Annotated in this window: 44 protein-coding genes and 7 pseudogenes (1 of these 51 only partly in view); 32 read left to right on the forward strand and 19 right to left on the reverse strand. The window is 50.6% G+C overall.

The genetic code is table 11. The features are described 5' to 3' along the window. The 5 genes and pseudogenes from KP22_RS13470 to trpS all read left to right on the forward strand — a co-directional run. A pseudogene (locus KP22_RS13470) lies at positions 1-532 on the forward strand (SPOR domain-containing protein); it begins 469 nt to the left of the window's first position. Positions 533-611: 79 nt separating this feature from the next. Then, positions 612-1424, forward strand: coding sequence for an adenine-specific DNA-methyltransferase (gene dam, locus KP22_RS13475; protein ID WP_039304809.1), 813 nt, complete (start codon positions 612-614; stop codon positions 1422-1424). Between the two features lie 121 nt (positions 1425-1545). Then, entirely contained in the window at positions 1546-2223 is a 678-nt protein-coding gene (gene rpe, locus KP22_RS13480; RefSeq protein ID WP_039304806.1) for a ribulose-phosphate 3-epimerase, read from the forward strand. Next, entirely contained in the window at positions 2216-2920 is a 705-nt protein-coding gene (locus KP22_RS13485; RefSeq protein ID WP_039324727.1) for a phosphoglycolate phosphatase, read from the forward strand. Before rpe ends, KP22_RS13485 begins: the two co-directional genes overlap by 8 nt. Further along, a complete protein-coding gene (gene trpS / locus KP22_RS13490; RefSeq protein WP_039304799.1) occupies positions 2917-3921 on the forward strand; it encodes a tryptophan--tRNA ligase in 1005 nt (334 codons plus the stop codon). Before KP22_RS13485 ends, trpS begins: the two co-directional genes overlap by 4 nt. Positions 3922-3972: 51 nt before the next feature. Here the strand turns inward: trpS and cysG are convergent, their stop codons facing one another. Genes cysG through nirB form a run of 3 tightly spaced genes read right to left on the reverse strand, consistent with a single transcriptional unit; the run spans position 3973 to position 8296 of the window. Further along, positions 3973-5352 (reverse strand): siroheme synthase CysG, encoded by a 1380-nt coding sequence (gene cysG / locus KP22_RS13495; protein WP_039324728.1) that lies wholly within the window; start codon positions 5350-5352, stop codon positions 3973-3975. Between the two features lie 26 nt (positions 5353-5378). Beyond that, positions 5379-5747, reverse strand: a complete 369-nt coding sequence (nirD, locus tag KP22_RS13500; RefSeq protein ID WP_039304793.1) for a nitrite reductase small subunit NirD — start codon at positions 5745-5747, stop codon at positions 5379-5381. Then, positions 5744-8296, reverse strand: a complete 2553-nt coding sequence (gene nirB / locus KP22_RS13505; RefSeq protein ID WP_039304790.1) for a nitrite reductase large subunit NirB — start codon at positions 8294-8296, stop codon at positions 5744-5746. The genes nirD and nirB overlap by 4 nt, the downstream gene beginning before the upstream one ends. A gap of 635 nt (positions 8297-8931) precedes the next feature. Here nirB and KP22_RS13510 point away from each other — a divergent pair. From KP22_RS13510 to ppiA, 7 genes are all read left to right on the forward strand, one after another. Continuing rightward, on the forward strand, positions 8932-10086 hold the full coding sequence (locus tag KP22_RS13510) for a mandelate racemase family protein (RefSeq protein ID WP_039305331.1): 1155 nt from the start codon (positions 8932-8934) through the stop codon (positions 10084-10086). A gap of 97 nt (positions 10087-10183) precedes the next feature. After that, complete coding sequence (locus KP22_RS13515) at positions 10184-11794, forward strand: ABC transporter substrate-binding protein (RefSeq protein WP_039304786.1); 1611 nt, start codon at positions 10184-10186, stop codon at positions 11792-11794. Between the two features lie 133 nt (positions 11795-11927). Then, positions 11928-12968: an ABC transporter permease gene (locus KP22_RS13520; RefSeq protein ID WP_039324730.1), complete on the forward strand. Its 1041-nt coding sequence runs from the start codon at positions 11928-11930 to the stop codon at positions 12966-12968. A gap of 38 nt (positions 12969-13006) precedes the next feature. After that, on the forward strand, positions 13007-13888 hold the full coding sequence (locus KP22_RS13525) for an ABC transporter permease (protein ID WP_156103744.1): 882 nt from the start codon (positions 13007-13009) through the stop codon (positions 13886-13888). Continuing rightward, on the forward strand, positions 13860-14747 hold the full coding sequence (locus KP22_RS13530) for an ABC transporter ATP-binding protein (protein ID WP_081926249.1): 888 nt from the start codon (positions 13860-13862) through the stop codon (positions 14745-14747). Before KP22_RS13525 ends, KP22_RS13530 begins: the two co-directional genes overlap by 29 nt. A gap of 44 nt (positions 14748-14791) precedes the next feature. Next, a complete protein-coding gene (locus KP22_RS13535) occupies positions 14792-15568 on the forward strand; it encodes an ABC transporter ATP-binding protein (protein ID WP_197061571.1) in 777 nt (258 codons plus the stop codon). Positions 15569-15859: 291 nt separating this feature from the next. After that, entirely contained in the window at positions 15860-16429 is a 570-nt protein-coding gene (gene ppiA, locus KP22_RS13540; protein ID WP_039304773.1) for a peptidylprolyl isomerase A, read from the forward strand. A 65-nt stretch (positions 16430-16494) separates the two neighbouring features. Here the strand turns inward: ppiA and KP22_RS13545 are convergent, their stop codons facing one another. The 6 genes and pseudogenes from KP22_RS13545 to KP22_RS13570 all read right to left on the reverse strand — a co-directional run. After that, positions 16495-18165: a methyl-accepting chemotaxis protein gene (locus KP22_RS13545; RefSeq protein WP_039324734.1), complete on the reverse strand. Its 1671-nt coding sequence runs from the start codon at positions 18163-18165 to the stop codon at positions 16495-16497. Between the two features lie 237 nt (positions 18166-18402). Continuing rightward, positions 18403-19680, reverse strand: a complete 1278-nt coding sequence (pelZ, locus tag KP22_RS13550; RefSeq protein ID WP_039324736.1) for a pectate lyase PelZ — start codon at positions 19678-19680, stop codon at positions 18403-18405. 168 nt (positions 19681-19848) lie between these two features. After that, positions 19849-20973, reverse strand: a complete 1125-nt coding sequence (gene pelC, locus KP22_RS13555) for a pectate lyase PelC (RefSeq protein ID WP_039324738.1) — start codon at positions 20971-20973, stop codon at positions 19849-19851. A 615-nt stretch (positions 20974-21588) separates the two neighbouring features. Then, entirely contained in the window at positions 21589-22713 is a 1125-nt protein-coding gene (pelB, locus tag KP22_RS13560; RefSeq protein WP_039304759.1) for a pectate lyase PelB, read from the reverse strand. Between the two features lie 776 nt (positions 22714-23489). Then, on the reverse strand, positions 23490-24614 hold the full coding sequence (pelA, locus tag KP22_RS13565) for a pectate lyase PelA (protein WP_039304756.1): 1125 nt from the start codon (positions 24612-24614) through the stop codon (positions 23490-23492). A gap of 596 nt (positions 24615-25210) precedes the next feature. After that, positions 25211-25726 (reverse strand): annotated as a pseudogene (locus KP22_RS13570) (IS630 family transposase); the annotation flags it as partial. 222 nt (positions 25727-25948) lie between these two features. Here KP22_RS13570 and KP22_RS13575 point away from each other — a divergent pair. Next, positions 25949-26842 (forward strand): annotated as a pseudogene (locus tag KP22_RS13575) (IS110 family RNA-guided transposase); the annotation flags it as partial. 285 nt (positions 26843-27127) lie between these two features. Here the strand turns inward: KP22_RS13575 and KP22_RS13580 are convergent. Both KP22_RS13580 and KP22_RS13585 read right to left on the reverse strand, forming a co-directional pair. After that, entirely contained in the window at positions 27128-27451 is a 324-nt protein-coding gene (locus KP22_RS13580) for a helix-turn-helix domain-containing protein (RefSeq protein ID WP_039304754.1), read from the reverse strand. Beyond that, entirely contained in the window at positions 27435-27794 is a 360-nt protein-coding gene (locus tag KP22_RS13585) for a type II toxin-antitoxin system RelE/ParE family toxin (protein ID WP_039304750.1), read from the reverse strand. The genes KP22_RS13580 and KP22_RS13585 overlap by 17 nt, the downstream gene beginning before the upstream one ends. A gap of 1020 nt (positions 27795-28814) precedes the next feature. On the opposite strand from KP22_RS13585, the pseudogene KP22_RS21785 reads away from it, so the two are divergent. From KP22_RS21785 to argD, 3 genes and pseudogenes are all read left to right on the forward strand, one after another. Then, a pseudogene (locus KP22_RS21785) lies at positions 28815-28928 on the forward strand (phage integrase N-terminal domain-containing protein); the annotation flags it as partial. Between the two features lie 212 nt (positions 28929-29140). Then, positions 29141-29716 carry an aminodeoxychorismate synthase component II gene (locus tag KP22_RS13590; RefSeq protein ID WP_039324740.1) on the forward strand — a complete coding sequence of 192 codons (576 nt, stop codon included), beginning with the start codon at positions 29141-29143 and terminating at the stop codon, positions 29714-29716. Positions 29717-29835: 119 nt separating this feature from the next. Beyond that, positions 29836-31062, forward strand: coding sequence for a bifunctional acetylornithine/succinyldiaminopimelate transaminase (gene argD, locus KP22_RS13595; RefSeq protein WP_039324742.1), 1227 nt, complete (start codon positions 29836-29838; stop codon positions 31060-31062). 127 nt (positions 31063-31189) lie between these two features. On the opposite strand, the gene crp is transcribed toward argD, so the two are convergent. Then, positions 31190-31822 (reverse strand): cAMP-activated global transcriptional regulator CRP, encoded by a 633-nt coding sequence (gene crp, locus KP22_RS13600; RefSeq protein ID WP_005969523.1) that lies wholly within the window; start codon positions 31820-31822, stop codon positions 31190-31192. Between the two features lie 373 nt (positions 31823-32195). On the opposite strand from crp, the gene KP22_RS13605 reads away from it, so the two are divergent. Beyond that, a complete protein-coding gene (locus KP22_RS13605; protein ID WP_039324744.1) occupies positions 32196-32603 on the forward strand; it encodes an OsmC family protein in 408 nt (135 codons plus the stop codon). 113 nt (positions 32604-32716) lie between these two features. Here the strand turns inward: KP22_RS13605 and KP22_RS13610 are convergent, their stop codons facing one another. The 3 genes from KP22_RS13610 to KP22_RS13620 all read right to left on the reverse strand — a co-directional run bounded on the left by KP22_RS13610 (position 32717) and on the right by KP22_RS13620 (position 34978). Further along, positions 32717-33586 (reverse strand): phosphoribulokinase, encoded by an 870-nt coding sequence (locus tag KP22_RS13610; protein ID WP_039324746.1) that lies wholly within the window; start codon positions 33584-33586, stop codon positions 32717-32719. 124 nt (positions 33587-33710) lie between these two features. Then, positions 33711-33947, reverse strand: coding sequence for a YheU family protein (locus tag KP22_RS13615; RefSeq protein WP_039304727.1), 237 nt, complete (start codon positions 33945-33947; stop codon positions 33711-33713). Beyond that, positions 33944-34978, reverse strand: a complete 1035-nt coding sequence (locus KP22_RS13620; protein WP_039324748.1) for a hydrolase — start codon at positions 34976-34978, stop codon at positions 33944-33946. The genes KP22_RS13615 and KP22_RS13620 overlap by 4 nt, the downstream gene beginning before the upstream one ends. 106 nt (positions 34979-35084) lie before the next feature. On the opposite strand from KP22_RS13620, the gene KP22_RS13625 reads away from it, so the two are divergent. Beyond that, positions 35085-35687 carry a LysE family translocator gene (locus KP22_RS13625; protein ID WP_039304724.1) on the forward strand — a complete coding sequence of 201 codons (603 nt, stop codon included), beginning with the start codon at positions 35085-35087 and terminating at the stop codon, positions 35685-35687. A gap of 78 nt (positions 35688-35765) precedes the next feature. On the opposite strand, the gene KP22_RS13630 is transcribed toward KP22_RS13625, so the two are convergent. Next, on the reverse strand, positions 35766-37673 hold the full coding sequence (locus KP22_RS13630) for an ABC transporter ATP-binding protein (RefSeq protein WP_039324750.1): 1908 nt from the start codon (positions 37671-37673) through the stop codon (positions 35766-35768). A gap of 125 nt (positions 37674-37798) precedes the next feature. Between KP22_RS13630 and kefG the strand changes: the two genes are divergently transcribed. The 4 genes from kefG to slyD all read left to right on the forward strand — a co-directional run bounded on the left by kefG (position 37799) and on the right by slyD (position 41300). Continuing rightward, positions 37799-38350 carry a glutathione-regulated potassium-efflux system ancillary protein KefG gene (gene kefG, locus KP22_RS13635; RefSeq protein WP_011095532.1) on the forward strand — a complete coding sequence of 184 codons (552 nt, stop codon included), beginning with the start codon at positions 37799-37801 and terminating at the stop codon, positions 38348-38350. A 1-nt stretch (position 38351) separates the two neighbouring features. Beyond that, positions 38352-40163: a glutathione-regulated potassium-efflux system protein KefB gene (gene kefB, locus KP22_RS13640; RefSeq protein ID WP_039304716.1), complete on the forward strand. Its 1812-nt coding sequence runs from the start codon at positions 38352-38354 to the stop codon at positions 40161-40163. 250 nt (positions 40164-40413) lie between these two features. After that, complete coding sequence (locus tag KP22_RS13645; protein WP_167333801.1) at positions 40414-40608, forward strand: YheV family putative zinc ribbon protein; 195 nt, start codon at positions 40414-40416, stop codon at positions 40606-40608. 119 nt (positions 40609-40727) lie between these two features. Continuing rightward, positions 40728-41300: a peptidylprolyl isomerase gene (gene slyD / locus KP22_RS13650; RefSeq protein ID WP_039324752.1), complete on the forward strand. Its 573-nt coding sequence runs from the start codon at positions 40728-40730 to the stop codon at positions 41298-41300. A 106-nt stretch (positions 41301-41406) separates the two neighbouring features. On the opposite strand, the gene KP22_RS13655 is transcribed toward slyD, so the two are convergent. After that, the gene (locus KP22_RS13655; RefSeq protein WP_039304711.1) at positions 41407-41625 is read right to left on the reverse strand and encodes a protein SlyX; all 219 of its coding nucleotides are present in this window, start codon (positions 41623-41625) and stop codon (positions 41407-41409) included. A gap of 282 nt (positions 41626-41907) precedes the next feature. On the opposite strand from KP22_RS13655, the gene fkpA reads away from it, so the two are divergent. After that, complete coding sequence (gene fkpA, locus KP22_RS13660) at positions 41908-42726, forward strand: FKBP-type peptidyl-prolyl cis-trans isomerase (RefSeq protein WP_039324754.1); 819 nt, start codon at positions 41908-41910, stop codon at positions 42724-42726. Positions 42727-42920: 194 nt separating this feature from the next. Here fkpA and KP22_RS13665 read toward each other — a convergent pair. Further along, positions 42921-43932 (reverse strand): annotated as a pseudogene (locus tag KP22_RS13665) (aminotransferase-like domain-containing protein); the annotation flags it as partial. Between the two features lie 103 nt (positions 43933-44035). On the opposite strand from KP22_RS13665, the pseudogene KP22_RS13670 reads away from it, so the two are divergent. Next, positions 44036-44403 (forward strand): annotated as a pseudogene (locus KP22_RS13670) (type III PLP-dependent enzyme domain-containing protein); the annotation flags it as partial. Here the strand turns inward: KP22_RS13670 and KP22_RS13675 are convergent. After that, positions 44404-44826 (reverse strand): annotated as a pseudogene (locus KP22_RS13675) (sensor histidine kinase family protein); the annotation flags it as partial. Positions 44827-44993: 167 nt separating this feature from the next. On the opposite strand from KP22_RS13675, the gene KP22_RS13680 reads away from it, so the two are divergent. The 8 genes from KP22_RS13680 to KP22_RS21795 form a co-directional block, all read left to right on the forward strand. Beyond that, complete coding sequence (locus KP22_RS13680; RefSeq protein WP_039304702.1) at positions 44994-45716, forward strand: helix-turn-helix transcriptional regulator; 723 nt, start codon at positions 44994-44996, stop codon at positions 45714-45716. Further along, positions 45716-46105 (forward strand): sulfurtransferase complex subunit TusD, encoded by a 390-nt coding sequence (gene tusD / locus KP22_RS13685; protein ID WP_039304700.1) that lies wholly within the window; start codon positions 45716-45718, stop codon positions 46103-46105. Before KP22_RS13680 ends, tusD begins: the two co-directional genes overlap by 1 nt. Positions 46106-46114: 9 nt before the next feature. Continuing rightward, positions 46115-46474 (forward strand): sulfurtransferase complex subunit TusC, encoded by a 360-nt coding sequence (tusC, locus tag KP22_RS13690; RefSeq protein WP_039304698.1) that lies wholly within the window; start codon positions 46115-46117, stop codon positions 46472-46474. Positions 46475-46491: 17 nt separating this feature from the next. Beyond that, entirely contained in the window at positions 46492-46779 is a 288-nt protein-coding gene (gene tusB, locus KP22_RS13695) for a sulfurtransferase complex subunit TusB (RefSeq protein WP_039324756.1), read from the forward strand. Between the two features lie 131 nt (positions 46780-46910). Continuing rightward, positions 46911-47285: a 30S ribosomal protein S12 gene (rpsL, locus tag KP22_RS13700; protein WP_005969567.1), complete on the forward strand. Its 375-nt coding sequence runs from the start codon at positions 46911-46913 to the stop codon at positions 47283-47285. A gap of 96 nt (positions 47286-47381) precedes the next feature. Further along, positions 47382-47852, forward strand: a complete 471-nt coding sequence (rpsG, locus tag KP22_RS13705) for a 30S ribosomal protein S7 (protein ID WP_009111198.1) — start codon at positions 47382-47384, stop codon at positions 47850-47852. Positions 47853-47948: 96 nt separating this feature from the next. Further along, positions 47949-50063 (forward strand): elongation factor G, encoded by a 2115-nt coding sequence (gene fusA, locus KP22_RS13710; protein WP_039304694.1) that lies wholly within the window; start codon positions 47949-47951, stop codon positions 50061-50063. 69 nt (positions 50064-50132) lie between these two features. After that, on the forward strand, positions 50133-50260 hold a 128-nt coding region (locus KP22_RS21795; protein ID WP_000031650.1), incomplete at its 3' end, for a GTP-binding protein.

Raw genomic sequence — 50260 nt, forward strand, 5'->3', positions numbered from 1 at the left:
ATGCGTTGTCGCAACAGCAGGGGCGTGTTAGCGAATTTTCTCAGGGTACGGCAGGAAATTCGACGCTGCCGACGGCACCTGCAACGGTTGCTCCAGCGGGGAAAACGCCAGCAACATCGGCTAAAAATACGCACAATACGACGTCTGCACACGCTAGCAACGCCAAGCCTGCCGCGACTAGCGCGTCAAAAACGCCAGCGGCAAGTAAACCTGCTACTCACGCAAAAGCGGCTCCAACGGCTGCCGGACAGAACGCTTCCGTACAGAATGCGCCTGCCAGCCACTTTACTTTGCAACTGAGCAGCGCTTCACGCTCAGACACGCTGAAAGCCTACGCGAAACAGCATAACCTCGCCCATTCATGGGTGTATGAAACCAAACGAGACGGAAAATCCTGGTATGTGTTAGTGACCGGAGTCTATGCTTCTTCTGCGGAAGCGAAACAGGCGATTGCCGCGTTGCCGCAGAGGTACAAGCGAAAAAACCATGGGTTAAGCCGATCCGCCAGGTGAAGCAGGACTTGAATAAGTAATACCAATTTTAGCCCTGATGTGCTGTCTGACACAGAGTACAATCCGCGGCTCTGAAACGTATGAGTAACTAACGACGGCATGAAGAAGAACCGCGCTTTTTTAAAATGGGCTGGTGGTAAATATCCGCTGGTAGAAGAAATTCGTCGCTATTTACCCGCAGGAGACTGTCTTATTGAGCCCTTTGTTGGCGCGGGTTCCGTATTTTTGAATACGGAATACGATCGCTACATACTGGCTGATATTAATAGCGACCTGATTAATCTCTACAATATTGTTAAATCGAATGCAGATGAGTTTGTTACCGACGCTCGTAAGCTGTTCACGGATGAGGTAAACACGTCAGAGACGTTTTATCTGCTGCGTGAAGAATTTAACCTTTGCAGCGATGCCTATCGTCGTGCGCTGCTGTTTCTCTATTTGAATCGCCACTGTTATAACGGTCTGTGCCGTTACAACATGCGCGGTGAATTCAATGTTCCTTTCGGGCGCTATAAAAAACCCTATTTTCCTGAAGAAGAAATTCGCTGGTTCGCCTTGAAAGCGCAAAATGCCACTTTTGTCTGTGAGCATTATCAGGACACGCTGGAAAAAGCTGAGAAGGGATCGGTTATTTATTGCGATCCGCCTTATGCGCCGCTGTCTGCGACCGCGAACTTTACGGCCTATCACACCAATAACTTCAGCCGTGCCGACCAGCAGAGTTTGGCGCAATTGGCGCGCCGTTTATCAGCAGAAAGCCAGATTCCGGTACTGATTTCCAATCATGACACGTTACTGACTCGTGAGTGGTATCAGGAAGCGGTGCTTTATGTTGTTAAAGCGCGCAGAACGATTAGCCGTAATATTTTAGGGCGTAGTAAAGTAAACGAGTTATTAGCCCTATATCGGTAATACCATTTTGTGTACAGGTGGGGTAAACAGAGCGCAGTGAATCGGTTAATGTCGTCCAAGTGACCTCATTAGCCGGATAGGTTACCCGCAGGCATTCAGACTTTACCGTTTGGAGAAATGAATGAAACCGTTTTTAATCGCGCCGTCCATTTTGTCGGCTGATTTTGCCCGTCTTGGTGAAGATACCGCTAAGGTATTGGCTGCTGGGGCTGATGTGGTCCATTTTGATGTCATGGATAACCACTATGTGCCAAATTTGACGATTGGCCCGCTGGTTCTGAAATCCCTGCGCGATTACGGCATTACCGCGCCGATTGACGTCCACCTGATGGTGAAACCCGTCGATCGTATCATCCCCGATTTCGCCAACGCGGGAGCCAGTTTCATTACCTTTCACCCCGAAGCCACGGATCACCTCGATCGTTCACTGCAACTGATCAAGGATCACGGCTGCAAGGCAGGGCTAGTATTTAACCCTGCGACCCCGCTAAGTTATCTTGATTACGTCATGGATAAGCTGGATATCATTTTGTTGATGTCGGTTAACCCTGGATTTGGCGGTCAGTCCTTTATTCCCAGTACGCTGGATAAACTGCGTCAGGTTCGTCGCTTGATCGATGACAGCGGTTACGACATTCGACTGGAAGTCGATGGCGGCGTTAAAGTGGAGAATATCGGCGCGATTGCTGAAGCGGGCGCGGACATGTTTGTGGCGGGGTCGGCTATTTTCGGTCATCCAGATTACCGAGCTGTCATTGATCAAATGCGTAATGAAATCTCAGGGACGAAACATGGCTGAATTAACCGCGATTCGCGGGTTGGCTTTTGATTTGGACGGTACGTTGATTCACAGTGCGCCGGGTCTGGCGGCGGCTATCGATCAGGCATTAGTCGCACAGTCGTTGCCTGCGGCGGGCGAAGCCCGTGTCTCAACCTGGATTGGTAACGGTGCGGACGTGATGGTTGAACGAGCGCTACGTTGGGCTGGCGTTGAGCCGACTGCTGCACGCGTGCAGGAAACCCGTGAGCGGTTCGACAGCTATTATGCGCAGACGGTAGATAGCGGCAGCACGCTGTTCCCGCAGGTTAAAGAGACGCTGGCGCAGTTGGCACAGCAAGGCGTTCCGATGGCGGTGGTGACCAATAAACCCACGCCGTTTGTTGCGCCGCTGTTGTCAGGATTAGGAATCGGCGACTATTTTTCGCTGATTATCGGTGGCGATGATGTCATTGTGAAAAAGCCTCACCCCGCGCCACTCTATCTGGTACTCGGTAAACTCGGGCTGCGCGCTAGCGAACTGTTGTTCGTCGGCGATTCCCGCAATGATATTCAGGCGGCACAGGCCGCGGGCTGCCGCAGTGTTGGTATGACGTATGGTTATAACTATGGTGAAGCGATCGAGCGGAGTCAGCCCGATGTCGTTCTGGATCGTTTTGCCGATATTTTGCCCCTGATCGGGCATTCTTCTTCACACAATCAGGAACCCTTAGTATGAGCAAGCCCATTGTATTTAGCGGTGCGCAGCCGTCTGGTGAATTGACCATTGGTAACTACATGGGGGCGTTACGTCAGTGGGTCAACATGCAGGACGATTACGACTGCATCTATTGCATTGTGGATTTGCATGCCATCACGGTACGTCAGGATCCGCAGGCGCTGAGAAAAGCGACGCTGGATACGTTGGCACTGTATTTGGCCTGTGGCATCGATCCGAAAAAGAGCACCATTTTTGTTCAGTCTCACGTGCCTGAGCACAGCCAATTGAGCTGGATATTGAATTGCTACGCGTATTTCGGCGAGTTGAGCCGCATGACGCAGTTCAAAGATAAATCCGCGCGTTATGAAGAGAATATCAACGCCGGTTTGTTTGACTATCCGGTGCTGATGGCGGCGGATATCCTGCTGTATCAAACGAATCAGGTGCCAGTGGGCGAAGATCAGAAGCAGCATCTGGAATTGAGCCGTGACGTTGGTCAGCGCTTCAACAGCCTGTATGGCGATATTTTCAAAGTGCCTGAACCGTTCATTCCGAAGTCGGGCGCGCGCGTGATGTCGCTGCTGGAACCGACCAAGAAGATGTCCAAGTCCGACGATAACCGCAACAATGTTATTGGGCTGCTGGAAGATCCGAAAGCGGTGGTGAAGAAGATCAAACGCGCAATGACCGATTCTGATGAGCCGCCAGTCATTCGCTATGATGTGAAGAATAAAGCCGGGGTATCGAACCTGCTAGATATTCTGTCTGGTGTGACGGGAAAAAGCATCCCTGAGCTGGAGCAGGCGTTTACTGGCCAGATGTATGGTCACCTGAAAGGCGCGGTAGCGGATGCCGTATCCGGTATGCTGTCTGAGCTGCAAGAGCGTTATCATCGCTACCGTAACGATGAGGCTTTCCTGCAACAGATCATGCGTGAAGGGGCTGACAAAGCGAGTGCTCGCGCGCAGGAAACGCTGAAGAAAGTCTACGACGCCGTCGGTTTTGTTTCCCGCCCGTAAATCTTAATCACCGTCAGGAGGTTTTCTCCTGACGGGTTCTTTTACGTCTTGTTATATTCTCTGGTCAGAGAACCAGCTCAATTTTTCCCGCAGCCCGACAACATTGCCGATGATGATCAAACTCGGGCTGCTGGCCTGCTGTGCTAATTCGCGCAGTTGGGAGAGCTGTCCAGTCAGAACGCGCTGTTTAGTTGAGGTACCGTTTTCGATAATGGCGACAGGCACGGTTTCTGGTAACCGCTGTTCGATGAGCTTACTTTGAATGTGCTCAGCCTGCTGAAGCCCCATGTAAAACACCAGCGTCTGTTTTTCTGTCGCGAGGCTCGACCAGTCCAGATCGGTGTCGTGCTTGACGTGTCCGGTGATCAGCCTGACGCCCTGTGAGCGATCGCGATGGGTAAGCGGAATACCGCTGTAGGCTGAACAGCCCGACGCGGCAGTAATACCAGGAACGACAGAGAACGGTACGCCCGCCTGTTGCAGGTGCTCTAGCTCTTCGGCACCACGACCGAAGATAAAGGGATCGCCGCCTTTCAGCCTGACGACCCGATGCCCCGCTCGTGCCTTTTCTTCCAGCAACTGATTGATTTGATCTTGAGGAACGCTGTGATAGCCAGACGCTTTGCCGACAAAGATTCGTTCTGCGTCGCGGCGCGACAGGTTGAGAATCTCTTTCGATACCAGTCGGTCGTAAACCACGATGTCGGCCTGTTGTAGATGCTGTAGGCCTTTCAACGTCAGTAATCCCGCATCGCCCGGCCCTGCACCGACCAGCGTCACCTCACCCCGGTCATCGAGCGGCGCGGAGAAAAGCAGTTCCGTCAGTTGTTGAACGCTCTGGCTATTGTCATTGGCCAGCGCCTGAGCCAGCCGATCGTGTACGAAGAGTTTTTCCCAGAAGCGACGGCGTGCGCTCATATTGCGGAACCGACTTTTGACCCGACTGCGCAATTCACCTGCGTATGTCGCCAGCTTACCGAGATTTTGCGGCAGAATACTTTCCAGCTTTTCCCGCAGTAGCCGAGCCAATACAGGTGCAGCGCCGCCAGAAGACACCGCGACCATCAGCGGTGAACGATCGATGATCGACGGCATAATGAAGCTGGCGCGTTCTGGTGAATCCACCACGTTACAGAAAATTCGGCGCTTGCTGGCGCTGGCATAGACATGGTTATTGACGTCCTGATCGTCGGTAGCGGCAATGACCAACCACACCTCGTCCAATAGCGTAGGATCGAAAGTGCCGCGTACCAGCGTTAATTGCGCATCCTGCTCCCACATCCGAAACTGATCGTTAAAATCGAGCGCATTGACAGTAATCACTGCGCCAGCATCGAGCAATAGCCGGGCTTTGCGCTCGGCTATTTCACCGCCTCCTACCAACAGACAAGGTTTATCGTGCAACTGACAGAATATTGGCAGGTAATCCATGTAACGCCTCTTGAAAACTTAGGTTATTAGGGTAATGGTTGGCTATTATCAACCGCGATGTCACGGTCTGCGATGGATATTTGCACATCACCGTTTATTACCTGAGTATCATATGCTGCAACAGAATAGGCACCGTCCTCCAGACAAAAGCCATCATGAAGGCGGAAATGCTGTTTTTTCAATGGGCTTGCGACCCACAGTTCTTCATGATGTTCCGCCACTATCCCACGACTTAATACGCTAGCCTGTGCAAAGGGGTCGATATTGCTGATGGCGTAAACCTGCTCATCGTTACGTGGTCGGAACACGGCAATCTGTTGCTGCTCGATCAGTGCGCAGACGCCAGTACCGGGTAGGATGTCGTCTAACTTACATACGGTCGTCCACTGGCTCATGCGTTTTCACCCTCTATTTCAATCTGTTTCACTCCAATGCGCTCAGCAGGGCGCGCCGGACGGTGTTGCTGACGCTCACTCACCATTTGCACGTTCGGGTCACGTTCCGGGCTGTTAATGAAATGAGTAAAGCGTTTCTGTGCTTCCGCGTCTTCCAGCGTGGCCTGCCATTCACAGACGTAGCCTTCTCGCAGCCGCGCTATATCGGCTTCAAGCTGATCGTTAATGCCCAGCTTGTCTTTCACAATCACATTGCGTAGGTAGTCGATGCCGCCTTCGAGATTATCCAGCCAGACGGACGTACGCTGGAGCTTATCGGCTGTACGGATATAAAACATCATGAAGCGATCCAGATAGCGGATTACGGTTTCGCGATCTAAGTCGGCTGCCAGCAGGTCGGCATGGCGCGGCTTCATTCCGCCATTGCCGCATACATAGAGGTTCCAGCCTTTTTCGGTGGCGATAATCCCCACATCTTTACCCTGTGCTTCTGCACATTCCCGCGTACAGCCGGAGACGCCAAATTTCATTTTGTGCGGGGTGCGGATGCCTTTGTAGCGGTTTTCCAGTTCGACGCCAAAGCCCACGCTATCGCCAACGCCAAAACGGCACCAGGTGCTGCCGACGCAGGTTTTTGCCATACGTAGCGCCTTGGCGTAAGCGTGACCCGTTTCAAATCCGGCTTCGATGAGCTGGGCCCACACGTCAGGCAGGTCGTCTTTCTGTACGCCAAACAGCGCCATGCGCTGAGAACCGGTCATTTTGGTGTACAGATTATATTGTTTCGCAATGCGGCCAATGGCGATCAGGCCATCCGGTGTGATCTCTCCACCTGCGGAGCGTGGAATGACGGAATAAGTGCCGTCTTTCTGGATATTGCCGAGGAAGTTATCGTTGGAATCCTGCAACGGTGTGTGCTGCGGCTTGAGCACGTATTCGTTCCAGCAGGAAGCCAGTAGGGATGCGACGGTCGGTTTGCAGACCTCACAGCCGTAGCCTGAACCGTGTTTTTCCAGCAGTTGATCGAACGTTTTGATTTTTTCTATTTGGATCAGGTGGTACAGCTCCTGACGCGAATAGGCAAAGTGTTCGCACAGATGATTATTGACTTCAATCCCTTGCTTGCTGAGTTCCGAGTTCAATACCTGTGTCAGCAATGGAATACAGCCGCCGCAGCCAGTACCGGCTTTGGTGGTTTCCTTAAGGGCAGCGACGGTATGACAGCCGCCGTTAATCGCTTTGATGATATCGCCTTTGGACACATCAAAGCAGGAGCAGATTTGCGCACTTTCCGGCAGTGCATCAACGCCCAGTGTCGGTTTCGCACTGCCAGCCGTAGCCGGAAGAATCAGCGCTTCCGGGGAATCCGGCAGCGGGATCTTGTTCAGCATGAATTGCAGCAGGTTGCCGTAATCCCGCGTATCGCCGACCAGTACGGCACCGAGTAACGTTTTGTTGTCAGCGCTGACGATCAGACGTTTGTAGGTTTCTTTGTTTTCATCCAGCCACATGTAGCTGCGTGCGCCCGGCGTATGGCCGTGCGCGTCGCCAATCCCGCCGACATCCACACCCATCAGTTTGAGCTTGGCGCTCATATCGGCACCCTGGAATCGGTTTTCGTGTCCTAACAGGTGGTCGACGGTGACCTGTGCCATTTTGTAGCCGGGCGCAACCAGACCGAACGGTCTTCCCTGCCAGGCGGCACATTCGCCGATGGCGTAGACGTCAGGGTCGGAAGTTTGGCACCAGTCATTAATGGCGATACCGCCGCGTGGGCCGATTTCCAGCGCACACTGGCGTGCCAGTTTGTCCTGCGCACGGATACCGGTAGAGAACACGATAAAGTCGACTTCCAGCGTGCTGCCATCGGCAAACACCATCGTCTTACGGTTTTCCAAACCAGAATGCTGAATAGCTTGCGTATTCTTGCCGGTATGTACGCGCACACCCATGTTTTCAATCTTGCGTTGCAGCAGGGCACCACCCTGTGCATCCAACTGTTCGGCCATGAGCACAGGGGCGAACTCAATGACGTGAGTTTCCACGCCAAGGTGTTTCAGTGCGCCAGCCGCTTCCAGACCTAATAGACCCCCACCGATCACCGCCCCGCGTTTGCTGCGGCGGGCGCAGTTTTCGATGGCATTCAGGTCTTCAATGGTGCGGTAAACGAAACAGTCTTGCCCGTTTGATCCTTTAATTGCCGGGATCCAGGGATAGGAGCCGGTTGCCATGATGAGCTTGTCGTAATACACGGTACGACCGGAATTGGAGTGAATCGCTTTTTCACTACGGTTGATGGTGATGGCGCGTTCACCTAGGAGAACCTTAACGCCATTCTTTTCGTAATAGCCTTCGCGTACTAAAGAAAGCTCTTCTACCGTGTGGTGGGCGAAGTAAGAAGAGAGGTGGACACGATCGTAGGCGACGCGGGGTTCTTCACAAAAAACGGTAATATCGTAGGTGGACGTTGGGGCCTTATCCAGCAACTCTTCGATAAAACGGTGGCCAACCATCCCGTTACCGATAACAGCGAGTCTGATTTTGTTCATTTCTGCCTCAAAATTGTTTCTTCTGAGGCTACCTTATCGCGCTGAAAAGGCCGCTTATTGATGTATATCAAGTTGTCTTTTATATACTACTTTGTGGGTATGTTTATGATTTTGCTTATTTTTTATTAAGCCTTGGTTTTTGTTGAGGTTTTAGTGACTGGCAAAAATGAGATCTATAGCACGCTTTTGGTCAGAAGCGGACTGATTAGCGGCCAATCCACTAACAGAGTAATCATCCCTCTCATGAATCATGCACGATCGTGATAGCTCAAAAATAAAACTAAAGGATTATCCACTTATTTAATAAGGATATGAAATTTTCTGGTGATAATGCTCACAACTTTATGTGCAATTGCACAGTTATCCGCGACATAATTTCTTCATATGAAAGAAATTGCCTAATGACTAACGGCGTAACAACCTTAATAATTAAAAATAAAACGCTATTTTTTTTTAATTAGCACGTTATTTCTTTTTTGTGATGCCGATCGAATTATAAGGTCGTACCAGAAAGATATTGGTGCTTTTTATCTACCGCCCCAACACAGTCAGTGGAGTTCTTCTTTAATTCTTTATGCGACTTACATTCGCAATCGCGTACATGAGTTGTGTTAAACATCAAGGCAGGTAACAACGTGAAAATAGAATCAATTGATGTCACCGTCTTCACTTATCCCACACGTCGGGTTTCTGACAGTGCGGGTCATTCACACCCGGGAGCAGAGAATCAGGCCAAGATGGCGCTGTTGACCATCACGGCGGATGACGGTCAAAAAGGTTACGCTTTCGCGCCGCCGGAAGTGATTCGTCCTCATATCGTTAATGCTTTTTTTCGCAAAGTGCTTATTGGGCAGAACCCGTTCGACCGCGAGCGCCTCTGGCAGGATCTGGTGCATTGGCAACGCGGCAGCGCCAACCAACTGACCGACCGCGCACTGTCGATTGTGGAGTCTGCATTGTGGGATCTGCAAGGCCGCGTGCTGAACATGCCAGTGCATAAGCTGCTCGGCGGCTATCGCGAAAAAGTCCCTGCTTACGGTAGCACCATGTGTGGTGATGAGCTGGAAGGTGGCTTATCGACGCCAGAGGAGTTTGGCCAATTTGCAGAAAAGCTGGTGCAGCGCGGCTATAAAGCCATTAAGTTGCACACCTGGATGCCGCCAGTGTCGTTCGCACCCAGCCCGAAGATCGACGTACAAGCCTGTGCGGCGGTGCGTGAAGCGGTTGGCCCAGACATCTGTCTGATGCTGGATGGCTACCACTGGTATAGCCGTAGCGATGCGTTGTACATCGGCCGTGAACTGCAAAAGCTCGATTTCACCTGGTTTGAAGAGCCGATGGAAGAACAAAGCATGGCATCTTACAGCTGGCTGACCAAAAGTCTGGATATCGATGTGATCGGGCCGGAAAGCCTGTCAGGTAAATATTTCAGCCGCGCTGACTGGGTTAAAGAAGGCGCATGCGACATTTTACGCGCGGGCGTGCAAGGCGTGGGCGGTCTCTGGCCATGTATGAAAGTCGCGAGCCTGGCGGAATCCTTCGGCATGGACTGCGAAGTCCACGGTAACGGCGCGCCAAACCTCAATGTCGTTGGGGCGATCAAAAACTGCCGCTGGTATGAGCGCGGGCTGCTGCATCCTTTCCTCGATTACGACGAACCTGCTGCTTATCTGAATTCGATTGTCGATCCGATGGATGACGAGGGCTTTGTACATCTGCCGCAACGTCCAGGGCTGGGAGAAGATATCAATTTTGACTGGATTGAGGAGCATACCCTAAGTAAAGAATAGTTTTTTATGAATGTTTTTTTGTTCGATCTGAAAGATAGCCTTACCTAAAAAATAAAAAGTTGTCGTCTTCCATGCTCCCACACCTTGGAGAATAATGATGAAAGCACGAGCAATACTCCGTACCCTGCTGTTAGGTTCACTCTGCATGGCCGCAACGCCGGCCATTCTATCGGCAAAAACCCCTGACGATCAGCTGATCGTGGGGATGAACATGAACAATATGCTCTCACTCGATCCGGCCGCCATGACCGGTAACGAAGTGGTGGGCATTATCGTCAATCTCTATGACTCGCTGGTGGTGCTCGATCCTGCCAACCTGAGTAACATCCTGCCTTCTTTGGCGAAGAGCTGGAGCGTCAATGATGCGGGCAACGTCATTACCTTCAATCTCGTGGATAACGCCAAATTCCATTCCGGCAACCCCGTGACAGCGCAAGATTTTGCCTGGTCGATGAAACGTCTGCTTAACCTCAACATGGCACAGGCCACGACGTGGAAATCCTACGGCTTCACCGCGCAAAACGTGGAGAAAATGATCCGCGCCAAAGACGCTCACACTGTTGAAATCGAACTGCCTAAACCGAACGACCCCAAACTGGTGATTTATTCGCTGGCGACGTTGGGTAGCGGCTCGGTGCTGGACAGCAAAACGGTCATGAAGCATGAGAAAAACGGTGACTGGGGTAACGGCTGGCTGACGACGAACGAAGCCGGTTCCGGTCCGTTCAAGCTGGACGTGTGGCAGGCGAAAGACGTGCTGCGCATCAGTAAGGTTGAGAACAACTGGAAGGGTGACGCGAAAATGCGGCGCGTGATTTTCCGCCACATGACCGAATCACAGGCGCTGCGTCTGATGATTGAAAAAGGCGACATTGATGTTGCTTCTGGGATGTCGGTGCCGGATATCAACGCATTGAAACAAGACAAAGACGTTGTGGTTGATGAGGTGAAAAAAGGCACGCTGTACTACGTTGCCATGAGTCTGAAAAATGAATACTTCGCTAAACCGAAAGTGCGCGAAGCGGTTCGTTACCTGATTGATTACGATGGCGTTAATAAGACGGTGATGCCTGGCTATGGTTTCTATCATCAGCGCCCGATCCAAAAAGGGATGGACGCGACGTTACCCGATCCTGGCTACAAGCTGGACGTGCCACGTGCTAAAGCGCTGTTGGCCGAAGCAGGCTACCCCAATGGATTTGAAACCACGCTGCGTGTCTTATCCGATCAGCCGTTCCTGAATCTGGCGACATCGGTACAGTCCACGCTGGCACAGGGCGGCATCAAAGCCAAAATCATCTCCGGTACTGGGAATCAGGTTTACGGCGCGATGCGCGATCGTAACTTCGATATGCTGGTTGGTCGCGGCGGTGGCGGCGTTGATCCGCATCCTCACTCCAGCCTGCGTTCTGTTGTTTATAACCCCGACAACAGCGACGAAGCCAAACTGACCAACTTCCAAGGCTGGCGCACGTCTTTCTACGATAAGCCTCTGAACGACATGATCGATCAGGCGCTGTTGGAGAAAGATCCTCAGAAACAGAAGCAGATGTATATCAACGTGCAGAATCGCTATGAAGAACTGTTCCCGGCCATTATTCCGGTGTCGCAGATGATCGATTCTGTGGTGTTGCGTAAGGACGTGAAAGGCTATGTGCCGCACCCGTCCTCCACGACGCATCTGCGCGAGGTGTATAAGCAGCGCTAGTGTCCACACGTTAAACCGGATGATTAGCCGATGCGTTCCCGGCTAATCATCCCGATCAGATACGTCAAAAAGAGATGACCGCGTGAGTGGTGATTTGCTGTCAGCCGCTCACCGGGATATCAGGAGAAAGAACATGGTTTTCTCTGATTGGATCAAGCCGGGTGGAGTACTGCGTCGTTTGGCAAAACGTCTGTTTCAGGTCGTCGTCACGCTGTTCGGGTTATTAATCCTGACCTTCGTGATCGGCCGCGTGATGCCAATCGATCCAGTCCTGGCTATTGTCGGACAGGATGCCGACCAAAGTACCTATCAACAGGTTTACCAACAGCTGGGATTGGATAAGCCGCTGTATGTACAGTTCTTTATTTACTTCAATTCGCTGATGCATGGGGATCTGGGCAATGCGCTCCTGACTGGGCGACCGGTCATGGATGACATTATCCGGGTGTTCCCTGCCACCATCGAACTGGCCACCATGGCGATTATCGTGGGCGCGGGTCTGGGCGTGCCGCTAGGCGTGCTGGCTGCGGCGCGACGCGGTAAGTGGGCAGATTATGTGGTGCGTTTCATTAGTCTGGCCGGTTATTCCACGCCGATATTCTGGGTTGGGATGATGGGGCTGCTGGTGTTCTATGCCTGGCTGAACTGGGTTGGCGGCGCTGGGCGGGTTGATATGGCCTACGATGGTTTGGTGGAGAACCGTACCGGCCTGTTGCTGCTGGACTCGTTACTGGCAGGTGAGTGGGATGTGTTCCGCAGTGCGCTGAACCATCTGGTGCTGCCTGCCACGATTCTCGGTTTCCATTCACTGGCTTATATCAGCCGTATGACGCGCAGCTTCATGCTGGCGCAGCTTTCACAGGAATACATCATTACTGCGCGAGTGAAAGGACTGTCTGAGTTCCGTGTTGTCTGGGCGCATGCGTTTCGCAATATTCTGGTTCAGCTTCTGACGGTGGTGGCACTGGCGTATGGCTCGTTGCTGGAAGGGGCGGTACTGATCGAAACGGTCTTCTCATGGCCGGGCTTCGGTTCCTACCTGACGGGCAGTCTGCTACTGGGGGATATGAACGCGGTTATGGGATGTGTGCTGCTGGTGGGGTTGATCTTCGTGACGCTTAACCTGCTGTCGGACATGTTGTATCAAATCTTTGATCCGAGGACGAACGCATGAATATTTCCTCTGAGCAGCCAGCCACTCGTGAGTCGGTAATGCGGACACCGCCGGAAAAACGCGTAAGCCGTCTGCGGCTACGCGGGGCACGAATCGGTGGGTTTCTCTTGACGATGCTGCGCAACCCGCTGACCGCGATTGGTTCCGCGATTGTGCTGATGTTGATGCTGGTTGCCATTTTCGCGCCGTGGATCGCCACGCACGACCCGCTGGTACAGGATTTGGCTAACGCGCTACAGGCGCCGAGTGCGGCACATTACTTTGGCACCGATGAGTTTGGGCGCGATGTGTTTAGTCGTCTGGTCTACGGTTCTCGCATCACGCTGTATATCGTTGCGCTGGTGTCGGTCACCGTTGGGCCGATCGGGCTGGCGTTGGGTGTGATTTCTGGGTATTACGGCGGTATCGTCGATACCATCCTGATGCGTATCACCGATATTTTCATCTCTTTCCCCAGCCTGGTATTGGCGCTGGCGTTCGTTGCAGCACTCGGTCCCGGTCTGGATCATGTGGTGATCGCGATTACGCTGACGGCCTGGCCGCCGATTGCGCGTCTGGCAAGGGCGGAGACGCTGTCGCTGCGTCACGCGGATTTTGTTTCTGCGGTTAAGCTGCAAGGGGCATCGTCTATCCGCATTCTGCTGCACCATATTGTGCCACTCTGCCTGCCGTCGGTGATTATTCGTATCACCATGAATATGGCGGGCATCATTCTGACAGCCGCGGGTCTGGGCTTTCTGGGGTTGGGGGCACAGCCGCCCGATCCTGAATGGGGTGCGATGATCTCTGCGGGTCGTCGTTACATGATGGAGTGCTGGTGGTTAGTAACTATTCCGGGGCTGGCGATTTTGATTAACAGCCTGGCGTTCAACTTCCTTGGAGACGGCCTACGTGACATCCTCGATCCCAGAACTGAATAAGTCTTCTCAACGTGCGCCGGGAAGTTCGCCCCTGATGGAAGTGGAAAATCTGCGGGTAAGCTTCGTTAACCGTGGCGCGGTGACAGACGCCGTGCGCGGTGTTTCCTTCCAACTGGGCTGTGAAAAGCTGGCGATTGTTGGCGAATCCGGCTCCGGTAAATCGACGGTCGGCCGTGCGTTGTTACAACTGCATCCACACAGTGCACGGATTACGGCAGACAAGCTGCGTTTCGGTGATTCCGATTTGCTGAAAGCGGATGAGGCGCGGATGCGTCAGATTCGCGGCAAGCGCATCTCCATGATTATGCAGGATCCAAAATATTCGCTAAATCCGGTGGTGTGCGTCGGCGATCAGATTGCCGAAGCCTATCTGGCGCACCATAAGGTGTCGCACCGCGAGGCGAAGGAAAAGGTCATGGTGATGCTGGACGTGGTGCGGATTCGTCAGCCAGAGCGTGTCTACCATCTGTATCCTCATGAAATCTCAGGCGGGCAGGGGCAGCGCATCATGATTGCGATGATGTTGATTACTGAGCCTGAAATCGTAATTGCCGATGAACCGACCTCCGCACTGGATGTGTCCGTGCGTTTGCAGGTTCTGGCCATGCTGGACGATCTGGTGAGTGAACGCGGTCTAGGGCTGATTTTTATCAGTCACGATATCAATCTGGTGCGCAGCTTCTGCGATCGGGTGCTGGTGATGTATGCAGGGCGGGTTGTGGAGTCGATTGCTGCCGCCGATCTGGACAACGCACAGCATCCGTACACGCGTGGGTTGCTGAATTCGCTGCCGGATATCGACCACCGACGCCCGCGTTTGCCGGTGATGAATCGCGATCCAGCCTGGATCAATGGATAAAGGGGATAATCATGGCAACTGAAGCGATGAGTCAGCGCAAGCCGATGATCGAAGTGAATAACCTGAATCTCTCTTTTGGTCACGGCAGTGCGAAGAATCAGGTGTTGTACGATGTGAACCTTACCGTCAACGATGGCGATATCTTTGGTCTGGTAGGGGAATCGGGTTCCGGTAAAACCACGGTGCTGAAGTGTCTGGCCGGGCTTTTTAATCATTGGGAAGGCACGCTGCATATTGACGGAAAGAAACTGGCGCACCGGATCGATCAGGCGCGCTGCCGTCGGGTTCAGATGGTGTTTCAGGATCCGTACGGATCGCTGCACCCTCGTCATACGGTGGAGGCGATTCTGGAAGAACCGCTGTCGATCCATCGTTTTGACGATCGTGACGATCGTATCGATACCTTGCTGGAAAAGGTCGGGCTGGGAACGCACTTCCGTCGTCGTTATCCGCATCAGCTTTCGGGTGGGCAGCGTCAGCGTGTGGCGATTGCGCGGGCGTTGATTCTGGAGCCGAGAGTGCTGCTGCTGGATGAGCCGACATCGGCGTTGGATGTGTCGGTGCAGGCGGAAATTCTTAATCTACTAACGGAGTTGCAGCAGCAGGAAAAACTGACTTACCTGATGGTGACGCATGATTTGGGCGTGATTTCTCATCTGTGCCATAAAGTGGCGGTGATGCAATACGGCAAGATACTGGAAACGCTGGAAACCGACGATTTGACCAGTGATGTACCGAAAGATGCTTACACCTCGATGCTGGTGGATGCCAGCCGTCAATACAGTCGCGATCTGGCGGTGCGCTCAGAGCGTATGGGATGAGTTTGCTGAGCGTTGATAATGGGTAGATCGTAAAGACGCTGCAAGTACGTCCCTTTGACGCTCAAGACGGTAGCTGTAAGCTCGAGCTGCGCAGATATGAATCTCATCCCTGAGATTCAGCCTTTCAGGGCCGAGCAATCGGCCCTTTTTTATCTTTCATGCAGGTTTCGCTCACAGTTGGTTACGAACAGACTTTTATACGTAAAAAAAGGTAAATGGGTAGCGTTGAAGAGTGTGGATACTTACAATCATTACGCTTTCTGTAGTCGGCCTCTTCAAAAAGGAATTCTCATGTTCAAACGTACTCTGGTTGCTGCGGCGGCCCTTATTTCACTGGCGGCATTTTCCCCAGCCTTTGCGGCTTCCGACACCACTCATGTGCTGTTGACGACGTCCGCAGGCAATATCGAACTGTCTTTAGATAACCAAAAGGCACCGGTTTCGGTAAAAAATTTCGTCGAGTACGTTAACAACGGTTTTTATGACGGGACGACATTTCATCGTGTGATCCCTGGCTTTATGGTGCAGGGTGGCGGCTTTTCCGGCGAAATGAATCAGAAAGCGCCAAATGCGCCGATCAAAAATGAAGCCGATAACGGCTTGCGTAACCAGCGCGGTACAATCGCCATGGCGCGCACATCTGATAAAGACAGTGCGACCAGCCAGTTCTTCATTAACGTAGCGGACAACGCTTTCCTCGATCACGGCCAGCGCGATTTTGGCTATGCCGTGTTCGGTAAAGTGGTGAAGGGCATGGAAATCGTAGATAAGATTTCACAGGTACCAACGAAAAATGTCGGCCCTTATCAGAACGTACCGACTACGCCAGTTGTGATCCAATCCGCGAAAATATTGCCCTGATTCTCTATCTCTGCTGGCATTAAGCCTATTTCAGCCGCCATGAGACGGCTGAAATAGCATTGAGATTAAAAGGTTTCCCAGTTCGTTTCGTGTTGACCAGCCAGCGCTTTCTGCGGCGCAAGAGCCGCCACTGCTTTTTTGGCTGATGGCGCGGCTTTCGTTCTTGCAGACTCGTCTGCGGCAGAAAGTTTAAATATCGCTACGATTTCCGTCAGGTGACGTGCCTGTTCTTCCAGAGAAGAAGAGGCGGCGGCTGACTCCTCGACGAGCGCGGCGTTCTGCTGGGTGACATTGTCCATCTCCACGACAGCAGCCCCAACCTGAGTAATGCCTTTGCTCTGTTCGCTGGAGGCGGAAGCGATTTCCCCCATAATGTCGGTGACGTTAGTGATGGCCTTCATGATGTTGTCCATCGAGTTACCTGCCAGCGTAACCTGCTGCGAGCCGATGGTGACGTTATTTGCCGCTTCGGCGATTAGCCCTTCGATCTCTTTCGCTGCCTGCGCACTCCGCTGCGCCAGATTGCGCACTTCACTTGCCACGACAGCGAACCCTCTGCCTTGTTCTCCGGCACGTGCGGCTTCCACCGCAGCGTTCAACGCGAGAATGTTGGTCTGGAAGGCAATGCTGTTGATAACCGTGGTGATGTCGGAAATTTTCTGCGAGCTGCTGGAAATGCTGTTCATCGTCTTGATAACGCCGTCCACGATATTGCCGCCTTCGTTAGCGGTTTTGGAGGCGTTTTGCGCCAGCATACTGGCCTGACCGGCGTTTTCCGCATTTTGTTTTACCACGGCGCTCAGTTCTTCCATGCTGGCGGCGGTTTGTTCCAATGCGGAGGCTTGTTCCTCGGTACGTGAGGATAGATCTGTATTGCCGGAGGCAATCTCGCCCGAGCTGCGGTAGATCTGTTCGGCGCTAGAACGAATGTCGGACACGGTTTTTACCCAGTTATCCTGCATCTGTTGGACAAACGGGATCAATTTACCCACGCAGTTTTTTCCGCTCTGTTCAAGATAGGTGTGCAACTGCCCGACCGATAGCACCTGAAGGTGTTGTTTAATCAAATCGAGTGGGCGGATGACAAATTGCGCCAGATAGCGATCCGTCAGAGTCACGATAATCAGACCGGCAACTAATGCCGCAATCAGCATTTTTTGGCACCAACTTACCCAGTCGGCAATGCGGGATTGTGCTTCATTTTTCAGACGATCGATCACACCGTTGTATTGATCTATCGCCGTGGTGAAATTCCTCCGCAGGTCGCGATATTGCACGCTGGATAGCTGCTTGAACTCGTCGAAACGTTCTGCCTTTACGGCATCATACATAGGGACGATAGCTTTACTGAACAGTTCATAAGAACTGTTGTAAATGATGTCTACTGTCTTTGGATCTATGTTGCCGTGATCAACGACCTGAAATTCTTGCAAACCAGCTCTGAGTTTATCAATCTCGGCAGAGGATGCTTGCAGCTCCTGCATGAATGCTTCTACGTTGTTTTTCTCTCTGGCTTCTATCGCCCGAGCCATTGAGTTCTCGACACGATAATACTGCCCGCTGGCACCGTTAATGATGTCGCCGTTATTTTGCTGAACGTTAGTGAGATCAATTTCCGAGGTTAGCTGGTTTAATGAGTAGAGCGCGAATATCGATACGCCGCCCCAAAGAAAGGAGAATAGAACGAGTATCAGAATCATCATTGTTCTGATTCTGGTATTGCGAATGAAATTCATAATGTAAACCCTGGTAAGGTTATGATTTTTAAGTTCCCGCTTTTGAAAGGGGATTTTTTGCCTCCTTGCTGTTTACCTGAAAATACAGGCTGTCCGAGAACGCGACGAGCCGCCCTAAGTGTGTTATCGGCATGTTATATATGAGCTTGAATTGTTTCTAATCACTTATGTATTTCTGCGGCTGCGAATAAGGCCACAGATGTGGCCTTTGGCGATCTTAACGTCTCAGCCAGCGTGTTACTCCAGCGCTTTTGCCATCTGCTGTAGCCAGGCATCCACGCCGGAACTCGGTACGTTTAACTGACGGTAGGTTGCTGTTGCAACGGGGTAGCCGCCCACGTCTTCCTGGCTGTTTACAAAGCCACCTTTCCGCTGTTTGACGCTGTCTACGATACGTTTATCGACGACATCACGATCTTTGGGACGTGCGCCTGCGCTTTGCAGTACCTGATTGGTGACGACGCTGGCTGGTGATGCCGTTAAGCCCGCAGGCCACACAGGGGACACTTTGAGTAAAGTAATCCCAGTACCTGACGTTTGCGGAGCGGCTTTGCCCTTGGCATCGTATGCGAGATTATCTGACATCCAGACATCACCAGAGCTGTTGCTTCCTACCAGTCCTAAGCCTGCTTTGGTATTTTCGCCGTAATGCATCACGTTACCTGCAACGGAAACGCGTGGGCGGGCTGGCATGGTTTTCCCTTCCCACTCTCCTTTTACGCCGCCAACACGAACGCCCCAAATACCTGGGTTGTAGATCAGGTTGTTGACCATAACGCCCGTTGAGCCAGCCTTAAACCAGGCGTTGCGCTCGTTGTTGTGAGCATACAGGCTGCCTACAATCGACACGTCGGTCACGTTATCGTGAACCAGCGTCCCCATCGAGTGAATACCTTTGGTATGAGCCGAGTCGTATAAGCCTTCCGCAACGATATTATTTGAGAGTGTGATGCGGTGTGCTGTGCCCTGCGGCCCGTCGTAGCGTGGGCCAGAAATAGACAGGTTTTCGTCTGTCCCCCAGGCGAAACTGGAGTGGTCGATCACCACGTTATAGGCATCTTTGCCGTTGATTGAAACATCGCGTTCAAAGCCACTTTTTTTACCCGTACCGGCATCGCCGATGCGAAAACGAATATGCTGCATGAGTACATCATGCGTACTGATCCCCATTCCTCCACGAATGATCGTGATACCGGGAGAAGGGGCGGTTTGGCCAGCGATGGTGACAAACGGCTCTGTTAATCGAAGGTCGCTTTTATTCAGGTCGATAATGCCGCCGACTTCGAAAACGATAATACGTGGCCCTTTAACCGCCAGTGCTTCTCTGAGTGAACCTACCCCTGAAGCAGCCAGTGTTGTGACGCGAATAATGCGTCCACCGCTGCCTGCTACGGTATCCGTTCCGAATCCTTTCAACTCCGGTGCTGCCGGTGTGGCGGCACTGGCCACCGGTATGCCGACACTGAATGCTGTGCTGGCACTAAACAGTGCGGCGAACAGAAGAGAGCGTTTCATTTCATTTCCTTGAATATTAACGATAAAAATGAGCGAGCCCCTAGGGCTCGCTCAAGTATGGCCCGAAGGATAAACCGATGGGCATTAAGCTCGCTTACAGGCTCCTGCTAGCACAGGATAATGAGGGGAGGATCCTGAAGTCCGCTTATTACACTTTACACTTCGCGATTAGTTGCAATTTGCGGCTGTCAGCACGGCAAGGTTTTTGTTCACGCCAGCATAATTCGCCAGTTTGTCCTTCACACACTGTGCCGAAACCGGAGAGTAGCTGTAGGGAACAGAAGCGAACGTGCCGGTACTTTTCCAGTCTTCGGCATTCACGTAGGGCTTGCTGTCTTTATCCCAGGTGATGTTGTATTTCGCGAAGTCGGCTGGACTCATGACGTTGTTATTACGCAGTTCCCAGGTGCCGAAGTTGGAACCGTCGTAACGTGAGGTCACCGGGTTTTTTGCATTCTCGAACCAGTTACGTTCGATCAGCGCAATCCCTTTCTGGCGTACGTTCAGGCCAGAACTGGTGATGCCGGTATACAGGTTATTGTATGCGTGAACCTGGCCGCCACGTTGCAGTGGGAGACGCGCGTTAACGTCGTCGTAAATATTGTGATGGTATGTCAGATCACGGCCCGTATCGCTGCTGCTAAAGCCGCTCAGCCCCACTTTTTTGATACCATGAATGTAGTTGTACGAAATGGTCACGTTGGTCGAGGCTTTCTTAATATCAATCGCTGATTCGAATGTGGTGTCACCGTCTTTTGTTCCTGCACATTCAAAGTTTTTCGCGAAGATCTCGTTGTGGTCAATCCAGACGTTCGGCGTGTTATCGATACGAATGGCATCGCCATCTTGCGCGCCGCCCGGCATGTAACCAAAGCGCATATTACGTATAACAATGTCGGATGATTTTGTCAGCCAGATCCCGAAGTTGGCGGAAGATCCGTTGGTCCCGATGATGGTAATCCCTTTGGTAAACTCTTTGATTTCCACACCGCGAGCGTCTTTACTCCACTGGCCGCAGATATTGTTTTCAGCGGCTTTGATCAGTGCGTCTTCATTACCGTTGTAGGTGATGACGACCGGGTAAGCGCCTCCTTTGACTTTCTTACCCTTGGAGTCCAGCTTTGCCGCTTCAATAATATCGATGATATCTTGCATGGAGCGTGCTGTTTTATTTACGGCACCGGAAACGTTACCACCATCAGTGGTAGCATAGCCTCCCGTATTGGCCGCCATCGTCGGTTGGGCTGCAAGCAATAACAGCCCAGCGGCTGTAGAGGGCAGTAGGTATTTCATTAGGGTATTCTCCTTGGAATAGAATTTTTCGGGTATTAATGTTCCACATCACCCGGTTTATATTTTTGTTGTTTCAATAAAAATGAAAATGAGGTTTATTAAAACCCCGATTAAGTTTTATCATAAAAATAAAATAATTCAACATTCATATGTAAAATATATCGACTCAATAATACAGGGAAATCTTGTTTATTAATAAGTCTTTATTTTAAAAGGTATTAAATTTTTCATTTTTTATAAAATAAGTGAGCTGATTGGTTTTATATAAAATGAAATTATATTTCGGTTTATTGTTTTTTGATGAAGGCGCTTCTATAGCGGTGATAACTGTGAGCGATATCAAGAAATAAGTAAAACTTTACCACTGAGATAGTAGTGTTAAAAAATAATTAACTCCGATCAGGTTGTTAATTAGTTGAGTGTTAATGATTAATTGTTTTTATCGTTTATCCCTCAATTACAGAATGGTATTTTATTAATTAACAACTCAACTAATTTCAATTTAAAATAATTAGCATGATTCATAATGGTAATTATTTATTAGATATGCCTCAAGTAAGTTGCCATAAAAAATAAGCGAGCTCTTAGCGCTCGCTTGAGGGGATATGACCGCGTTTATTTGCAGTTAGCTGCTGTCAGTACTGCCTGATTTTTACCTACGCCAGCATAGTTTGCCAGCTTGTCTTTCACACACTGCGCTGAAACTGGCGAGTATTTATAAGAAATGGAAGGGAACTTACCGGTGCTCTTCCAGCCATCCGCATTGATGTGCGGTGTGGACGGTTTACCCCAGGTAATGTTGTATTTGGAGAAGTCTGCTGGTTTGGTGATGTTGTTGTTACGCAATTCCCAGGTGCCGAAGTTGGAGCTGTCGTTCCGTGCGGTCACTGGGTTAAGTGCATTTTCGAACCAGTTGCTTTCGATCAGCGCGATCCCTTTCTGACGAACGTTAAAACCGGAGCCAGTGATGCCGTCATACAGGTTGTTGTAAGCGTGAACCAGCCCACCACGCTGTAGAGGTAGCCGTGAGTTAACATCGCGATAGATATTGTGATGGTAAGTCAGGTTGCGTCCCGTATCCGTGTTGCTTGCGCCGCTCAGGCCGACTTTCTTGATGCCATGAATATAGTTGTAGGATACCGTGACGTTAGTTGACCCTTTTTTGATATCGACGGCTGATTCAAAAGTCGTGTCATTGTCTGGTGTGCCTTTACACTCAAAGTTCTTGGCAAAGATCTCATTGTGGTCGATCCAGACGTTCGGTGAATTATCAATACGAATGGCATCACCGTCCTGGGCACCGCCTGGCATGTAGCCAAAGCGCATATTACGTACTACGACGTCAGAGGAATTCACGATCCAGACACCGAAGTTGGCGGATGAACCATTGGTACCTTGGATGGTAATTCCTTTGGTGAACTCTTTGATTTGTACGCCGCGTGCGTCCTTACTCCACTGGCCGCAAATATTCTTTTCAGCCGCTTTGATTAATGAATCTTCATTACCGTTATAGGTGATGATGAGCGGGTAAGCCCCGCCTTTGACTTTCTTGCCTTTTGAATCCACTTTCGCGGCTTCAATGATATCCACGATTTCTTGCATCGAACGTGCCGTTTTTTTCACGGCTCCGGAAGCTTCTCCACCATTCGTGGTGGCATAGCCGCCCGTATTGGCTGCCATTGCTGGTTGAGCCGCGAGTAATAACAATCCAGTGGCTGCCGTAGGCAATAGGTATTTCATTATGACTGTCTCCTTGGAATAGTATTTTCATGGGCATTTATCGCTCCATATGCCCGATGTCACAGGTATACCCGTTATACTTCAAATTGCATGTGCGTTGGCTGCGTTACTTGGCACACGGGCGTGTGCTTCGCCCTAACGGGCCAACGTTTTGTTCTGAAATTCGAATTATTTAGGTATGCAAATTTTTCAACAAAAATGAATTTAAATTTGATGAAAAACCAAGGGGGAGTGTGGTCAAAAAATAAGTTCAATTCAAGGGTTAAATGTTAAATTTATTACGGTGGAAACATTTTGTAATGCTAATGGTTGAGTAGTTTGGGTTTTATAGGAAACTATATTCTTATTAAAATAATATAAAATCAGTAGGTTGTTTTTTTTGACGGAAATTAGCTTGCCAAGTTTCTTCATTGGTTTGATTTAAGAACGCTATTTTTATTGTGAAGAGGACTCTGGCTAACGTAAAAAACTACCCTAAGCCAAAATATAGTACTACAGGTGTATTCAAATTTTTGTTATGAAGTTAATTGTATATTAAGTTTTAGTTTGTTAAGAAATAATTACTGTTAATTTCTATGTGCTATTTCTGCTCGTGATAAAAGAGAAATACGCTTGTATCGATACCTTCTTATTCAAGAAATAATCATTAACATGAAGACTGTTGTTATGGAGATCATGCTGACAGTTTAACGTGATGCGCATTAAAAAATGAGCGAGCCTAAACAGCTCGCTCAGAAGGAACCCAGCGCTGAGTAAATATGCTGGGATTAATGCGTTTATTTACAGTTAGCTGCTGTCAGTACTGCCTGATTTTTACCTACGCCAGCATAGTTCGCCAGTTTGTCCTTCACGCACTGTGCGGAAACCGGGGAGTAGCTATACGGAACTGCAGGGAATTTTCCGGTGCTCTTCCAGTCATCCGCATTGATGTGCGGTGTGGACGGTTTACCCCAGGTGATTTTGTATTTAGCAAAATCAGACGGGCTGGCAATGTTGTTATTACGCAGTTCCCAGGTACCGAAGTTAGAGTCGTCATTACGTGCGGTCACAGGGTTGAGGGCATTTTCGAACCAGTTGCTTTCGATCAGCGCGATCCCTTTCTGACGGACGTTAAAGCCTGAACTTTTGATGCCGTCATACAGGTTGTTGTAAGCATGCACCTGACCACCACGTTGCAGCGGCAGACGTGAGTTTACATCGCTGTAAATATTGTGATGGTAAGTCAGGTTACGACCCGTATCCGTATTGCTTGAACCGCTCAACCCCACCTTTTTCACGCCATGGATGTAGTTGTACGATACCGTCACGTTGGTTGAGGCTTTCTTGATATCGATAGCCGATTCAAAGGTGGTGTCGTTGTCTGGCGTACCGGCGCATTCGAAGTTCTTAGCGAAGATCTCGTTGTGGTCGATCCAGACGTTCGGTGAGTTATCAATACGGATAGCATCGCCATCTTTTGCGCCACCCGGCATATAGCCGAAGCGCATGTTACGTACGATAACATTGGAAGAGTTAATTACCCAGATACCGAAGTTAGCGGAAGACCCATTGGTACCAAGGATGGTGATCCCTTTGGTGAACTCTTTGATTTCTACACTGCGCGGATCTTTGCTCCATTGGCCACAGATATTGGCTTCAGCCGCTTTAATCAGCGCATCTTCATTACCGTTATAGGTAATCACGAGCGGGTAGGCCCCACCTTTGACAGCTTTACCGCTTGAGTCTTTTTTCGCTGCCTCAATGATATCGACGATCTCTTGCAAAGAACGTGCAGTTTTTTTCACGGCACCGGAAACGTCGCCGCCGTCAGTAGTGGCATAACCTCCCGTGTTTGCCGCCATTGTCGGTTGGGCTGCGAGCAGCAACAGCCCAGCGGCTGCAGAAGGCAGTAGGTATTTCATTGTGTACTCTCCTTGACATAGAATTTTTTGGGTATTTATCACTACACACCCTGTGTAATAAAATGGCCGTTTCAAAAAAAATGAAATTAAGGTTTGTCTATAAGGCCGAGCTAAGTGTTAACAGAAAAAACAAACAATACAAGATGGGTCGATAAATATATTAATTAAATGGCAGGGGGCAACTGAGATGATTTGTGTCTATTCCATTTAAATAGAAACCAGTTTCTATTTAAAGTAATTAAAATCAATGTTTTGTGTTTTTATTTGGGTTTTATTCTTTGTTTTTATCCGCGTTATATCTATGGTTTTATTCATTCTTTAGCAATTGTGATCGTCGTCAAAAGTTAAAAATAAACATTGGTAAGAAAGATAAAATCCGTGAGCTAACCTGCCAGTTCAAAAAACGTAATTAATTCATAAGGGATTTTTAGTTATTATTTTTTTGTTAAAAATGATTTCAGAAAAATCGTTTTTTATAGGGGGTAATAAATATTACCTATTAATAACGGTACTTGTTGTAGAATTACATCAATTATTATCGATATAATTATTATCGTGCTAATTTATTACTTAGAGATGGTAAATAGCTTCACATATTACCGCTCCACTTTAGCCAGACCATGCAGATTGCCGGGGAACGGCGAAGCGGCATTCATAAATAGCTTTACCTGTTCTAATAACTGCCACATATACCGGCACTGATGGTTTCGCGTTATCGTTTCGTGTAACGACAACCACAGCAACTCGATGGGGTTCAGCCACGGCGAATACGTGGGCAGGAACAGCAACCGGAACTTCGTATTTTTTTCCAGCCAGCTTTCCACCTTGCGGCTTTTATGAATGATGTAGTTATCAACGACCAGCGTAATGGTTTTCGCTCGCCGGTATGTGCGCCGTAACGTTTCTAACAGATTGATAAATAAATCAGAACACTTTTTGCTGCCGCCGATGTAATGAACTCGTCCCGTTCCCGAATGCAGTGCACCCGCCAGATAATATTTTTGGTTATGTCCCGGCGTAGTAATACGTTTCTGTTGCCCTTTGCGCATCCAGTCCGCGCCGATTTTCGGGTTCAGGTCGATATCCACGTCATCCTGATAAAATACCGGATGGGTGAGTTTGTTGGGCTTCTTTACGCATTAGTCGTCGTTCGTCATCAGGGATTGCTGCTATGATCGGCATCGCTCAGTCCGGTTGGTGATTTGTGATGTTTGGCGATTGATCAGATCGCACAACTTGGACTGAGTAACCGTCTTATCCGGTCAAGAGCTTTTATTGATTATTTCACCTGATAGTTTCTTTCATAGGGTTGCTGCGTATGCAGTACGCCATAACCCTCGTCCAGAATTGTAATGGAAGCGTGTGGTAGTGCAAATTACTGGTCCCGCCAGTTTAAGACATTCGGGCATGACGTCAGACAAATCAGCCCGCAGTATGTGTCACCTTTCCGAATGGGAAATAAAAACGACAAAAATGACGCCACCGCTATTGTTGAGGCTGATAGTCGTCCAGGTATGCGCTACGTACCGGGAAAAAGCATTGAGCAGCAGGATATTCAGTGTCTGCACCGAGTTCGCCAGCGGCTGATGAAAAACAGAACGGCGCTGATTAATCAGCTCAGGGGGCTGAGTCTGGAATACGGTATCGCCATACCGGAAGCCGCCCATAAAGTCATGGCCTGTCTGCCCGATTATCTGGAAGACGCGGAAAATGAACTCACCACGCTCAGCCGAGAGCTGTTTCAGGAGATGTTGCTGGAACTTCAGGACTGCCAGCAACGAATTAAAACGCTGGATGTACGCCTGAAGCAGATGAGTGCACAAAACGAGGATACGCTCCGGTTGGAGAATATTCTGGGTGTCGGGCCACTGGGCGCATCGGCACTGACGATAACTCTGGGTGACAGTAGAGATTTTACTAATGGTCGGCATTTTGCGAGTTATCTGGGATTAGTGGCCGGTGAGCACAGCAGCGGCGGTAAAACCAGACTTCTGGGAATAACGAAGCGTGGCGATGGTTATCTGCGCGGTTTGCTTATTCATGGTGCCCGCCCTGTGGTTTATCGTACAGTTAATCTCCCGGATGAGCGATGTAGCGCCCTCCAGAGATGGCTGAAGGGTATTATGGTCCGGAGCGGTGTGAATAAGGCCATTGTGGCGCTGGCGAACAAAAATGCCAGGGTGGCCTGGGCACTGGTAAACCAGAGAACGGATTATATTGCCAAATAACAGTATGATTTATAAGAAGTCCAAAGCGTTGATGTGCTGACAGGGAGAACCGACTCTCTGTAAACCTGACAAATAGCTGGGTCATAGCAGGCTATTGCGATAATGAGGCCAGAGAGTACGGATGTTCATCGGGGCTCACGAAGCCGGATATATGTGTGATTACTTTGTCAGAAAAAGATTTGCCCGTGCTTGCACTGGGTCGGTGTCCATATAGCTATTTAGTAATGTCCGCTTTGGCACATAACTGACCGTCTATCTATCTCCCAAAATAACCAGTTCAATAGATCAAACCAACACCTTCAACCCATGTTTCTGCACCACGGTGAGCAGTTTCAGCGATAATCCGCTAGGGCGTTTTACGCCGCTTTCCCATTTTTGCACAGTCGAAACACTGGTGTTCAGGTAGCTGGCGAAAACGGGCTGGCTGACATTCAGCTTTTCACGCAGTGCCTTAATCTCAATAGGTTGAAGATCGTCCACGCTGTTGAGGCATGCTTTGTCAAAGTTGCGCATGGTTTCCTGTGGAATAGCGTCGACGCTGAATAATCCAGAAGCCGCGCTATGGATAGCCTCAAATGCAGGACTCTTAAATTTACTTTTTGCGGTCATGGCAAATCTCCACCAGTTCTTTACTCTTGATCAGTGCCGTAATTTTTTCATCGGCGAGGGTTGCGTATTGTTTCGCCAACTCGCGGAATCCGGCCAGTTCGCGATTATCGATGTTTGCCATATCTTGCTTGGCATACAGGAATGTGTAAAACCAGTGCTGCCCACCTTTCGCCAGTATGATGGCGCGATCGCGATTCTGGTTCAGTCGCTTCTTATAAACGCCGCCGCCGAGATCGTCGGCTTTCCCTTGCATCACCGCCTCAATAGCTTCACATAACTCGCTATCCTTGATGGCGTGGGATTTAGCCGCCTTAGTGAACCATTTGGTTTTGAATACACGCATCAGGCCGACATCCTGTAACCTTAACTATAGCACTTAGTGCTAGATTACTCGCTTTTCTGGCAGAGTCAAAGCGCTTGAAGTCTGCAAAACTTTGTCGTATTTTTGACCATGAAATCCTGCTGTCGATGACAGCCACCAATGTTTCCAGTATCGGGATGATACGAGTGACCTGTGAGAAGCGCCTTCGGGTGGTCACACTGCCAAAGTCATAAGGAATGGAGCGTGGTCTGAGACTGACGCCTTCGGGCAACCACACGACACTTTTACTCTTCCATCGCCTGCAAGGAAGAACACGCTCAGTTGCGTGTGGTAAATCTGCCATCCTTTGAAAGCAGATGTCGTCAGGTAGTTTGAACGCCGCTACGAGCGTGACGATGAAGATTACGCTAAACTTTACTTCAAGCCCAACATTGCCGTGGGCTTCACTATACCCAGCCAGAGAGCGGCTTCCATACCGTAGGAGACTGGCCGTAGCTGCAACGTTTATCGTTGTGGTGATTTCACTTCATAGGCGGCTTAAACAGCGTTTATCCTCGTAAGTTCGCGTTATCGCGCGACTTCGATTTTACTCGTCTCAATGATTTGCGTCTGCGCGTGTGAACGTGCTGGCTACGCGTTGCTATGCCGTCAGGCATCTGCTACGCGCCTGGCGGCAACGTCTGCACCGGCGTCACTTTTTCCGTGTCAACGGATGAAAGTGACGCCGCAGCCGAAGACCCTACAGCCCCATGAGACATGCACCTCACCCACCGCGTCATGAATCTGACACACCCGTTTGTGCCGGACTGATCGCTTTTTTTACAGGAGATTGAACCGATACCGAGGCAGGCCTAACCGCCTGAGAGGAAATCGTGCAACCGCAGGCGGCCGCACCGAGTGCATCGCCGACACCTCCCAAGACCTCAACTGCTGTCCGCTCTGGCGCACAGGTATCGTTCAAGGCAGGTCAATTGCGATTGTTTCTGCCCTTTCCCATGCGCCAGAGAAAAGCATCCAGTTGAATTATGAGAGGTAAGTTGCATGAGTAAATTAAGTCGTGAAATGACCACGCTGGCGAAATAGGCTGGCGGGAGCTACAAGACGGTTCATGACCGTATCCGCATCATGGACAGGCTGTGCCGTCATCTGCTGGCAGGGTGTGATGAGTTCCGCTGCATGGTCATGGGTATCTTTAGCGTTTTGTTAGCGTAAATTTCTTGTCATCCCTTTCATGCTGGAGACAGGTACAATGGCATTTATCGCTTTAGCCCGTAAGAATGTATCGAGAAAAATTGCGGGTATTAGTGCGGGTATGAAAAGAAAAATCAAATAACATGTTTATTATATATCAATAAGTTAAATTATTTATGCTGCTAATTATCGATAACTACGACTCCTTTACCTATAACCTTTACCAATACTTTTGTGAGCTTGGCGCACAAGTCGTGGTGAAGCGTAATGATGAACTGACGCTGAGTGAGATTGAACGGCTTGCGCCTGAGCGATTGGTGATTTCTCCCGGCCCCTGCACGCCAGATGAGGCGGGGATTTCACTCGCGGCTATTCGTCACTTTGCCGATAAATTGCCTATTCTGGGTGTGTGTCTTGGCCATCAGGCGATGGGGCAGGCGTTCGGCGCGCGGGTGGTGCGGGCACGACAGGTGATGCACGGTAAAACCTCAGCGATTGCGCACAGCGATATGGGGGTTTTCACTGGGTTGGCTCAGCCTTTGACGGTCACTCGTTATCATTCACTCATCATTGATTCTGCTTCGCTGCCTGATTGCTTTGAGGTTACGGCCTGGAGCGAATATAAAGGACAGCGCGATGAGATTATGGGGATACGTCATCGCTCCTTACCGCTAGAAGGGGTGCAGTTTCACCCCGAGAGTATTCTTAGCCAGCAAGGGAATCAACTTCTGGATAATTTTCTTAAAATTTAATTACATAGAGAGTGATTCTTTTCAAGAACCGATTTAATATTGCCTGTGATTGATTTTTTATGCATATTTATTGACTATATTTTCATTTCTACATAATGGACAGCAGAGTGAGGCAGCAAATGGCAGCAGAGCAGAAAGCAGTGACACGGGATACTCACGATAAGGTGATTTTGCCGGTTTATGCACCCGCGAAGTTTGTACCAGTGAAAGGTAAAGGGAGTCGCGTCTGGGATCAGGACGGTCGTGAATATATCGATTTCTCCGGCGGCATTGCGGTTACGGCGCTGGGTCATTGCCATCCTGCTCTGGTTAGCGCATTGCAGCAGCAGGGTGAAAAGCTCTGGCACACCAGCAATATTTTCACCAATGAACCTGCGCTACGCCTTGCCAGCAAATTGATTGATGCCACTTTTGCTGACCGCGTGTTCTTTGTTAACTCCGGTGCTGAGGCTAACGAAGCGGCATTTAAGCTGGCGCGTCACTATGCGGTTAAACGCCATAGTCCGTATAAAACCAAGATCATCGCCTTCTATAATGCGTTTCATGGCCGGACGCTGTTCACCGTCTCGGTCGGCGGACAGCCTAAATATGCCGATGGTTTCGGGCCTAAGCCTGCCGATATTGTTCATGTTCCGTTTAACGATCTGGCTGCTGTTAAAGCGGTGATGGACGATCACACTTGTGCCGTCGTGCTGGAGCCTATTCAGGGAGAAGGCGGTATTACTCCGGCTACGCCTGAATTTTTACAGGGCGTTCGCGATCTGTGCGATCAGCACAAGGCGCTGCTGGTGTTTGACGAAGTGCAGAGTGGGATGGGGCGTACTGGTAAACTATTCAGCTATATGCACTATGGTATTACGCCTGACATCCTTACAACCGCTAAAGCGTTGGGCGGTGGTTTCCCGATTAGTGCGATGCTGACGACGGAAGAGATCGCATCGGCCATGACGGTTGGGGTACACGGCACCACCTATGGCGGCAACCCACTGGCCTGTGCGGTGGCTGAAGCGGCGCTGGATATCATCAACACGCAGGAAGTGCTGTCGGGCGTAGCGGATCGTCACGATCGCTTTGTCAGTGAGCTTGAGAAAATCAACCAGCAGTACGGCGTATTTGATCAGGTCCGCGGTATGGGACTTTTGCTGGGGGCTGAGCTAAAACCGCAATGGCATGGCCGTGCGGGTGAGTTCTTGGCTGCTGCAACGGCTCAAGGGCTTATGGTGTTGATGGCGGGACCGAACGTGATCCGCTTTGTACCGTCTTTGATCATTGATGAAGATGATATTGCACAAGGGATGGAGAAATTCGCTAAAGCCGTCGCTCAAGTGGTTAACACGGCGAACTGAGTTCACGCTATTTTGTGATAAGTCGTTATTTCGTGATAAACCATTTTTTGATAAATATTGAGTGATAAAAAAAGCGTGATGCCAGAGGCCTCACGCTTTTTTATTGGTAGGGTACCGCGACAAGGGATTAGCGAGTGCCGTAAACGACAATCGTTTTACCGTGCGCAGAGATCAGATTCTGGTCTTCTAACATTTTAAGAATGCGGCCCACGGTTTCACGCGAGCAGCCAACGATTTGCCCAATTTCCTGACGAGTAATTTTAATTTGCATGCCATCTGGATGCGTCATGGCATCAGGTTGTTTGGCCAGGTTGAGTAATGTTTGGGCGATACGGCCGGTTACATCAAGGAAGGCAAGGTTGCCGACTTTTTCTGAAGTAACTTGAAGTCTGTTTGCCATTTGCGCAGACAGACGCATGAGGATATCCGGGTTAACCTGAATGAGCTGGCGGAATTTTTTATAGGAAATTTCAGCCACTTCACAGGCGGTTTTTGCCCGAACCCAGGCACTGCGTTCCTGACCTTCTTCAAATAGGCCGAGCTCACCAATAAAATCGCCCTGATTGAGGTAGGAAAGGATCATTTCCTTGCCTTCTTCATCTTTGATTAGCACTGCTACAGAGCCTTTCACGATGTAGTAAAGCGTTTCTGCTTTTTCACCTTGGTGAATCAGCGTGCTCTTCGATGGATACTTGTGGATATGACAATGGGAAAGGAACCATTCGAGAGTTGGGTCTGTCTGCGGTTTGCCGAGAACCATTCGCTATCATCCTCTGTTGTAATTCACTGCGCAAATTACAGGGGTCAGAGTTCCCTGTACGGCGTGTTTAACTGCTAAAAAATAAAATTCAGTCTAGGCAGAATGACGTCAGGGAATATACTGGAACCACTGTACCCTTGGTTTTTCGATTGCTGCCTTGCCGCACCGTAAACGTGGCTGGGTATTTCTGGCTACGTCATCATCTTCTTCGTTTCTGGGTTTGTCCAGAAAAGGTCTATTCTATTTTCGTTTTAACACAGCTTTAAGGATGTGTCTTGTGTTGTCTCGCTTCAGCATGACAAAGCTCTGATTAACGCTGGTTTTTGTACAGTAACGGTATAAATTTTCAAAAAATTTTTAGTGGAGAGGCATTATGCAGGCTCGGGTAAAATGGGTTGAAGGTTTAACGTTTTTGGGCGAATCCGCATCAGGACATCAGGTATTGATGGACGGTAATTCTGGCGATAAAGCGCCGAGTCCGATGGAAATGGTATTGATGTCGGTAGGGGGATGCAGCGCGATTGATGTGGTGTCGATTCTGCAAAAAGGCCGTAACGATGTGGCGGATTGCGAGGTGAAATTAACCTCAGAGCGTCGCTCTGAAGCGCCGCGCTTATTTACCCATATCAATCTGCATTTTATCGTGACGGGGAAAGGGCTGACCGATAAAGCCGTCGAACGTGCCGTTGAGCTGTCAGCGGAAAAATATTGCTCTGTGGCATTGATGCTGGGCAAAGCCGTTGAAGTGACGCACAGTCACGAAATTAGAGTACTGGCTTGATCTCTTTCACTGGGCACTAATTCTGGTCACTTAAGCCTGTTATTAGGGGAAACACAGGGGGAGGTTCCCGTAGGGAGGCCTCACCCCTGTGGTCGCCCCGTGTATCTCGATGCCTATTCGATCGTTTTTCCTTCCATCAGCCGCTGCACCAGCGGTGCCATGATTAATTCCATTGCCAGCCCCATTTTCCCGCCGGGAACGACCAACGTGTTGATGTGGGAAATAAACGAGCCCTGCAACATGGCGAGCAGATAGGGATAATCAATATTATCCAATCCCTGAAAGTGGATGACGACGAAGCTTTCATCCAGTGAAGGGATCGATTTGGCAGCGAACGGGTTGGAGGTGTCCACGGTTGGCACGCGCTGGAAGTTGATATGTGTGCGAGAGAACTGCGGCGTGATATAGGTGATGTAGTCTTCCATGGAGCGGACGATGGAATCCATCACCGCTTCACGCGAGTGGCCGCGCTCATTGACGTCACGGATCAGCTTTTGAATCCACTCAAGGTTGACGATCGGCACTACACCGACGAGCAAATCGACATGCTGTGCCACGTTGTTTTGTTCGGTGAACACGCCGCCATGCAGCCCTTCGTAGAATAGGATATCGGTAGGTTCCGGCATCGGTTCCCACGGTGTGAATGTCCCAGGAACCTGATTATAGGGAATGGCTTCATCGTAGGTATGAAGGTATTTACGCGTCTGGCCGCGCCCGTGCAGACCGTATTCGATAAACGACTGTTCCAACAGGCTGAAGTCATTCGCTTCGGGGCCGAAATAGCTGATGTGTCGCCCTAAATCGCGCGCTTTGCGAATCGCCATATCCATTTCCGGGCGGGTATAGCGGTGAAAGCTGTCACCTTCCAACTGGGCTGCGCGCAGATCAAACTGCTGGAAAATCTTACGGAAGGCCAGACTAGTGGTCGTTGTTCCCGCTCCGCTGGAGCCTGTAACCGCAATAATCGGATGCTGATGTGACATAAGGCGCGTGACTCCGTGATCGCGATGCCCGCATAGACTGAGAGCCTGCGCGCATTCTCAAAAATGATGTAATTGCTCCCATTGTTAGCATGTTTGACGCGTTCTTTCACGTCTTTCGCCATGCTCAATAAGGGGCATGACCTCCGGCATTGAGCTGGTCGCGCGGCATAATATTTAGCGTTTCATGTAATTCAGACCATACCAAAACGACTTCGCCAGATTGGAGCTGACTACGGATATCTTCGACTTTCTGCGCCAGCGAACGCTCCTGTTCGCCGTAATCGGTGCCTTCGCGCAGCACGAAAGATTCGATGATGTTATCCAGCGTTTCTGGATCGAGCTGTTGCCAGGGAATAATCACGCTATGTTTCCTGAGTAAAAGGGTGCCTGAGTGGGAATGGTTTCTGAAGAATCGGTGGCATGGTCCAAGAATGGACTAAGCCAGTTGGGAATGCGCTGTTCCAGCCACATTTCCGGTTTCAGCAATGTGCCGCCGACAAAGCCGACATGCCCGCCGTGTTCCGTGAGCTGATACTCAATATTAGACGGTAACTGCGACAGATCGGGAATGACCTCGGGTGTCATGAAAGGATCGTCCTTCGCGTGGATGATCAGCAGTGGTTTACGAATCTGAGGTAACAGTGGCAGCGCGCTACACCGTCGATAGTAGTCCTCTGCATCGCGAAAGCCGTGGATACGTGAAGTAATGACGTCATCAAACTCCCGTAGCTGGCGAATTCGCTTCAACTGAGGTAACTGAATCGGCAATGTGTCTGGGTAGGCTGCCAGCTTGCGGCCAGCGTTTTGTTTCAATAGGCGCAACAGATAGTGCTGATAGACGCGGGAGAAACCGTGTTCCATCCGACGGCTACAGGGTTCGAGCATCAAGGGGGCGGAAACAATGACGGCGGCGGACAGGGAACAGGTTTCGCCTTGCTGGCCGAGCAGGTAGGCCAGCATGTTGCCGCCGAGAGAAACGCCGATGGCGGCAGTCGGAGCCTCGCCCAGCGTCTCTTGCATCCAGTGCAGAAAATAGCTGGCATCGCTGGTTTCACCGGAATGATAAATACGCTTCATCCGGTTGGGCTTACCGCTGCACCCACGAAAATGCATGATAACGGCCAGCCAGCCGCGCTGTTTGCAGGCATGTAGCAGACCGTGAGCGTAGGGGCTATGAAAGCTGCCTTCCAATCCGTGAAACAACACCACGCGCGGTTTATGCCTGGCTTGCTTGGGCGCTTCGCTCCACGCCAGATCGACGAAATCGCCGTCCGGTAATTCGAGTGCTTGCCAAACTGGAGAGAACTGTGCGTGACGACGAATCAGGCGCGGCAATAGCGTTTGCAGATGCGGATTATGGGCGCCGCTTAGCGGACGAAAATAGTCATGCATAAAGGATATGAAAATCTTGTTGTCGGCTCTTGTACGATCAATATCACACTGTTAGCTTCAATGCTGCCAGTTGGTACGACATTTGGGTCAGGAGCGCCCACAAATAATGGAACTGAGTTTATTTCTTTCGATGTTGGGTTTTTTGTGGGTGGCAGCCATTACGCCGGGGCCGAATAATATGCTGTTGACCACCTCGGGCGCGAATTTTGGTTTTATGCGTTCACTGTGGCTGATGGTTGGCATCATGCTGGGGATGCAGAGCATTTTGCTGCTGGTGGCATTCGGCGTCGGTAGTTTGATTCTGATTTATCCTTCACTGCACTTTATCCTGAAAGTCCTCGGCAGTGCCTATCTGCTCTGGCTGGCGTGGAAAATCGCCACGGCAGCTTACGAACGGTTGGAAACGTCCGTTGCGCCGCCGCAGCCGATCCGGCTTTATCAAGGGTGGTTGCTGCAATTCCTGAACCCGAAAGCGTGGCTCATGGCGCTGGGGGCGGTTGCCAGTTTTAGTCTGGCTGGCGAAGGCTATAACCATTCTGTGATCGCGATAAGCATCGGCATTGTATTGGTCAATCTGGTGTCCGGTGTCATCTGGCTCGGGTTCGGCACGATGATTGGTAGACTGCTGCGCAGTAAGAAAGCGTGGATTATCTTCAACGTGTCAATGGGGCTGCTGACCGCCGCCTGCGTCTTGTTGATCTGGCATTAATGCTGATTTTGCGTTGATGCTGCATTGATAACGTCGCGAGCGGTTTTTCGCTCGCGACTCTTTTCAGGCATACCAAATTTATTCGCTCTGCATGATCTGTTCTAGCTGTTCCTGTGCATCTAGCCAGGACATCTCCGTTTCTTCCAGCTCGATTTTAACTTTGGTTTGTTGTTGCAGGCAGTCAGTGAGTTCGGCTTTGCGACTGATATCGTAAATTGCACTGTCTGCCAGTCGGGCTTCAAGTACTGCCAGCGTTTCACCCAGCTTTTCCATCTGCTGCTCAAGTTTGGTTATTTGTTTACGCAGCGGTTGAGTTTGTGTTCTCAACTCGGCTTCACGACGTTTCTGATCTTTTCTACCCTGTGCGCTGTTGGCCGCATTTTCTTTTGGCGTTTCATCGGCCGCATTTTCCTGACGTTGCAGGCCTACCAGCCACTGTTGGTAATCTTCCAGGTCGCCGTCGAACGGCTCTACTTTCTGATCGTGTACCAGATAAAGATCGTCGGTGGTGGAACGGATCAGGTGTCGATCGTGCGAGACGACAACCAGCGCGCCTTCAAAATCGATTAGCGCTTCGGTCAACGCCTGACGCATATCCAGATCGAGGTGGTTAGTTGGTTCGTCGAGTAGCAGGAGGTTCGGACGCTGCCAGACGATTAGCGCCAACACCAGACGGGCTTTTTCACCGCCGGAGAAGCGTTCGGTGATCTCGGTAACTTTGTCGCCCTGAAAACCGAAGCCACCGAGGTAGTCGCGCAGTTGCTGTTCCGTTTCCCGTTCTGCCAGACGCACCAGATGTTGCAAGGGGGACTCGTCCGCACGCAGGAACTCCAACTGATGCTGGGCGAAGTAACCGAGCTTCACACCTTTCGCTAGCCCAATTTCCCCTTTCAACGGCGCAAGCGTGCCAGCAAGCAGCTTGATCAGCGTGGATTTACCCGCGCCGTTATGACCGAGGAGCCCGATGCGGGAGCCTGGCACTAAATTGAGTTTGATGGATTCGAGAATCAGCTTGTCGTTGTAGCCTGCGCTGACCTTTTCCATCTTCATGAGAGGATTGGGCAACGATTCCGGGGCGCGAAAGCTGAAGCGGAAAGGGTTATCGACATGTGCTGGCGCAATCATCTCCATGCGTTCCAGCATTTTTATTCGACTCTGAGCCTGCTTGGCCTTGGTCGCTTGCGCACGGAATCGATCAATGTAGTGTTGCAGATGCGCGACACGCTCCTGCTGGTGTTCATAGAGCGATTGCTGCTGTGCGAGGCGGGTGGCGCGCTGGCGTTCAAACGAGGAGTAGTTGCCAGTGTACTCGTTGAGCGACTGTTGCTCGATGTGCAGAATCTTGGTCACTACCGGATCGAGGAAGTCACGGTCGTGCGAGATCAGAACCAGCGTGCCAGCATAGTTTTTCAGCCACTTTTCCAGCCAGATCACTGCATCCAGATCGAGGTGGTTGGTCGGCTCATCCAGCAACAACAAGTCTGAACGACAGATCAGCGCCTGTGCCAGATTCAGACGCATCCGCCAGCCGCCGGAAAAGGCGCTGACTGGCTGTTGCAACTGTGGCTGAGAAAACCCTAATCCACTGAGCAAGCTTGACGCTCTGGCTTGTATCGTCCAGGCCTGAATGGCATCCAGCTTGCCGTGCAGTGTGGCAATAGCGTTGCCGTCGTTCTCTTCGTTGGCGGTTTGCAACGCGGCTTCCAGTTGACGAAACTCGCGGTCGCCGTCAATGACGTAGTCCAGCGCCGGTTTGTCCAATGCTGGGGTTTCCTGATTGACCCAGGCCAGTGACCAGTTTTGTGGGAATGTCGCGCTACCACCGTCGGCGCTGATTTCACCTTTCAGTAATGACAGCAGCGTAGATTTACCACAGCCGTTCTTGCCAACCAGACCGACTTTCTGGCCGGGATTAACCGTTGCTGTCGCGTTGTCGATCAGAACGCGTACACCGCGTCGAATTTGCAGCGAAGAGAAAACAATCATAAAGCGCCGTATGTTCAGAGTATGTTAAATTATGGACATATCAGGACACGCGGTGTCCTGTTTTTAGTCGTTGCGCTGCATGGTAACGGAAAACGATTATCATGACGACGCTTTGGAGGGGAATGATGTCGCAGCCACCGAAGATTTTGCTGCTGTATGCCCATCCGGAACCACAGGACTCGGTAGCAAACCGCGTCTTATTGCAACCGGCGCAGCAGTTGGCAAATGTAACCGTGCACGATCTTTATGCACACTATCCTGATTTTTTTATCGATATTCATCACGAACAACAGTTGCTGCGCGAGCATCAAATCATTGTTTTCCAACACCCATTTTACACCTATAGCTGCCCGGCGTTGCTGAAAGAGTGGCTTGATAGGGTGTTATCCCGCGGCTTTGCCAATGGGATTGGCGGCAATGCGTTGGCAGGCAAATACTGGCGTTCGGTGATTACGACCGGTGAACCGGAAGACGCTTACCATGCTGATGGTAATAATCGCTATCCCATGGATGATTTGCTACGCCCGTTTGAGCTGACGGCCGCCATGTGTCGTATGCACTGGATGCGCCCCATGATTGTTTACTGGGCACGCCGTTTACAGCCCGATGTGTTATCGAGTCAAGCCAGAGCTTACGGTGAATGGTTATCCTCCCCTTTACCTGAAGAGGAACGCTAATATGGAGAGTTCTGCGCTACTGACCGCCGGAGTCTTGTTTTTGTTTGTGGCGGTAGTGGCCGTACCGATCGCTGCCCGATTAGGGATTGGCGCCGTATTGGGCTATTTGATCGCCGGGATCGCCATTGGCCCTTGGGGGCTCGGCTTTATCCGTGACGTGGAGGCTATCCTGCACTTCTCGGAACTGGGCGTGGTTTTCCTGATGTTCATCATCGGTCTGGAGCTGAATCCGGCAAAGCTCTGGACGCTGCGCCGTTCAATCTTCGGCGTTGGGGCGGCTCAGGTTGGCCTCAGTGCGCTGATTCTGGGTGGTGCCTTATATCTGACTGACTTCTCGTGGCAGTCTGCGCTGATCGGCGGTGTGGGGCTGGCGATGTCGTCAACGGCCATGGCGCTGCAACTGATGCGCGAAAAAGGCATGAACCGCAATGAGTCGGGGCAGCTTGGCTTCTCTGTCCTGCTGTTTCAGGATTTAGCCGTTATCCCTGCGTTGGCGCTGATTCCTATTCTCGCTGGGGTACAGGGTGACTTCGGCGATTGGGAACGGATTGGACTGAAGGTTGCTGCGTTTCTCGGCATGCTAATCGGTGGCCGCTATCTGGTGCGACCGTTGTTCCGTTTTATTGCAGCATCTGGCGTGCGAGAAGTGTTTACCGCCGCAGCGCTGTTGCTGGTGCTGGGTTCTGCGCTGTTTATGGAAGCATTAGGGCTTTCTATGGCGCTAGGCACCTTTATCGCCGGTATTCTGCTGGCGGAAAGCGAATACCGGCATGAACTGGAAATTGCTATTGAGCCGTTCAAAGGTTTACTGCTTGGGCTGTTCTTCATCTCCGTGGGGATGGCGCTAAATCTCGGCATTCTCTATACCCACATCGTGAAGATTATGATTGCGGTATTGGTGCTGGTGGCGGTGAAAGCGGCTGTCCTTTATTTCCTTGCGCGGATTAACCGAATGCGCCGCTCCGAGCGCTTGCAGTTTGCTGGCGTCCTGAGTCAGGGCGGGGAGTTTGCTTTCGTTCTGTTTTCCGCTGCGGCTTCATTCAACGTATTGAAAGGGGAGCAGTTGCCACTGTTGCTGGTGACGGTGACGCTATCGATGATGACGACGCCTCTGCTGATGCAAGCGATCGACCGCATTCTGGCACGTCGTTATAACGTGCAGGACGTGCCGGATGAGAAACCGTATGTTGAAGACGACGAACCGCAGGTCATTGTGGTGGGTTTCGGACGTTTCGGACAGGTGATTAGTCGTTTGCTCATGGCGAACAAAATGCGAATTACGGTTTTGGAGCGCGATATTAGCGCGGTTAGTCTGATGCGCAGCTATGGTTACAAGGTTTATTATGGTGACGCCACGGAGCTGGAGTTGCTGCGTTCAGCGGGAGCGGATAAAGCTCGCTCAATTGTGATCACCTGTAATGCGCCGGAAGATACGATGGAAATCGTACATCTGTGTCAGCAGCATTTTCCGCATCTGGAGATTCTGGCGCGTGCGCGTGGGCGTGTTGAAGCCCACGAGCTGTTGCAGACAGGCGTAAGGCATTTCTCGCGAGAAACTTTTTCCAGCGCGCTGGAACTGGGGCGGAAAACGTTGGTAACGCTAGGCATGCATCCACATCAGGCGATGCGTGCGCAACAGCACTTCCGCCGTCTGGATATGCGTATGCTGCGTGAATTGATGCCGCAGTTGACGGGAGATGTTGCACAAATCTCCCGCGTGAAAGAAGCCCGCCGTGAGCTGGAAGATATTTTCCAGCGGGAAATGCAGCATGAGCGGCGTCGGCCCAGTGTGTGGGATGAGGACGACGAGTAAGAACCTATTCTCTAGGCTATTTTACTTGCCATTTTGAACCTGGGCAGTGCTCGCACAAACGCGATAGCGTTTGAACGCCTCTTGAGGCGGCCCTTAGGGGGAGCGAAGCGAATAAATCCTCACGTACTACGTGTACGCTCCGGTTTCTGCGCGCTGTCCGAGTCCAAACTGTCTGCGCCAATAACGCCTAGTAGAATAGGTTCTAGATTCCAGGTTCTAGATTTTAGAACGGAGATGAATGGGAGTTATCATGCGTAAACGTTTTATTGCCGGGGCGGTGTGCCCGACGTGTCAGGCTCAGGACACGCTAGCGGTTGGACGAGAGGATGAGGTCGAGATGGTGGTGTGCGTAAAGTGCGGATATCGCCAGAGTCGGGCAGATGAATCCACGGCAGCACCAGCCCCGCAGGCTAGCGATATTATCGGGATCTTCCGGCCAGAATGAAGGATGGGTGTCATGGTGGCATGCCATCACCCGTCGACGTTTTTTGATTCCAGACGGTACATAGGGACATTTTTCAGCTACAATTTGCGCCAGTTTGATTTCCAACGGTAGGAGATATCATGAAAGTAGCAAAAGATCTGGTGGTCAGCTTGGCCTATCAGGTATGTACAGAAGACGGTGTGTTGGTTGATGAGTCTCCGGTGAGCGCGCCGTTGGACTATCTGCATGGTCACGGTTCCCTGATTTCTGGTCTGGAAAAGGCGTTGGAAGGCCGTGGAGCTGGCGACAAGTTTGATGTGAACATTGGTTCCAGCGACGCTTACGGCAACTATGATGAGAATCTGGTTCAGCGTGTACCGAAAGACGTCTTTATGGGCGTTGACGAGTTGCAGGTTGGCATGCGTTTTCTGGCAGAGACCGATCAAGGTCCAGTTCCGGTTGAAATCACCGAAGTTGAAGATGATCACGTTGTTGTCGACGGTAACCACATGCTGGCAGGCCAGAACCTGAGCTTCAATGTTGAAGTTGTTGCTATCCGTGAAGCGACGGAAGAAGAGCTGGCGCACGGTCACGTTCATGGCGAACACGATCATGAACACGGCGACGGCTGCTGTGGCGGTCATGGCCACGACCATGATCACCAACATGGTAAAGGCGGCTGCGGCGGCCACGGTGGATGCGGTTGCCACTAATTACACTAATTAGTTGTAGCGCATAAAAAACCTCAGGTTGATGAATATCACCTGAGGTTTTTTTATATCTGGCTTGAGTGAGCGTCGATATGGCGTTGCTGGCGTCTCAATAATGCGGCGGCGGCGTTTCTTCCGACTGAGGGGCAACCAGCGACGTTTGCTGGTTGCGCAGCCTGTCGGTGAGTAGCCGGACGTGTTCACGCAGGCGGCTAATTTCCCGCTCGTGTTGAATAACCGTTTGGTTAAGGTCTTCTATGGTTAATTCCTGAAAGGCCTGTCGGCTTTCCAATTGTTCAAGCCGTTCTTCGAGTGCTGATTGTGACATCGGTATTCCCCTTACTTCTTGTTATCCGCGAGTTTGTCAGAAAGCGGAAACTTCTGGTAGTAAAAACGGTCGCAGTAGGGCGCAATGAAGTATCCGGAATGGGGCATATCGTTGCCAGATGGCCTTAGGACGATACAAATGATGTCGGAAAAGCTTCCTGACGTTTTTTATCAAAGGATTGTCGAGTGCGTCGTTGTGTTGTCTTCGTCCGCACAGTTATAGTAGGCGCGAATTTATTTTAATGATGGCTGGAGCGCGTCGCTCCAGATGCTGGAGAAATGGATGAAATCACTGTTTAAAGTAACGCTGTTAGCAACAACGATGGCTCTGGCTCTGAACGCGGGCCAGGCTCTGGCGGCAGACAAGGCGCAGGCGTCTGAGAGCACTGCGACAGCCAAATTCAAGAACGATGAGCAGGCAGCGGCTTATGCGTTAGGTGCATCTTTAGGGCGTTATATGGATAACTCTCTGAAAGAGCAAGAAAAATTAGGTATCAAACTGGATAAGGATCAGCTGATTGCTGGCGTTCAGGATGCCTTTGCTGATAAGAGCAAGCTGACTGACGAAGAAATCGAAAAAACGCTGCAAGGCTTTGAAGGTAAAGTGAAAGCTGCTGCTGAAACCAAGATGAAGCAAGATGCGAAAGACAACGCTGATAAAGGCACCAAGTATCTTGAGTCCTTCGCCAAAGAAAAAGGCGTGAAGAAAACTGAATCTGGCCTTCTGTATCAGGTTGAGAAAGAAGGTAGCGGTAACGCGCCGAAAGACAGCGATACCGTAGTGGTGAACTATAAAGGTACGCTGGTTGACGGTAGCGAGTTTGACAACTCCTACAAACGCGGTGAGCCACTTTCTTTCCGTCTTGACGGTGTCATCCCTGGCTGGACTGAAGGCCTGAAGCACGTTAAGAAAGGCGGCAAAATCAAGCTGGCTATTCCACCTGCACTGGCCTACGGCGAAAACGGTGTACCTGGTATCCCGGCTAACTCTACGCTGGTGTTTGACGTCGAGCTGTTGGACATCAAATCTGAAGCTGACCTGAAAGCAGCCGATGATTCGAAAGCTGAAAAACCAGCCGCCGCAGCGAAAACCGCTAAATAAGCATCGCTGTTATGGCGATATGACCGCAGGCCTGGCCTGCGGTTTTTTTTGTTTCACAGCCACTCCCTGCGATCGAATTCCTTTTCCCGCTAATCGTCTTTCAATGACGCTTATCTTCAGTCTGACAGCTATTTTCCAACTGACTGTGACGGTTCCATACCATCACTTACCGCCAATTAGCGGCACAGTGCGCGTAACACCTTCGCCAACGTCTTGACGGCAATTTCCAGTTCATGCGGAGCGAGTCCCTGTACGCAGGCGGTGGGTTTACCTGCGTAGTGAAACTCGCTGTCGTAGTCGTCTTCAATAATCCAGCTTTGGTGCTGCCTAGCCCATTCGATAACGGCTAGCCTTCGATCCAACGCTAGCGTCGCGCCGGTTGGAAATTGGTGTGAGGGCGTCAGGAATACGGCTTTAGCGGGCGCATTGTTTCCGTTGCTAGCTTCAAGTAGGCGATCGATCTGTAACCCATTAGCATCTAACGGTATCGGCACGCACGTGAGTCCGGCTGCCTCGAATGCCTTGCGTGCGCCATGGTACACAGGGTCTTCAAGGAAAATCCTATCGCCAGCATCCATCAGCACATTCGCACACAGCGTTAGCGCTTGCTGGGAACTGGTCAACACTAACACGCGATCGGGCGTGGAGTGGGCTCCTCGTTCGAGATTGACGTAATCCGAGATGGCTCGTCTCAACGCTTCCATACCCTGCGGGGGGGCTATGTAACAGCGCCTGAGTGCCATATTCTTTTAGCACCTGTCGTTCCAGTCTTTCCCACGTCTGGAGGGGAAAGCAGCGTGTTTCCGGCACGCCGGGCGCGAACGCGCGCGGTATGATGAAATCACGTACACCGCCATTTTGGAACATGGCGTTGCCGCGTTGACTGAGATGTAGTTCTGCTTTCCTTGCTTTGCTGCGTCCTGAAAGGCGTTTTGCCCGCTCTGACACGAAACTGCCGCTGCCAACGCGACGCTCAATGAATCCTTCTGCATGCAGTTGGCTGTAAGCCGATTCTACCGTATCACGCGATACTCCCAGCGATGTAGCCAGCGCGCGCGAGGCAGGTAAAGATTTCCCGACGTCGAGAATACCATCGAGGATGAGCTGACGAATCGCACGCTGGATACGTGCATGCAGCGGCAAGGCACCATGCGCGGGATCGCCAATCCAGGCTTTGACTGATTCAAGCTGGGCGTGTTTGAACAATTGGTCTGCCTCCAGTAAAGAAAATGGTGGGGAATATCCAGCTATTTTAAATCTATAAATACGTTTCACAATCCATTCATCCTCTTCATCAGGAGTTAGGCTGATGCCGATATCTTCCGATACACCTACTCACCACGACAGCCACGGTCGCGATCCTGCAACCGCTCGCTTGCGGCCAGTTAGCAAGACCAAGCCAGACGTCTGCGTATGGCCTACACGGCAGGTTGCCGGATATTGGGTGAGAACAAGGTGCATGAGGCATACGGCAAATGGGAAGCCATGCAGGATTTAGCCAACTTACAGTGGTCGGTCATTGGCCACCTGCAAACCAGCAAGGCTAAGCTGGTGGCATGCTTCGCTAGCGAATTTCTGGATAGCCTGCGGCTGGTTGAAGCGCTGGATCGTCGCTTGCACGTTGAAGGACGCTCGCTGGATGTCTTCGTAAAGGTTAATACCTCAGGCGAGGCCAGTACCCGACCCTTCACCTTCGATCTGTAATTCAAGGTGTTGCCGGGTAACCAGACTCACGGTGATCTGGATTGCTTCCGGGCTATAGTGATAGGCATTTTCTACCAGATTGTGTAACAGCAATTGGAGCAATGTGGCGTCACCGCGCAAAGTGATATCTTCCTGCGGTACTATCCATTTCAGCGTCTGATGACGTTTTTGCAGCATCTCGGACAGTTCATCCTGCATAGGAAAGATGGCATCTTGCAGGAACGCGACATTCTGGTGGTGGCCTGCCGAAAATTCTTGTCCGACACACGCAAGCAGTAAGAGTTGTTCCACCGTATTCTCCATTTTATCAATACGTTTGATGAGTGGGCTACAGCCAATCTGATGTTGTTGCTGGTGTAATTCCAGGTGCAGACGAATACTGGCTAGCGGCGTTCTCGTGATTTCCATTGTGGAGAGGAAAGAAGACGCTGACTCTAGCGGGATTAAATGAATACAACCTTAAGAGGAAGCCCGTTAAATTCAAGGACGCGAGAGTGGACATTTGCTAGACTATGCCCCTGTCAATACAAAATAAATAAATGACGTTGAGGGTGGTGTCTGCCATGTCTAATTCGCTTGTATCTGGCGAATCTTATGAGCTTGATTTGCTGGATGAACGGCCGTTCAGTCAAACGGACTATGAGATCCTGAAATCGTATGAAGCGGTGGTTGATGGCTTGGCCATGTTGATTGGCGAGCACTGTGAGATTGTGTTGCACTCGCTCGAGGATCTTAAATGTTCCGCCGTGCGTATTGCGAATGGAGAACATACCGGCAGGAAGATTGGTTCGCCGATTACGGATCTTGCATTGCGCATGCTGCATGACATGGCAGGCGAAGATAGCAGCGTATCGAAGGCCTATTTTACCCGCGCAAAAAGCGGCGTGTTGATGAAGTCAGTGACGATTGCGATACGTAATCGCGATCAGCGTGTGGTTGGGTTGTTGTGTATTAACATGAATTTGGATGTGCCTTTTTCCCAGATTGTGCAGACCTTTATTCCACCTGAAACGCATGACGCTGCGTCTTCTGTTAACTTCGCATCATCCGTTGACGACCTTGTTGCACAAACGCTGGAATTCTCTATTGAGGAGGTCAATGCAGATCGCACTGTCTCCAATAATGCAAAAAATCGCCAAATCGTACTGAGCCTGTATGAGAAAGGTATCTTTGATATTAAAGATGCTATCAATCAGGTCGCCGAGCGCCTTAATATCTCCAAGCACACGGTTTATCTTTACATTCGTCAATTCAAAAGCGGCGACTTCAGTGGGCATGAACGTTGATGCTGAGTTACTGCTTGCTGGTGACTGGCCCAGCTTACGGTACACAGCAAGCGAGTAGCGCGTTGCAGTTTGCGCAGGCGTTGTTGGCAGAGGGGCACGAGCTGAAAAGTGTGTTCTTCTATCGGGAAGGTGTGCTGAATGCCAACCAACTGACATCACCCGCTAATGATGAGTTCGATCTTGTCCGTGGCTGGCAACAGTTGGGTGAAATGCATCAGGTGGCGCTGAATGTCTGTGTCGCCGCTGCATTACGCAGAGGTGTGACCGACGCGCAACAAGCGACTCAGCTCAACCTTGCTGGTGCGAATCTGCAACCCGGTTTTGTTCTGAGTGGGCTAGGTGAACTGGCGCAATCGGTGCTGACCTGCGATCGGGTTATTCAGTTTTAAGGTAGCGTTATGAAGCGAGTCGCATTTGTTTTTACGCATTCTCCACATGGGAGTGCTTCTGGGCGAGAGGGGCTAGATGCGCTATTGGCGATGTCAGCACTGACGGAAGAGATTGGCGTATTTTTTGTTGGCGATGGCGTACTTCAACTGTTGCCGCATCAACAGCCAGAAAAGATTTTGATGCGTAATTACATCGCAACGTTTGGTGTATTGCCGTTGTACGATATCGAATGTTGCTATCTGTGCGAGACTTCCGTGCGCCAGCGCGGGTTGAGTATAGATACGGGCTGGGTTTTGGATGTAGAGCTGTTAGCGCCAGAAGCATGGCGAAGCAAGCTGGCCAATTATCATTCCATCCTTTCATTCTAGCGACGGATCTCCTCTTTATGCTTCATACGCTCTCACGTTCTCCTTATCACGTTGACCTGGATGCACTCTTGCGCAGCTTGGATCAGGGTGATGCTTTACTCTTATTGCAAGATGGTGTTATCGCCGGCCTGGCTGATGGAGATATTATCCTTCGTCTTCTTGATTCAGCGGTGCTTCTTTATGCGCTCCGGCCTGATACTGAGGCAAGAGGTATAACTGAACAAATTTCAAGCAGCGTGGTGTTCATTGACTATAATGAGTTTGTTCAACTGACAGTGGAACACCCCCAGCAACTCGCGTGGTAACGCCGAATTTTTGTATATTTCTTGACTCCTTCCACTGCCAGCCCTAAAATTCTGCGTCCTCATACTTTGCCTCGCGCAAACATGAGGCGATTTATTACGTGTTTACGAAGCAAAACCCAGGAGCTTTTTGAATGGCAACGATTAACCAGCTGGTACGCAAACCACGCTCCCTGAAGGCTGCTAAAAGCAACGTTCCGGCGCTGGAAGCATGCCCGCAGAAACGTGGCGTATGTACCCGTGTATATACTACCACCCCTAAAAAACCGAACTCCGCACTGCGTAAAGTATGTCGTGTTCGTTTAACTAACGGTTTTGAAGTTACCTCCTATATCGGCGGTGAAGGTCATAACCTGCAGGAACACTCCGTGATCCTGATCCGTGGCGGTCGTGTTAAAGACCTGCCAGGTGTGCGTTACCACACCGTTCGTGGCGCGCTGGACTGCTCAGGTGTTAAAGACCGTAAGCAATCCCGTTCCAAATACGGCGTGAAGAAGCCAAAGGCTTAATGGTTCTCCGTTAAGTAAGGCCAAACGTTTTAACTTAAATGTCAAACTAAACTCGTAGAGTTTTGGACAATCCTGAATTAACAACGGAGTATTTCCATGCCACGTCGTCGCGTCATTGGTCAACGTAAAATTCTGCCGGATCCTAAGTTCGGATCAGAACTGCTGGCCAAATTTGTAAACATCCTGATGGTAGATGGTAAAAAATCTACTGCTGAAGCAATCGTCTATACCGCGCTGGAGACCCTGGCTCAGCGTTCTGGTAAAGATCATCTGGAAGCTTTTGAAGTAGCTCTGGACAACGTTCGCCCGACTGTCGAAGTTAAGTCGCGCCGCGTTGGTGGTTCTACTTATCAGGTACCAGTAGAAGTCCGTCCGGTTCGTCGTAATGCGTTGGCAATGCGTTGGATCGTAGAAGCTGCTCGTAAACGCGGTGATAAATCTATGGCTCTGCGCCTGGCGAACGAACTTTCTGATGCAGCAGAAAACAAAGGTACTGCTGTTAAGAAACGTGAAGACGTTCACCGTATGGCCGAAGCTAACAAGGCGTTCGCTCACTACCGTTGGTAATCCCTTCGCTGTAGTTATGCTAACCAAGCGGGCGCTAAAAATAGCCAACCCGCTTGGGTTAACTAAATTGAACGCCCTAGTAAACAGAGGATACAAATGGCTCGTACAACACCCATCGCACGCTACCGTAACATCGGTATCAGTGCGCACATCGACGCCGGTAAAACCACTACTACCGAACGTATTCTGTTCTACACTGGTGTAAACCATAAAATCGGTGAAGTTCATGACGGCGCAGCTACCATGGACTGGATGGAGCAGGAGCAGGAACGTGGTATTACTATCACTTCCGCAGCAACTACTGCATTCTGGTCTGGTATGGCTAAGCAGTATGAACCGCATCGCGTAAACATCATCGACACCCCAGGACACGTTGACTTCACTATCGAAGTAGAACGTTCTATGCGTGTACTTGATGGTGCGGTAATGGTTTACTGCGCAGTTGGTGGTGTTCAGCCGCAGTCTGAAACCGTATGGCGTCAGGCAAACAAATATAAAGTTCCACGCATTGCGTTCGTTAACAAAATGGACCGCATGGGTGCGAATTTCCTGAAAGTTGTTGGTCAGATCAAATCCCGTCTGGGCGCGAACCCTGTTCCGTTGCAATTGGCGATTGGTGCTGAAGAAGGTTTCACCGGTGTTGTTGACCTGGTGAAAATGAAAGCCATCAACTGGAATGATGCCGATCAGGGCGTGACCTTCGAATACGAAGATATCCCTGCTGATATGCAGGATCTGGCTGACGAATGGCACCAGAACCTGATCGAATCCGCAGCAGAAGCTTCTGAAGAGCTGATGGAGAAGTATCTGGGTGGTGAAGAACTGACTGAAGAAGAGATCAAAAAAGCTCTGCGTCAGCGCGTTCTGAACAACGAAATCATCCTGGTAACCTGTGGTTCTGCATTTAAGAACAAAGGTGTTCAGGCGATGCTGGATGCGGTAGTCGATTACCTGCCATCCCCAGTTGATGTACCTGCGATCAACGGTCTTTTGGACGACGGTAAAGACACACCGGCTGAGCGTCACGCAAATGATGACGAGCCGTTTGCTGCGCTGGCATTCAAAATCGCTACTGACCCGTTTGTGGGTAACCTGACGTTCTTCCGCGTGTACTCTGGTGTGGTTAACTCCGGTGATACCGTACTGAACCCAGTTAAATCAGCACGTGAACGTTTTGGTCGTATCGTTCAGATGCACGCTAACAAGCGTGAAGAGATCAAAGAAGTTCGCGCAGGTGATATCGCTGCGGCTATCGGTCTGAAAGATGTAACGACGGGTGACACACTGTGTGATCCGAACAACGTTATCATTTTAGAACGTATGGAATTCCCAGAGCCGGTTATCTCCATCGCAGTCGAGCCTAAAACCAAAGCTGACCAAGAAAAAATGGGTCTGGCATTGGGCCGTCTGGCTAAAGAAGACCCGTCTTTCCGCGTATGGACTGACGAAGAATCTAACCAGACTATCATCGCTGGCATGGGTGAGTTGCACCTCGATATCATCGTTGACCGTATGAAACGTGAATTCAACGTTGAAGCAAACGTGGGTAAACCACAGGTTGCTTATCGTGAAGCAATTCGCTCGAAAGTTACTGATATCGAAGGTAAACACGCCAAGCAGTCTGGTGGTCGTGGTCAGTATGGTCATGTTGTTATCGACATGTACCCGCTGGAGCCGGGCTCAAATCCGAAAGGCTACGAGTTCGTCAACGACATCAAAGGTGGTGTAATTCCTGGTGAATACATCCCTGCCGTTGATAAAGGCATCCAGGAACAGCTGAAAGCGGGTCCGTTGGCTGGTTACCCAGTGGTTGATCTCGGCGTGCGCCTGCACTTCGGTTCTTTCCATGACGTTGACTCCTCTGAATTGGCGTTTAAACTGGCTGCTTCTATCGCCTTTAAAGATGGCTTTAAGAAAGCAAAACCTGTTTTGCTTGAGCCAATCATGAAGGTTGAAGTTGAAACGCCGGAAGAGAACACTGGTGACGTCATCGGTGACCTTAGTCGTCGTCGTGGTATGCTGCGTGGCCAGGAATCCAACGTTACTGGTGTTGTGATTCATGCTGAAGTTCCGCTGTCTGAAATGTTCGGATACGCAACTCAACTGCGTTCTCTGACCAAAGGCCGTGCTTCTTACTCCATGGAGTTCCTGAAGTACGATGATGCGCCTAACAACGTTGCTCAGGCCGTAATTGAAGCCCGTGGCAAATAAGCCTCAGGGTTAAAACAAAATCCCGTGCTCTCTCCATAGGGGGAGAGCATTTGAGTAAGGAATATCGCCGTGTCTAAAGAAAAATTTGAACGTACAAAACCGCACGTTAACGTCGGTACTATCGGCCACGTTGACCATGGTAAAACAACGCTGACCGCTGCAATCACTACCGTTCTGGCTAAAACCTACGGTGGTAG

It is taken from the genome of Pectobacterium betavasculorum, from assembly GCF_000749845.1.
Lineage (GTDB): Bacteria > Pseudomonadota > Gammaproteobacteria > Enterobacterales > Enterobacteriaceae > Pectobacterium > Pectobacterium betavasculorum.

Bases quoted from the DNA above. Each gene is read 5' to 3' on its own strand.
- dam (WP_039304809.1), top strand. From the start codon at position 612: ATGAAGAAGAACCGCGCTTTTTTAAAATGGGCTGGTGGTAAATATCCG.
- rpe (WP_039304806.1), top strand. From the start codon at position 1,546: ATGAAACCGTTTTTAATCGCGCCGTCCATTTTGTCGGCTGATTTTGCC.
- KP22_RS13485 (WP_039324727.1), top strand. From the start codon at position 2,216: ATGGCTGAATTAACCGCGATTCGCGGGTTGGCTTTTGATTTGGACGGT.
- trpS (WP_039304799.1), top strand. From the start codon at position 2,917: ATGAGCAAGCCCATTGTATTTAGCGGTGCGCAGCCGTCTGGTGAATTG.
- cysG (WP_039324728.1), bottom strand. From the start codon at position 5,352: ATGGATTACCTGCCAATATTCTGTCAGTTGCACGATAAACCTTGTCTG.
- nirD (WP_039304793.1), bottom strand. From the start codon at position 5,747: ATGAGCCAGTGGACGACCGTATGTAAGTTAGACGACATCCTACCCGGT.
- nirB (WP_039304790.1), bottom strand. From the start codon at position 8,296: ATGAACAAAATCAGACTCGCTGTTATCGGTAACGGGATGGTTGGCCAC.
- KP22_RS13515 (WP_039304786.1), top strand. From the start codon at position 10,184: ATGAAAGCACGAGCAATACTCCGTACCCTGCTGTTAGGTTCACTCTGC.
- KP22_RS13520 (WP_039324730.1), top strand. From the start codon at position 11,928: ATGGTTTTCTCTGATTGGATCAAGCCGGGTGGAGTACTGCGTCGTTTG.
- KP22_RS13525 (WP_156103744.1), top strand. From the start codon at position 13,007: ATGCGGACACCGCCGGAAAAACGCGTAAGCCGTCTGCGGCTACGCGGG.
- KP22_RS13535 (WP_197061571.1), top strand. From the start codon at position 14,792: ATGATCGAAGTGAATAACCTGAATCTCTCTTTTGGTCACGGCAGTGCG.
- ppiA (WP_039304773.1), top strand. From the start codon at position 15,860: ATGTTCAAACGTACTCTGGTTGCTGCGGCGGCCCTTATTTCACTGGCG.
- KP22_RS13545 (WP_039324734.1), bottom strand. From the start codon at position 18,165: ATGAATTTCATTCGCAATACCAGAATCAGAACAATGATGATTCTGATA.
- pelZ (WP_039324736.1), bottom strand. From the start codon at position 19,680: ATGAAACGCTCTCTTCTGTTCGCCGCACTGTTTAGTGCCAGCACAGCA.
- pelC (WP_039324738.1), bottom strand. From the start codon at position 20,973: ATGAAATACCTACTGCCCTCTACAGCCGCTGGGCTGTTATTGCTTGCA.
- pelB (WP_039304759.1), bottom strand. From the start codon at position 22,713: ATGAAATACCTATTGCCTACGGCAGCCACTGGATTGTTATTACTCGCG.
- pelA (WP_039304756.1), bottom strand. From the start codon at position 24,614: ATGAAATACCTACTGCCTTCTGCAGCCGCTGGGCTGTTGCTGCTCGCA.
- KP22_RS13580 (WP_039304754.1), bottom strand. From the start codon at position 27,451: ATGACCGCAAAAAGTAAATTTAAGAGTCCTGCATTTGAGGCTATCCAT.
- KP22_RS13585 (WP_039304750.1), bottom strand. From the start codon at position 27,794: ATGCGTGTATTCAAAACCAAATGGTTCACTAAGGCGGCTAAATCCCAC.
- KP22_RS13590 (WP_039324740.1), top strand. From the start codon at position 29,141: ATGCTGCTAATTATCGATAACTACGACTCCTTTACCTATAACCTTTAC.
- argD (WP_039324742.1), top strand. From the start codon at position 29,836: ATGGCAGCAGAGCAGAAAGCAGTGACACGGGATACTCACGATAAGGTG.
- crp (WP_005969523.1), bottom strand. From the start codon at position 31,822: ATGGTTCTCGGCAAACCGCAGACAGACCCAACTCTCGAATGGTTCCTT.
- KP22_RS13605 (WP_039324744.1), top strand. From the start codon at position 32,196: ATGCAGGCTCGGGTAAAATGGGTTGAAGGTTTAACGTTTTTGGGCGAA.
- KP22_RS13610 (WP_039324746.1), bottom strand. From the start codon at position 33,586: ATGTCACATCAGCATCCGATTATTGCGGTTACAGGCTCCAGCGGAGCG.
- KP22_RS13620 (WP_039324748.1), bottom strand. From the start codon at position 34,978: ATGCATGACTATTTTCGTCCGCTAAGCGGCGCCCATAATCCGCATCTG.
- KP22_RS13625 (WP_039304724.1), top strand. From the start codon at position 35,085: ATGGAACTGAGTTTATTTCTTTCGATGTTGGGTTTTTTGTGGGTGGCA.
- KP22_RS13630 (WP_039324750.1), bottom strand. From the start codon at position 37,673: ATGATTGTTTTCTCTTCGCTGCAAATTCGACGCGGTGTACGCGTTCTG.
- kefG (WP_011095532.1), top strand. From the start codon at position 37,799: ATGTCGCAGCCACCGAAGATTTTGCTGCTGTATGCCCATCCGGAACCA.
- kefB (WP_039304716.1), top strand. From the start codon at position 38,352: ATGGAGAGTTCTGCGCTACTGACCGCCGGAGTCTTGTTTTTGTTTGTG.
- KP22_RS13645 (WP_167333801.1), top strand. From the start codon at position 40,414: ATGCGTAAACGTTTTATTGCCGGGGCGGTGTGCCCGACGTGTCAGGCT.
- slyD (WP_039324752.1), top strand. From the start codon at position 40,728: ATGAAAGTAGCAAAAGATCTGGTGGTCAGCTTGGCCTATCAGGTATGT.
- KP22_RS13655 (WP_039304711.1), bottom strand. From the start codon at position 41,625: ATGTCACAATCAGCACTCGAAGAACGGCTTGAACAATTGGAAAGCCGA.
- fkpA (WP_039324754.1), top strand. From the start codon at position 41,908: ATGAAATCACTGTTTAAAGTAACGCTGTTAGCAACAACGATGGCTCTG.
- KP22_RS13680 (WP_039304702.1), top strand. From the start codon at position 44,994: ATGTCTAATTCGCTTGTATCTGGCGAATCTTATGAGCTTGATTTGCTG.
- tusD (WP_039304700.1), top strand. From the start codon at position 45,716: ATGCTGAGTTACTGCTTGCTGGTGACTGGCCCAGCTTACGGTACACAG.
- tusC (WP_039304698.1), top strand. From the start codon at position 46,115: ATGAAGCGAGTCGCATTTGTTTTTACGCATTCTCCACATGGGAGTGCT.
- tusB (WP_039324756.1), top strand. From the start codon at position 46,492: ATGCTTCATACGCTCTCACGTTCTCCTTATCACGTTGACCTGGATGCA.
- rpsL (WP_005969567.1), top strand. From the start codon at position 46,911: ATGGCAACGATTAACCAGCTGGTACGCAAACCACGCTCCCTGAAGGCT.
- rpsG (WP_009111198.1), top strand. From the start codon at position 47,382: ATGCCACGTCGTCGCGTCATTGGTCAACGTAAAATTCTGCCGGATCCT.
- fusA (WP_039304694.1), top strand. From the start codon at position 47,949: ATGGCTCGTACAACACCCATCGCACGCTACCGTAACATCGGTATCAGT.